The organism is Corynebacterium sp. UMB4614 (genome assembly GCF_030217065.1).
Lineage (GTDB): Bacteria > Actinomycetota > Actinomycetes > Mycobacteriales > Mycobacteriaceae > Corynebacterium.
The window spans coordinates 1-56,164 of record NZ_JASONC010000011.1; the positions used below are offsets into that span (position 1 = coordinate 1).

Here is a 56,164-nt window from a genome sequence, read left to right on the forward strand (position 1 = left end):
CCCGCAGACACCGCGGACTATCACTACCGCATCAACGCACAGTGATGGATTGGTGGCTGTATCTACATACAGAAGTCCCTGACGATCCGGTCAAGATCGCCAGGGACCAACGATGGGGTCAAGACGCACTTTCCACAGCAACAGACCTGATCACCCACAACACCACAGCCACTACCAATGACATCGGTGCACCAGCAGAATACGACACCGCCATCGACACCAGCTACCAACACAACCTCGGCATCCAAAAAGGCTGGATCAAATAACCGCAACACGCCCGGAAAAGACACACTTTTCTTTACTTAACCCTGGAAGACACATAGGAAAGCAAAAACCCCAAGCTCTTCGGAGCTTGGGGTTGATCTTGCGACCCTGACGAGACTTGAACTCGCGACCTCCGCCGTGACAGGGCGGCGCGCTAACCAACTGCGCCACAGGGCCGTACTCCCAACGGGATTCGAACCCGTGTTGCCGCCGTGAAAGGGCGGAGTCCTAGGCCACTAGACGATGGGAGCACGTTCAAAACGCTTTTATGCGTCTCAAACAGCTCGCTTAGTCTAACCCGCTCCCTATACAACAACCAAATTGCCGTGTGACGAGGGGATTTATGACCACCGGGTTCGTCTCAACAAGATACTGTGCCGCGCCCCGCGACGCAATTCCTAGATTTGCGCCTCCAACCACTCAGCCACGCCCGGCCATAGATTCCGGTGCTTCGAACGGTAGAAACCCATGACTGGTTCGGGAAAAGCAAATTCCCCGGTTGCAACAACCGGGGAATTACAAAAAGTGGGCCCTGTGGGGCTCGAACCCACGACCTACGGATTAAAAGTCCGGAGCTCTACCAACTGAGCTAAAGGCCCACGCGCACAATCGCACGCACACAAGCCACGCTTGCGGAACACAGCTTACCCCATGGCGAGGTACCAAAAACAAATAACCCGCCCCGGTCAAAACCAGGGCGGGTTAGCTACGTGAGAAGGCTGAAGATTAGCCCTTCATGCTGCCCTTCTCCGCCAGGTTGATGTGGAAATCAAACGCGGTACGCAGGTCGTGCGGGGTCTGCAGTCCAGCGCCCTTGGACTTCGCGCGCTCGAAGTACTCCTCCAGCAGTGGCTGATAATCCGGGTGAGCGATCTCGATCATCTTCTTCGCACGCTCACGCGGAGCCAGGCCACGCAGGTCGGCGTAGCCACGCTCGGTGATGATGACCATCGAATCGTGCTCGGTGTGGTCGATGTGGGAAGCGAAAGGAACGATCGTGGAGATCGCGCCGTCCTTGGCGATCGTGCCGGAGATGAAGGTCGACAGGAAGGCGTTACGGGTGAAGTCACCGGAACCGCCGATGCCGTTCATGATGCGGGAGCCGGAGACGTTGGTGGAGTTCACGTTGCCGTAGATGTCCGCCTCGATCATGCCGTTCGAAGCGACCAGACCCACGCGGCGGATAACCTCCGGGCTGTTGGAAATCTGCTGTGGACGCAGGATGATGTGCTCACGGTACTTCTTTGCACCGTCGTTCATCTTGTCCGCGTACTCCGGGGAGAGCGCGAAGGAGGTTGCGGAAGCAACAGTCATCTTGCCCGCGTCGATCAGGTCGAGCATGCCGTCCTGAATGACCTCGGTGTAGGCCTGGATGTTCTCGAACTTAGAGTCCAGCAGGCCCGCCATCACTGCGTTCGGGACGTTACCCACGCCGGACTGCATGATGTAACCGTCGTAGGTGAGACGACCTGCCTTGACCTCACCCTCGAGCAGGTCGAGGAAGTGGCCGGCGATCTTCTCGGACACCTCGTCGGCCGGCTTGAACGGCGCGTTACGGTCCGTGGCGTTAGTCTCTACGACTGCGACGACCTTCTCCTTGTCCACCGGGATATAGGTGGTACCGATGCGGTCACCGGGGTTGTTGATCGGGATCGGGGTGCGGTGCGGCAGGTGGCCAGGCATCCAGATGTCGTGCATGCCCTCGAGATCCTCGGATTGCCACTCATTGACCTCGATGATGATCTTGTCGGCGGCTTCCATGTACTCGATGTTGTTACCGACCGCGGAGGACGGCACAATGTGGCCCTCCTCGGTGATGCGCACAGCCTCAATGATGGCAACATCGAACTTCCCGAAGAAGCCCTGCTCCACGAACATGCCCAGGTGGGAGAGGTGAATATCCTGGTACTTGATCTCACCCTCGTTAATCTGCTTGCGCACGATCGGATCCGTGATGAACGGAGTGCGGTAGTTGATGGCATGAGCTTCGGCCAGCACGCCATCGCAGTCTGGGCCGGTGGAGGCGCCCGTGAACATATCGATGCGGAACTCGTCGCCGCGTTCGTGGGCCTCCTCAGCTCGCTTTGCGATAGCCGTCGGGAGACCCTTCGGGTAGCCGGCGCCAGTGAAGCCAGACATCCCCACCCGGTCGCCGTTGTTGACGAACTGTGCTGCCTCCTCGGCAGTCATCACCTTCGACTTCAGGTAGGCATTGGCGATGCGATCAGACATTATTCCTCCTCGGAGCGTAACTGAGCCAGAGCGCGCTGACCTGCACCAGAAGGACTATTGCGTAGCCGATCCGGGACCCACAGAATTGCCCAACATCGTTGAACAAACCGCGATTTTTATTCCACAGGTGAAAGCTCTTGGCTTGTAAAACACATGCTACATAAATCGATTCTGAAGTGTGATCCACACACTTTTGAGCAACTAACTACCCCCTTTTTCGGTTCCCTCGACACCGGCGGACCGTCCCTGTCGCTGCATCACCGTCCGAAAGCACTTTGCTGCAGCCCGCCCCGCCTGGGAACATGGTCACCGTGACTAGCAGCATCGAAACCAAGCAGCAGGGCCTCAGCATCGGAACGCTGAAGCTCGACAGCCCCGTCGTCCTCGCCCCAATGGCAGGCGTGACGAACGTGGCCTTCCGCACCCTCTGCCGCGAGCAGGAGCGGGAGCGGATGGGCTCCGTTGCGGGCCTCTACGTCTGCGAGATGGTGACCGCCCGCGCGCTCGTGGAGCGCAACCCCAAAACGCTTCACATGACCACCTTCGCGCCGGACGAAGACCCCCGCAGCCTGCAGCTGTACACCACCGACCCGAAGTACACCTACGAAGCAGCCAAGATGATCGTCGATGAGAACATGGCTGACCACATCGATATGAACTTCGGTTGCCCCATGCCCAAGGTCACCCGCCGTGGCGGTGGCGCGGCCCTGCCCTACAAGCGGCGCCTCTTCGGCAATATCGTCGCCGCCGCCGTCAAAGCCACGGAGGGGACGGACATCCCCGTCACCGTGAAGATGCGCATCGGCATCGACGACGAGCACCGCACCCACCTCGACGCCGGACGCATCGCTGCCGACGAGGGTGCCGCCGCCGTCGCCCTCCACGGACGCACCGCCGCGCAGCGTTATGCCGGCGACGCCGACTGGAGCGAGATCGCCCGCCTCGTGGAGCACATGGACGGCCGCGTGCCGGTGCTCGGCAACGGCGATATTTTCAAGGCCACCGACGCCCGCGCAATGATGGAGCAGACCGGCTGCGACGGCGTGGTCGTGGGCCGTGGCTGCCTGGGCCGGCCGTGGCTCTTTGCCGAGCTCTCCGCCGAGCTGCGCGGCCTGCCGGTGCCAGCTGAGCCACCCCTGGGCGAGGTGGCGCGCATCATCATGCGGCACGCTGAGCTCCTCGCCGAGCACGACGGCGAGGATCGCGCCTGCCGCGACCTGCGCAAGCACATGACCTGGTACATGCGTGGCTTCCCCGCCGGCGGCGACCTACGCCGCAGCCTCTCGAAGGTCAGCTCCCTGGCCGAGCTGCGCGAGGTACTCGATCCCATCTGGGACTCGGATGCTCTCGCCAACGACGCCGACGGCACGCGCGGTCGCCAGGGTTCCCCCGCGAAGGTGCAGCTGCCGGATGGCTGGCTCAACGACCCTGAGGACGAGACCGTGCCGGTGGGTGCCGATATCGAGAACAGCGGTGGCTAGTCCATCAGCCGATCAGCAGCATAAAGCGGGGCCTTCGTCGACACGAAGGCCCCGCTTCGTTCTTGCTTCTTTAAGACTCGCTGCCGTAGGCGGTCTCCGCGAACTTCGCGGACGCCAGGGCATCGTCCACGAGATCTTCCGGCTTACGGGTCACGTCCAGCTGGATCCCCAGCTCGTCGGAGTGGAGGCGCTCCAACAGCTCCAGCTGCGCCACCAGGAGCTCCTGCGGCATATCGCGGCCGATGCGGTGGCTCATGCGCTCCGAGAGCACATCGAAGGTGCCGTAGAGGTGCACGAAGAACGTGATGCCCTCGGCCTCGTTCAGCACCTCGCGGTGGGCCCTGGTCAGGGCCGGGCAAGCAACCACGGTGGACTCCCCGGCGCGGCCGTGCTCGCTCATCCAGTCGCGCACGCTCTCCAGCCAGTTGACGTACTTCGCCTTGCTGGGAACCTCACCGCGATCCAGAATGGCGAGGTTCTCCGCCGGGTGGAGATCATCGGCCTCCAGCACGGGCCGACCCGTGCGCTCCCCGATGATCCGGGCCAGAGTGGTTTTACCGGAACCACTGACCCCCATGATCACGAGGTGAATGGGGTTTTGTGGCTTGTCCTGGGTGGGCTGCGTCATAACCTCAATTATGCCTTAGAACGGTCCAACTCACCCACGGAATCCGCGAGCCGAATCCCTAGGCCCCGATCGCGCCGACTGCCTCTTCCACCTTGGTCTTCATCTCACCGGTCAGCGGGACGTAGCCCTTATCCGCGTAGTCGCCCTGCTGGTTGGCCAGCATCGTGTACAGCACGTTTTTCACCTTGTCGCGGGTCTCCTCCCCATAGCCCTTGGAGCAGACGACCTCGTAGGTGGTCAGCGCCAGCGGGTAGGTGCCCTCCGCAGCATCGGCGAACAGGGAGTCGGCGTCCACGATCATGTTCTTGCCCTTGCCCTGGTACTTCACTCCCTTGAGTGCCTCGGTGACGCTCTTCGAGGACGGTTCCACCGGGCCAAAGCCGAAGTCGACCTTCGCGGCCTTCAGCTGCGGGGTCGGCTTGGTGAACGGCGTGGCCGTGTAGGTGATAGAACCGTTTTCCGAGGCAGCCTGGTCGGCCACCCCAGCCGAGCCGTTCGCGCCCAGGCCCACGCCGGTTGGGAAGGACGGCCCCTGCGGCTTCCAGGCCCCATCGGTTGCCGCTGCGAGGAAGCGCTGGAAGATCTCGGAGGTGCCGGACTGGTCGCCGCGGTACACCACCTTGATCGGGGTCTTCGGCAGCTTCACTCCCTCGTTAGCCTTCGCGATCCGGGGGTCATCCCAGGACGTGACGTTGCCTGCGAAGATGCTCGCCACGACGCGGGCGGGCAGGTTGATCTCCTGGTCCACGCCATCCAGCCGGTAGGCCACTGCCACGGGGCTCAACACCATCGGGATGTGCCAGGCGGTGTTGCCCTCGCAGCGCTTCTGGGCATCCTTCGTCGCGCGCTCGCTCAGTGGCACGTCGGTGCTCGCAAAATCCGCCTGCTTGCCAACAAAGGCCGCCTTCCCCTTGGCCGAGCCCGTGGCCTGGTATTCCAGCTCAATCCCATCAGGGTGCAGCGCTGGGCCCACCGTGTCCTCGATGAACATCTTTTGGGACGTCGCCCCCGCGCCGCGGACCGTTCCCGAGACGTCCGCCATGGGGTACGGATTTTCTACCGCGGCGGTGGTGGAGTCACCGGATTGCGCCGGCGGGGCGTCACTACCGGAGCAGGCGGTCAAGGCGAGCCCACCGGCCAGCAGAGTGGCCAACGCGGCCGTGGTGCGTCGCGACCCCGGTGCGGCGATCAATGGCTTGTTCTTCAACATCTTCGAGGCAGCCTTTCACTAAGATTCCGCAATAGTTCTGCGGGGCTGGGAATTAATCTAATTCTCCACGATAAACCACATCGGTGTGGACGATCCCGAAGCCCAGTCCCTCGTAGGTCGCTACCGCCGGACCGTTATCGCCCTCGACGTAGAGTTCGACGGTTCCCACGCCTCGGTTCATCAGCTCGCCGATGCCGAGCATCGTGATCGCGGGCCCCAGTCCCTTGCCCCGGGCTTCGTCGGCGAGGCAGACCACATAAACCTCCCCAGCGCGCTCGCCTTCGGGCTTCTCCTGCTCCTCGGTGGGGATTTTCGTCCAGTGGAAGCCAGCACACCGCGGCCCGGCGGCGTCCTCATCCTCCCCGCAGGTCCAGACCATCAGCACGCCGTTGGGATCGAACCACGCAGTATCGCGGGCGCTGCGCAGCTGATCGATATCCCAGCCACCCTGCTCCGGGTGCCAGGCGAAGGCCTCGTTGTTCACGCGGACCCATTCCTCGTCCACGAGCTCCTCTCCGAAGCGCTCGACGGCTTCGGGGTAGGTCAGCACCGTCAGCCCCTGGGATTCGACCTTCGAGGTGGCATCTTCTGCCCCGGCGCGGAACTGCTCGCCGCGGGCGCTTCCTGGGGAGGCGTCGACCGCCATCTTGTGCAGCTCACGAGTGCGGCGGGCATTCGCTGCCTCGGCCATCGCGCGAGCCGGTGCCAAATCCCCGTGCGCCCACGCGTCCAGGGGACCAGTCAGTCCCAAGTGCTCATTCGCCGCCGCGAGGAGCCCACGGGCGACACCCTGGCGACGCACATCGGGTACCACGGCCAGCTCGGCGGTCGGGTTCTCCCCGCTCACACTGGCGGTCACGGCGCCGTCCAGCGCCAGGACTCCCACCGCACGCTCGTCGGTCAGGGCCACGATGTGCTGGTGCCCGTGGTCCCCATCGATGCCCTTGAGGAAGGCTTCACTCAGCGCAGCCACCCCGTCGGCCTGCTCGACCTCCCGGAGCAGGGTGTGTACCGCGGCGACCACCTCCGGTTGAGCGTGAAGTTGCTCGTAGGCGTGGAAAGTGCAGGTCATAAAACTCGCTCCCGGAAAAATTCTGGTTCATCTCGCTTGGTGTTCTATCCACCCTACGCAAGCACCCAGACATGGGATTTCGCCATCGATACCCCACCGCCGCGGATCGGGTATGGCCCGCGCCCGTCGATGCGCCATAATGTTCTTCATGGCAAACCCGCAGATTTCGGCTGATTCCTCCCCGGCACCGCGCCCCCGGAGCCGCCTGTGGAAGGTTCTCGCCGGTCTTCTGGTCGCATCCCTCGCGCTCACGCTCACGGACTCCCTCATCGCCGCCCGCACAGAGGCGAAGATCTCCCAGCAGCTCTACGAGGGCTCACAGCTGCCTAAGCCGCCGGATGTCATGCTCGCGGGCTTCCCCTACGTCACCCAGGCGCTCACCAAGGAACTGGAGGCCGTGACGGTCACCGCCAAGGACGTCCCCATCGCCGGATTCGGCGACGTCACCGTCCACTCCTCAGCCCAGTACGTCGACGTCACCGGCTCCCAGATCTTCACCGGCGATATTCACGACGCTCCTGCGCGCAAGGTCTTCCACCGCCTCCAGCTGGGCGTCGTCCCCCTGGGAAAGCTGATGGGCATACCTGACCTGGACGTCTCGAATAAGGCAGACATCTCCCCGCGCGGCGGGTGGGAAACCGAAGCGATCTTCCGCGGCACCCCGAAGGGTTTCCGTGCCCCCGCGATCGTCGAGATGAAGGTCCGCATCAAGCGCGGCGACGTCTACCTGCGCCCCGTCACCGTCATCGAGGGACCGGTGAACAAGAAGGAGGGCGCGGAGATCGTCCCCGCTGATCAGCTGGACGAGGCGACCACCGCGGCGCTGATGGACGGCTTCCGGCTGAAGATCGAGAAGGACTCCATCCCCTTCCCCGGGATCCCGATGCGCGTCTACGTGGGAGGGGGCTCGGTGTTCATCGAGGCGGAGGACTACTACACCACCGTCGGCATCGGGGACCTCACCCCTCCGACCCGTCCCCTCACGGAAGAGCAACGGCCGTCCCTATAGAGTGGAGGCCATGAGTTCCGATAAGGCTAATAATCAGTCTCCTGACCAGGGTGCCAACACCCCGGCAGAAAGCACCAACTCCGGCCCGAAGCTGGACGGCAACCAGGCCGTGAACCTCGCCGCCGAGCAGTCGAAGAGCACGGCGGATAAGAACTTGCCGGTCTTCGGCGACCTGCCGATCCCGGAGGACACCGCCAACCTGCGCTTCGGCCCGAACCTGCACGACGGCCTGCTCGCACTCCTGCCGCTGGTCGGTGTGTGGCGCGGCCAGGGCCAGGCTGCGCACCCGGGCGAGGAGGAGTTCACCTTCGGCCAGCAGCTGAGCATCTTCCACGATGGCGAGAACCGCCTGGGCTTCGAGTCCCGCACCTGGAAGATCAACCCGCCCGCCGAGGAGGGCGCTGAGGCAGACGGTGACGAGGCTAGCGCTGAGTCTGCGGGCGAGCCGGAGGTCGGCGAGCTGCTGCGCCGCGAGGCCGGCTTCTGGCGCATCGACAACGACGACAACATCGAGCTGCTCATCGCCCACTCCGACGGCATGATCGAGCTGATGTACGGCAAGCCGCTCACCGAGCGCGCCTGGCAGCTGGAGAGCGCCTCCACCCTGGCCACCGAGACCGGCCCGAGCGCCCTGGGCCCTGGCAAGCGCCTCTACGGTCTCATGCCGAACAACGACCTGGGCTGGGTCGACGAGCGCCTCATCGACGGCGAGATGGTGCCGTGGATGTCCGCGCAGCTCAAGCGAGTGCGCGGCTAGCTCTGTGCCTAGCTAGGCCTGCGCGGTGACAGCCTCCGCGATCAGGGCCTCGAGCTCATCGGCGAAGGCCGGCCGTGGCATGGGCTGGCCGTCGATGGCCGTGACGCGCGCCTGAATCCGCACCGAGGACACCAGCCACACCCCCGCTGCGGTGCGCAGGTCCTCATCGGTGAGCTGCTCTTCAGCCACCGGCCAGCCGCGCTCCGCGGCGAGCCGGAATACCGCAGCCTGCGACGTGCCCGGGAGGATCCCGGTGTGCGGGCAGGGAGTCAGCAGCTGTGGTTTACCGCCGCGTTCGGACTCCCGGGCGATGATCACGCTGCTCGTCGGCCCTTCCAGGACAGTGCCTTCTTCGCTGAAGAAGATGACGTCGTCGAAGCCGGCCTTCTTCGCTGCCCGTAGTGCTGCCATGTTCGCGGCATAAGAGAGAGTCTTCGCGCCGATCAGTGCCCACGGCGAGCGATCCGAAATATCGAGGCTGAAACCGCGTTCGGCGGTCATGACGCTGACGCCCTCGCGGCGGGCTTTAAGCTGCGCCTCGCCCACCGGGGTCACCGTGATCCACCCGGTGGGTTCACCGCCCGATTCGCGACCGCGCGAGTAGACCCAGCGCAGCGCCGCTTCGTGCTGCTCCGGGTAGACGCGAGCGAACTCGCTGACCGCCAGCTCGGTGGCTGCGGTCCAGCGCTGAATGTCCGGCTCCGGCAGCTCCAGCATCGCCGCGCTCGACTGGAAACGGGAGGCGTGGCGGTCCATGTTGCGCACCACGTCCTCGCGCAGGATCAGGGTCTCGAAGACTCCATCCCCGCGGATTGCCGCGAGGTCGTCGGCATAGAGGAACGGCTGCTCAGCGTCCCAGATGCGGGGTTCCGTGGCGCCGAGAACATCAATGACAATCGCCATAGCTACTCCTTTTTCGTCAAGCCACCTCAGCAACCGGCTATCCCCCCTTCGCGCCGAAGGCAGCACGCGCGGAGGCGCAGGGCTAAAGCCGGGATCCATCTTAAGAATATGCCCTGGTCGATCGCCGTGGCGATTCCCTACTAGCATCGGGGTAACTAACGAGCGCAGAAAGGTTGTTTTCCCTTCATGACCACCCCCAGCTCTCCCCTGTTGAGCCACGTCCCCGGCGCCAGCGCGACCAACGAGGACAAGACCTACCCCGTCGCCTGGCACTACGGGAACCCCCTTGGTGAGCAGAACGCCGTCGAAGATGGCGCGACCGGCCTCGTCGACCGCTTCGACCGCGTCGCCCTGTGGGTCCACGGTGAGGAGGCCAAGACCTGGCTCAACGACCTGATCAGCCAGAAGATCAACGCCATCCAGCCTGGTCAGGCCACCTTTGGTCTCATCCTGGACGTGCAGGGCCACGTGGAATACCAATTCGGGGTCGCTGCCTTGGAGGACGGCATCCTGCTGGACGTCGCCGCTGAGCAGGCCGAGGGACTGGAGACCTATCTCAGCCGCATGATCTTCTGGGCGAAGGTTGAGGTCGAGCGCCTGAACCTGGTGCAGGTGGCTGTCCTGAAGAAGGCCGGTGCGCAAGAGTCGGCGGAGGATGACCGGGCTGGGCTCGGAGCCACCCCGGATGGAGCGTTTCCGGATGCGCACTCCTGGCGCACCCGGAAACTGGGCGAGATTGCGGTGACCGATGTGTGGCTGCCGGCTGATGCGCAGATCGGAAGCTGGGATCACGCCACCGGTGAGCTTGGCTACGCTCCAACCGGGCTGATGGCTTACACCGCCTGGCGCATCGCCGCACGTCAGCCGGTGATCGGCGAGGACACGGACGAGAAGACAATCCCCCACGAGGTTCCCTGGTACCTGGGCGAGAATAATCACGGGGCGACCCAGCTAGCCCAGGAGAGCGAGGGCCCGACGGCGCATGCGGTGCACCTGAATAAGGGCTGCTACCGCGGGCAGGAGACCGTTTCCCGCGTGCAGAATCTCGGCAAGCCGCCTCGCACTCTGGTGCTGCTCCACCTCGATGGCTCCCAGAATGCGCTCCCGGAGGTTGGCGCGGATCTTACTGCGGGTGGCCGCCGCATCGGCCGGGTGGGCAGTAGCGTGCACGACGCAACTCTGGGACCGGTTGCCCTCGCGCTGGTGCGACGCAATGTGGTGGAAAAGCTGGCGACGGACCCGGCGGCAATGCCAGCCCTGCAGGCCGGGGAGGTGGACGCCGCGATCGACCCTGCGGACGCGAAGGTGGACGACGCGGAAAAGCCGGGACGCGCAGCTATCAAAAATCTGCGCAACGGCTAATCTTCGCGGATACCGCCGCGCCACCCTACCTGACCTGCGCTTTTGCAATCCATCTCGCATCGTGGCCACGGTTTCCCACGGCGCGGCGCGGGGCGGGGCGGCCCCGGGTTCGGAATTCGCGAAAAAAATTCGCTATGGTGTAGACCAGGAAATGCTTAAACAATAAGAAGGCGACCGTTCCCTCGAGTCGCCATACGATCTCTCAAGGGGGTCAGCCATGGGTCGCGGCCGCGCAAAGGCTAAGCAAGCCAAGGTAGCTCGCCGACTGAAGTACCAGGCTCCGGAAATGGATCTGGAGCGTCTGCAGCGAGAGCTCTCTGGAGCTCCGCAGCAGGACGAGTACTCCGAGCGCGATGACGAGTGGGACGACTGGAGCGACCACCGCTACTAGTCCCCCGCGTCATACGGCCCGAGCCCACGACCTCACAAACCCGGTCGCGCTCGGGCCGTATTTTTTACCCCGCGGCCTCGCCCCACCCCCAGGTGGCAGCGACGCCGCTTTTCGTGTTGGCCCGTGGCTGCCGGCAACGTCCGGCGCCACGGGCTTCCCCGAGAGCGGCTTAGCCCTCCGCCGGATGCTCGCCCTGCAGGGTCGCGCCCCCCTCGCCGGAGCGGACGACGCCCAGGCGCCATGCCTTCATGTGGCGGGCCGCCAGCATAGCGAGCGCGCGGTCAGCGTCCTCCTCGGACACGATGGCGACCATGCCAACACCCATGTTGAAGGTCTTCTCCATCTCCTCCTGGGCCACGCCACCCAGCTCCTGGATCTTCGCGAAGATCGGGCCCGGTACCCAGGTGGAGCGGTGCAGCTCGGCGACCAGACCCTCCGGGATCACGCGGGCCACGTTGGCTGCCAGGCCGCCACCGGTGATGTGGGCAAAGGTGTGGACGTCGCACTCTGCGGCCAGGTCCAGGCAGTCCTTCGCGTAGATGCGGGTCGGCTCGAGCATCTCCTCACCCAGGGTGCGCCCAAACTCCGGCACCTCCTGGTCGAGCGGCAGGCCGGCGTCCTGCAGGAGAACCTTGCGAGCCAGGGAGTAGCCGTTGGAGTGCAGGCCGGAGGACTCCATTGCGATGACCACGTCGCCCGGGCGGACCTTGTCCGGCCCCAGCAGCTTGGCCTCCTCAACCACACCGACGGAGGTGGCGGAGACGTCGTAGTCGTTCTCGCCCATGACACCCGGGTGCTCGGCGGTCTCGCCACCCAGCAGGGCGCAGCCTGCTTCCTCGCAGCCATCGGCGATGCCCTTGACGATCTCGGCAACCTTCTCCGGGATCACCTTGCCGATCGCGATGTAGTCCTGCATGAACAGCGGCTCGGCGCCACAGACGACGAGGTCGTCGACGCACATGGCCACCAGGTCGCGGCCGATGGTGTCGTGCTTATCCATCGCCTGGGCGACGGCCAGCTTGGTACCCACACCATCGGAGGATGCGGCCAGCAGCGGCTTGTCGTACTCGCCCAGCGCGAACAGCCCGGCGAAGCCGCCGAGTCCGCCGCGGACCTCCGGGCGGGTCGCGCGCTTCGCCAGCGGGGCCAGCAGCTCGACAGCGCGGTCGCCGGCCTCGATATCCACACCAGCGGCGGCGTAGGACGCCCCAGCTTGAGTCTTCTGATCATCACTCATGAGTTTTCTCCTGCTTGTGAAATCCGGCTTCCGCCGAGGGTGTTCAATCGCTAGTTATCTTCGGGGTTGTTGCTTGAGGCGTCGCTGCCACCTGCGGCCTGCTCAGCCTCCTCCGCGAGGCGGCGCTGCCGGAGACGAACCTGCTCCGCATTCGGATTGCCCGTCGGCAGCCCCAGCGGGTACACGCCGTCGAAGCAGGCAGCGCACAGCGTCTCCCGCGGCTGCGCGCTGGTCTCCACCATCGCCTCCGTGGAGACGAAGCCCAGGGAGTCCGCGCCGACTTCTTCCCGCATGGCTTCCACCATGTTGTCTGGGTCCACGTTGTTGGCTAGCAGCTCGTTTGGCGACGGAAAGTCGATGCCGTAGAAGCACGGCCACTTCACCGGCGGGGAAGCGATGCGCACGTGTACCTCGGCCGCCCCCGCGTCCCGCAGCATGCGGATCAGAGCACGCTGGGTGTTGCCACGCACGATGGAGTCGTCCACCACGATCAGGCGCTTGCCCTCGATCACGTGGCGCAGCGGGTTCAGCTTCAGGCGGATACCCAGCTGACGAATGGTCTGGGAGGGCTCGATGAAGGTGCGGCCCACGTAAGCGTTCTTCGTCAGCCCTTGGCCAAATGGGATGCCGGAGGCCTGGGCGTAGCCCACCGCCGCCGGGGTGCCGGAGTCAGGCACCGGGATCACCAGGTCACCTTCAGCCGGCCACTCCTCCGCCAGGCGGCGGCCGATGTCCACGCGGGTCGCGTTCACCGGCTGGCCGTTGATAACCGAGTCCGGGCGCGCGAGGTAAACGTACTCAAACACGCAGCCCTTCGGGGTCGCCTCGGCGAATTTGCGGGAGCGGATGCCGTCCTCGTTGATGGCAATGAACTCGCCCGGTTCGACGTCACGCACGAACTCCGCGCCGACGATGTCCAGGGCCGCGGTTTCGCTGGAGACGACCCAACCGTTGGCAAGCTTGCCGATACTGAGCGGACGCACGCCGTGTGGGTCGCGCACCGCGTACAGGCCCTTGCCGTCCGTAAAAGTCAGGCAGTATGCGCCCTTGACGCGCGGGAAGAGCTGGAGCGCGGCTTCCTCCATCGAGGTGTTCTCGTCGATGAGGTCTGCGATGAGGGCGCACATGACGTCCGAGTCGCTCGGCTCATCAGCGGGATCCACGAGGCGCTTTTCCGCGGCCTCGGCCATCAGCTCCAGGTAGTTGGTGAGGTTGCCGTTGTGCCCCAGGGCGACGTCCGTGCCGTCCGAGGCCATGCGGAACATCGGTTGGGCGTTTTCCCAGCGTCCCCCGCCAGCCGTCGCATAACGGGTGTGACCGATCGCGATGTGCCCCTTCAGGGAGTTAAGGATCTGCTCGTCGAACACCTGGCTGACCAGGCCGAGGTCCTTATAAACGAGGATCTGGTCACCACTGCCAACGCCGATGCCCGCCGCTTCCTGGCCACGGTGCTGCAGTGCGTACAGCCCGTAGTAGGTCAGCTTCGAGACGTCCTCCCCCGGCGCCCATACCCCGAAGACACCGCATTCCTCGCGCGGAGGCTGCTCCCCGTGATCGTCGTACCCCCGGCCCGTTGGTTGGACGGGCTGTGCCGCGTCCACCGACGGTGCCGAGTTGGTCCCATTCAAAGAATTCAGGCCAGTATCTTTTGCCACTATCACGACATTACCAGCCCTTTAATGTCTTCCAAACAGGGGCAAGTGGCGCTCCACCTCCGAAGCACGGGTTCCGGAAAGCTCGACGCTGATCTTTCCCATCGGACCGCCGACCGCTTCGGTACCTGCTCGTTCTGACATTTCGGTCAAGGACTCCACTCCGGCCGCCGCCCTCAGCCAGGCCAGCGGGCTGCATTGCACCACGTTGGGCGGGTTCCCCCGGCGATGCACCGGCCCGGCCACGCACTGCACCGCCACGAAGGGCGGCACCCGAAGCTCCACGGTATTCCCGGGCGCGTCCTGCGCGAGCAGTTCAGCGCTGCGCCGAACCGCATCCGCAAGCGCTTGCCGGGAGGGCACGGGCTGACCTTCCGGATCCGCCACCCAGTCCGCGACGGCGGCCATCGCCTCGGTCGCCACGGCAGTCAGCTCAAGACCACTTAATTTTCGGCTCATGACCCCCACCCTAATGACGCCTGCGGACAAGCCATTTTCGCAACAACGTGAGGCACCCCATAGCATGCTCTTGACCTGCGAGAATAATCAGTTTCCCCGGCTTTCTGCGCAACAATATCGCCGCTGTGTCAGTGTTTTATCAGACTGTGCTTTAACATGGCCTTCATGGGTAAAGATGCGACGTCTACAAACACCGATGAGACCTTGACGGCTCAACCAGAAGTGACGAGCACGGAGGGGCCATCGCCGCTCGTCACGCTGCGTTTCCTCGCCTCCCCCACCGACGTGCTGTACGCCGGCGGCATGGGCGTGCACGGTGGGCGTGTACTGGAGTGGATCGATAAGGCGGCCTACGCCTGCGCCGTGGGCTGGTCCCAGTCCTACTGCGTGACCGCCTATGTGGGTCACATCCACTTCACCCGCCCAATCCCTTCCGGCCACCTGGTCGAGGTGCGTTCCCGCATCGCTTACACCGGGCGTTCCTCCATGCACATCGTCAACGAGGTGCTCTCCGCTGACCCGCGCGACGGCCAGTTCACCCGCGCCTGCGACTGCCTGGTGATCTTCGTCGCCATGGACGAGAACCGTCGGTCCAAGGCCGTCCCGAAGTACATCCCGCAGACCGAGGAGGAGAAGCGTGTCGAGGAGGCCGCGCTGTCTCGTATCCAGCTGCGCAAGGCGATCGAGGAGGAGATGCTGCGCCAGTCCTACACGGACGATTCCACGGCACCGCAGGTCACCTCCCGCTTCCTCGCTAAGCCCACGGACGTCAACTGGGGTGGCGACGTCCACGGTGGTACCGCGATGCAGTGGATCGACGAGGCCGCGACCGCCTGCACCATGCGCTGGTCCGGGGAGCGCACCGTCGCCGTCTACGCCGGTGGCATCCGCTTCTACCGCCCGGTCTCCATCGGTGACCTGATCGAGGTGGACGCCCGCCTGATCCGCACCGACGCCCGTTCCATGTCCGTTTCCGTCCACCTGCGCGCGGGCGACCCGCGCGAGGACACCTCGAACCTGCCGACCGCGATCCACGCCTCCTTCACCTACGTGGCGGTGGACGTTGACGGCCACGCGCTGCCAGCCCGCAAGTACGTGCCGCAGACCAACGAGGATAAGCGCCTGGAGCAGCATGCGATGACGCTGCGCGAGCTGCGCTCCACCTACGTGCCGAAGCCGCTGGTCTCCCCGCTGCCGGGTAATACCAAGCTCAGCGACTAGCCCAGTGACAACCACCGCCGCCCACCCCTGCCACGGCACGGGTGGGCATATGCGTTCCATCGAGGAGCACTACCGCTTTACCCAGTCGCTGGCCGATGCCTGGCTACAGCGGACGGGTCGTGGAACTGAAACGCTGCCGCTTACCCAGGCGTTGGACCGAGTGTTGGCGCGCCCAGTGAGCGCCCAGCAAGCGGTTCCGCCGTTTTCCAATTCTGCGATGGATGGTTTCGCCATCCGCGCCTCGGACGTGCCCGCTGACCTGGATTCCAGAGACCTGAGTACGGCCCCGCTGCGTTTTCCCGTCTCCGGCGATGTCTTCGCCGGTGCGGCCCCCGAGCTGCCGCCACAGGGTCACGCCCAGCGGATCATGACGGGCGCCCCCGTGCCTGAGGATGCCGAGGTGCTGGTCATCCCAGTGGAGGCGACGAATATCCCCGCCGGCCCGCACCCGCTGCCCGAGGCCATCGAGATCTACCAGCTCAACCCCGAGCAGTCGCACGTGCGCCGCGCCGGTTCCAACATCCGTCCGGGCGACGCGCTCGCCCCGGCAGGCTGCGAGCTCGATGCCGGGACCGTCGCCGCACTCATCGCGACGGGAGTTGACGAGGTCACGGTCTACCCCGAACTGCGCGTCGCGGTGGTCACCACCGGCGACGAGGTCGCGGTTACCAGCGACGCTGAGACCGACCGCGCTCGGTCAGGATCGGCTGAGAGCAGCCTCCCCCGCATCCCGGACTCCAACGGTCCGATGACCGCCCAGCTCGCCGAGTCCCTGGGCGCCGGGGTCACCGCCAGCGTTTTCCAGGTTCGGGATGACGCCGAGGCCTTCCGCAACCTGCTGGACGAGCTCGCGGTCAGCCACGACCTCATCATCACCACCGGCGGTATCTCCGCCGGGGCCTTCGACGTGGTCAAACAAGTCGCGGGTGAGAACAGCACGGACATGTGGTTCGGCCCGCTGAATATGCAGCCAGGCAAGCCCCAGGGCGGTGGGCTGTGGGATGGGACTCCCCTGCTCTGCCTGCCCGGCAACCCCGTGAGCGTGTGGGTGAGCTTCCACATCTTTGTAGCCCCGCTGCTGGGCCGCATGCGGGGACTGCCTGCTTACGGCACCGCGCTGAACCGCCCGAGCGTGCGCGCCCGCGTGCGCGGGCAGTTCCCAGCTAGCACGGGACGCACGCTGCTCTCCCCCGTCCGGGTGGACTACTCCGGCACCGAACCGGTGGTGGATGCGTTCAGCGGCCAGCGCTTCGGCTCCCACTTCGCCGCCTCCCTCGTGGGGCTGGATGGCATGGTGGTGATCCCGGCGGGATCCGCGGGCCCGGCCGAGGGCGAAGAGGTGGACGTCCTACTGCTCTAGTGTGACCGTCAGAGGTGACTGCCGGACCTAGGGCGGCTGCCGAACGCGGCGACCCTGTACGACCAAACCTGGAAGGAGCCGGCCGATGACCGATGAGCTGACCTACGAGAAGATCGCCTACGACCGCTTCGTCCGCGCCCGACAGCACAGCGAGGAAACGCAGCTGCCCGGCGTCGAACAAGGGCACGCCGACGGCCCCTTCGACGGGCTCGACGGCAAGGCCCGCAAGCTGATCCGCAGCGCCCAGCACTTCTACATCTCCACCGTCACCGGCACCGGGTGGCCGTACGTGCAGCACCGTGGCGGACCGCAGGGCTTCGTGCACATCAGCGCGGACGGCAAGCGACTGTTCTGGCCGGAGTTCCACGGCAATAACCAGTTCGTCACCACCGGCAATGTGGACCGGGGCGGGGAGGACGGCGGGCGGGTGTGCCTGTTCTTCGTCGACTATCCACTGCGGCGCCGGCTGAAGGTCTTCGGCCACGCCCGCATCGTGGAGGCCACCGACGATCCCGGGCTCGCCGAGGCCGCGACCACCATCGGCGGAGTAAGGCTCCGCCAGCCCACCGAGCGCATCATGGTCGTGGACCTGGTGGCTACCGACGCGAACTGCTCGAAGCACATTCAGCCGAGATGGACGAAGGCCCAGGTCGACGAGACACTGGGCCTATACCGAAAAGATATCGCCGAGCTGAAGGAGCGCATTCAAGCGCTCGAGTCTCAGCTCGGCGATCAGGAGGGCTAGCGTTTCGGGCAGTCCTCCCTAGCTAGGGGCTTGTGCGCCCTAGACGGTGGAGTTCGCTCCGGTGGCGTGGCCAAAGAGCGCAGGCAGGGTTGCCTCCCACACGTTGCGCAGCTCCTCGACGTTGAACACCAGGCGTGCGACCTCGCCGTCCTCGGAAGCGTCCTGCTCCGCAGGCTCCGGCTGATCGCCCGGCAGGTTGCCGGTGGCGCCAACCTCGAAGCAGACCTCCGGGCGGCCCTCAGCGTCCACGCTGCCCGTACGACCGATCCAGGCTGCCGGGACCTCGTGGTCGGCGAGGATCTCCATCGCCTTGGCGTAGCTTGCCTTCGGCACCGCGAGCACCACGCGGGTGGCGGTCTCCGAGAACAGGCCCACGAAGAGCTGCTCGTGCAGGTCCTCGCTGGCAGCCAGGCTTGGCTCCAGGTTCATGGCCGGGTTGACGGTGACACCCGTATTGGACTGGATCGCCAGCTCGACGATGGTCTGCGCCAGGCCGCCCTCGGAGAGGTCGGTCGCGGCAGCTGCCACGCCACGCAGAGCGGAGAGGGCATTGCCCAGACGCTCTTCTGCGTGCAGATCGATCTGCGGTGGCAGGCCGGAGAGGTTGTCGTGGACAACCTGCTGCCAGATGGAGCCGCCCAGCTCGTCCTTGGTCATCGCGCCAGCCAGGATCAGCTCGTACTCCGAGCCCTCCGCGATCTGCTGCGGCAGGCGGGTGGTGGCGTCGTCGATGGTTCCCAGAACTGCGACCACCGGGGTCGGCAGGATCGGGGTATCACCGGTCTGGTTGTAGAAGGAGACGTTGCCGCCGGTGACCGGGATCTGGACGTCCACGCAGCCGTCGGCCAGGCCGTGGACGGCCTCTCGGAACTGCCACATGACCTCCGGGTCCTCCGGGGAGCCGAAGTTCAGGCAGTTGGAAACGGCGACCGGGGTCGCACCCGTGGTGGCGACGTTGCGGTAGGCCTCGCCCAGCGCGAGCTTTGCGCCCATGCGCGGGTCGAGCTGCGCGTAGCGGCCGGAAGCATCCGCGGAGACTGCGATGCCGCGGTTGGTCTTCTCGTCGATGCGCAGCATGCCGGCGTCGGCGTCCTTCGCCAGGACGGTGTTGCCGCGGACGTAGCGGTCGAACTGCTCGGTAATGAACGCGCGGGAGCACAGCGCCGGGGAGGCGACCAGGTCCAGCAACTGCTGGCGCAGCTCCGGCAGGTTATTCGGGCGCGGCAGGTCGGCCTGCTTCTGCAGCTCGTCCTGGTCGGCCGGGCGCTGGTACGGGCGCTCGTAGACCGGGCCCTCGTCCGCGATGGTCTTCGGCGGGGCGTCGAGGATGACCTCGCCCTGGTGCTCGCAGATCAGGCGGCCGGTGTCGGTGACCTCGCCGATATCGGAGGCGATGACGTCCCACTTGCGGCAGATCTCCATGAACTCGTCGAGCTTCTCCGGTTCGACGACCGCGCACATACGCTCCTGGGACTCGGAGGACAGGATCTCCGCGCCGGTCATGCCCTTGGCACGCTGGTGGACGTTGTCGAGCACGACGTGCATGCCGACATCGCCGGCGGCAGCCAGCTCGGAGACGGCACAGGACAGGCCTGCGCCACCGAGGTCCTGAATACCGACGACCACGCCGGCGTTGTACAGGTCCAGGCAGCACTCGATGAGGACCTTCTCCGCGAAGGGGTCGCCGACCTGCACGGCCGGGAGCTTGCGCTCCGCGCCCTCCTCGAAGTTCTCGGAGGCCAGGACGGACACGCCACCGATGCCGTCCAGCCCGGTGCGGGCGCCGAAAAGGACGACGCGGTTGCCGGTGCCGGAGGCGAAGGCGAGCTTCAGGTCCTCGGCCGGGAGCACGCCCACGCCGAGGGCGTTGACCAGTGGGTTACCGCCGTACGAGGCGTCGAAGACGGTCTCGCCGCCGATGTTCGGCAGGCCGAGGGAGTTACCGTAGCCGCCAATACCGGCGACCACACCCGGCAGGACGCGCTGGGTGTCCGGGGCGTCCGCGGCGCCGAAGCGCAGCTGGTCCATCACGGCGACCGGGCGGGCGCCCATGGCCATGATGTCGCGGATGATGCCGCCCACGCCGGTGGCTGCACCCTGGTAGGGCTCGATGTAGGACGGCGAGTTGTGGCTCTCGACCTTGAAGGTCACGGCCCAGCCGTCGCCGATGTCGACCACGCCGGCGTTCTCGCCGATGCCGGCGAGCATCTTGGAGTTCATCTCCTCGGTGGTCGTCTCACCGAAGTAACGCAGGTGGACCTTGGAGGACTTATAGGAGCAGTGCTCCGACCACATCACGGAGTACACGGCCAGCTCCGCCTCGGTTGGGCGGCGGCCCAGGATCTCCTTGATGCGGGCGTACTCGTCCTCCTTGAGGCCGAGGTCTGCCCACGGCTGGACGAGGTCCGGGGTCTGCTCGGCGTTCGCGACCGTGTCGTTGTGCACCTTGACAGCGCCAGTGTCGGCCGCGGCGCCGGAACCGTTGTTGAGGTTGTTCGTCATAGAACTACTTCCCTGAACTACTTTCTTGAAAAAGTTCTCGCTGGTAGCCGGTGAGGCCCTAGACCAGGCTGTGAAGGACGGACTGGAACATGCCGAGGCCGTCGGTGGACGGTCCGGTGAGCTCTTCCACGGCGTGCTCTGGGTGCGGCATGAGGCCAACGACGTTGCCCTTCTCGCTGCACACGCCCGCGATGGAGTTGCGGGAGCCGTTGTGGTTCACCGCGTAGCGGAAGACGACCTGGCCCTCCCCCTCGAGGCGCTTAAGGGTCTCCTCATCCGCCTGGAAGCGACCCTCGCCGTGCTTGGACGGAACCAGCAGGGTGGATCCCTTCTCCAGGCCAGAGGTCCACGGGGTGGAGTTGTTCTCCACCTCGAGCTCGATGTCGCGACACACGAAGTGCAGGCCCTCGTTGCGGGTCAGCGCACCCGGCAGCAGCCCTGCTTCCTGCAGGATCTGGAAGCCGTTGCAGATGCCCAGGACGGGCAGGCCACGGCCCGCGGCCTCGACGACGGAGCGCATGGCCGGCGCGATCGCGGCGATGGCCCCGGCGCGCAGGTAGTCGCCGTAAGAAAAACCACCCGGGACGACGACAGCGTCGACGTCCTTCAGGTCAGCATCCGCGTGCCACAGTTCGACGGGCTCGCCACCGGCGAGACGGACGGCGCGGAGGGCGTCGACGTCATCGAGGGTGCCCGGAAAGGTAATTACTCCGATGCGGGGGCTCACTGCTGAACCTCCGCAGTGACGACCTCGTAGTCCTCGATCACGGTGTTGGCGAGCAGCTCGGCGGCGATCTTCTCGAGATCCGCCTCACTCACCTGGTCATCGACCTCGAGTTCAAAGCGCTTGCCCTGACGGACATCCTGCACCCCGCTGATCTCCAGACGACCAAGGGCGCGGACGATGGCCTGCCCCTGGGGATCCAGAATTTCTTTCTTCGGCATGACGTTGACAACCACACGAGCCATGTTCTCTAGTGCTCCCAGCTGTTGGAAAAATCCATTAAGTACGTGCCCATGTTAACACCAGGCTGAAAGGCCAAGGAATTATTGGAATGGCGCCCCCGCAGGAGGCTTAAAAGCACCACCGAAGCTGGCGGAAAGCCACCACCGAAGGTGGCAAAAACCTAGTCCAACAGCTCCGTCGCACCCATTCGGTCCAGCTCCCAGGCAGTCTCGAACGCGCCCTGTTCCCAGGCCTTATAGCGACCAGAGACACCACCGTGGCCAGACTCCATGTCGATCTTCAGCAGGACGTTCGCGCCCGCCACGTCGCGGAGCTTGGCCACCCACTTCGCGGGTTCCACGTAGAGCACGCGGGTGTCGTTGAGGCTGGTGACCGCCAGGATCGGCGGGTAGGTCTTGTCCGCGGTGATGTTCTCGTAGGGGGCGTATTCCGCCATGTAGTCGTAGACCTGTGGGTCGTGGTAAGGGTCGCCCCATTCATCCCACTCGGTCACGGTCAGCGGCAGCTCCGGCATGAGCATGGAGGTCAGCGGGTCGACGAAGGGCACGATCGCCTCGATGCCCGCGAAGCGGTCGCCGGCCATGTTCGCCACCGCACCCATCAGCATGCCGCCGGCAGAACCGCCCTCGGCGACCATGCGCTGCGGACTGGTCATGCCTCGGGCAATCAGTTCATCGGCCACGGCGATGAAGTCAGTGAAGGTGTTCTTCTTGGATAGCCCCTTTCCGTTGTCGTACCAGAGGCGGCCCATCTCCCCACCCCCGCGGACGTGCGCGATGGCGTAGACCACGCCGCGATCCAGCATCGAGAGCCGGAAGATGGAGAAGCCCGGGTCCATGGAGGACTCGTAGCTGCCATAGCCGTAGAGCAGCACCGGGTTCTCCCGGTCGAGTGGGACGTCCGCGCGGTGGATCAGGCTGACCGGGACCTGCGCTCCGTCCGGTGCGGTGGCCCAGATGCGGGTGGCTTGGTAATCGGCCGGGTTGAATTCCTTGCCGTCCGGGCCGGGGAGGACCTGCTGTTCCTTGCGCAGGATCTGCTCCCCGGTAACTAGGTCGAGCTCGTAGACCCGGGTGGGCGTCGTAAAGGAGGAAAAGACGAAACGTAGGACGGGCGGATTCCACTCGCTGTTCCCGGCAGCACCGACGGTCGCGAGCTCCTCGCCGAAGTCGACGGGGCGGAACTCGGACCAGCCGTCGGAGATGTCCATCAGGTGGCTCTTCGAGACAGCGTTCTCGCGGGCCTCGAGGACGAGGTGGTTCTGGAAGCAGTCCACGCCCTCGATGCGGGCGTCGTCTCGGTGCGGCACGAGGCTGTGGACGTCGTCCAAGGAAGAGATCTGGCCGACCGGGTGGTACCCCAGCTCGGAGTTCACGCCGTTCTTGTTGTGAATGACCAGCCAGTGCTCCTCGCCGCCGACGCGGGCGTGGTCGATGCCGTACTCCACGCCCTGCTCGCGTGGCAGGACGCGGGTCAGCTCCGCGCTTTCGCCCTTCTCCTCGGCCTCTAGATCGAGGTACCAGACCTCGCTGGTGACCTTGGAGGAGGAGGCGATCAGCAGGAAGCGTTTGGAGCGGGTGGTGCCGACACCGGTCCAGAAGCGCTCGTCTTCCTCGCGGTAGATCAGCTCGTCCTCTTCGACGGAGGTGCCGAGGGTGTGGCGCCAGACCTCGTGCGGACGCCAGGCGGCGTCGACCTTCTGGTAGTAGATCGTGTCCCGACCGACCCAGGTCGCGCCGTAGAAGACATCCGGGATGGGCTCCCCGATCTGCTCACCGGTGGTCAGGTCGCGGAAGTACAGGGTGAAGCGCTCGTCACCGGCGGTGTCGACGGAGTAGGCCAGGCGGGTGCCGTCGAGGGTGACGCTTGCCGCGCCGAGAGAGAAGAAGTTGTGCCCCTCGGCCTCGGCATTGACGTCGAGGAAAACCTCCTCGCGTGGGTGCGGGGTGTCCGGGTCGATCTGCGGTGGGGTCCAATCCTCCGGGTTGTCGACGGGGACGCGGCACATCGACGCGTAGTTCTTCCCCTCCGTGGAGCGGGAGAAGTACCACCAGTCGCCCGCGCGGACGGGCAGGGACATGTCCGTCTCCTGCACGCGGGATTTCACTTCTTGGTAGATGGCCTCGCGGAGCGGCTTCAGGTGCGCGGTCTCCTGGACAGTGAAGGCTTCCTCCGCAGCGAGGTGGTCCAGAACCTCCTGGGACTCCTTGTCCCGAAGCCACTCATAGTCATCGCTGAAGTCGCGGCCATGGAAGCTGCGCTGGGTGGCAAGCTTCTTAGCAACCGGGGCGGTGAGCCGCGGGGACCGCTGGCCCTGTTGAGCCGGAGTGCTGCCCGGGTGCTGATTCTGCTGTTCGCCTGGGGTGGACTGAGTCACTGCGAGCCATGACCTTTCTTCTATGGACAAAACACGATAGTGTTATGAATTCGTTACCTGGGAGCCGACTGTGTCGGCGCTGGGGTGGCGGCCAGTTTCGGCCCCCACCGGCGGGGAGCGCTCCCCGCCACAGAGCCAGTTCGCACACAGCTCCCGGTTTCGCTAAGCCCCTAAGCTAGCACTCACACCGGACATGAAACACGGCCCCGGTGAGCTGCGCAGGGGCACGACCCGGAACCGCCGGGACAGTCCGGCAAGTTGCATAACTTCTGTAACTTGCGCCCCAATAATGCTCATTTGTTTCATTTTCTCTGGGAAGCAAATACAATTCGGCTGTAACGAGCATCGAATCTTCTACACCAATCCACAGATAGGATGAATATGCGTCTCAAGGCCCTCGCCCTCTCCGTGGTTGCTGTTCTCGGCGCCATGCTGGCACCTGCCACAGCTTCCGCGGCGCCTGGCAACACCGTGCTACTCGGCGACTCGATCATGGCCAACCCGTCCGTCGCTCACTACATGAGCCAGCGCGGCATCCCACTCGACCCGAAGCCGATGAACGGCGTGGGCTGCGCCTCCGATGACCGCTTCAAGAACGCCTACGCGTCCGTTAAGCGCGCCCCAGTGGACAACTACTCCTGCTCCGGCGCATCTTTCCGCACCGGCGGCAAGCACATCACCAGCCTGGCGAATAAGGCCCGCCAGGACGGCAAGCTCAACGGCGCGACCCGCGAGGTCGTCATCTTCGCCGGCGCGAACGACACCTACCCGTACATCCTGAACGACAAGATGCCGATCCCGCAGATCGAGAACAACCTGCGCGTATCCATCCGCAACACCGTCAACCACGTCAAGCGCCTGGCCCCGAACGCCCGCGTGAAGGTCATGGGCTACCCACGGATCACCAACCCGGCGGGCCAGACCTGCTACCTGAACCTGCTGCCGCAGGGCACCCCGTCCCTGATCGTCAAGGCTCGCCCGGTCGAGGACGCCCTGCAGCGCGCAGCGGCGAACGCCTCCCGCGACACCCGCTCCACCTTCGTGGACATTAAGCCGATGACCACCGGCCACGACACCTGCGCTCGCGATCGCTGGATCACCGGCATCATCGACGTCGCCCCGCAGCACCGCAACCTGGCTTTCCACCTGACGCACCACGGCATCACCGCGGTCGCTAAGCACGCCGCTCGCGTCTAGTCGACCGGCGACACCGCCCCGCGCAGCGCGGTTCCCCGCTGCGTCACGCCAAAACCCCGCCCAACCATTGGTTGGAGCGGGGTTGAGCTTTATCCGGGTTCTTCGCCGAGGTTGTTCTCAGCCGTCCCGTCCGGTGCGGGGAACGCTACGCCGAAGGCTTAGCACCCCCGGCCGTGCAGGCTGTGTTCTAGATCCTGCTGTGCAGGCTGTGTTCTAGACGCAGCTGCCGATCCAGTCCGCGAAACGCTTACCGGAGATGCGCTCGTAGGCCTCCACATAGCGCGCACGGGTCGCCTCCACCACGGAGCCCGGAAGCTCCGGCGGCTGGGAGCCATCGTTCTTATCCCAGCCAGACTTCGGGCCGGTCAGCCAATTGCGGACGAACTGCTTATCAAAGCTCGGCTGCACCTTGCCCTCCTCGTAGCCCTCAGCCGGCCAGTAGCGAGAGGAGTCCGGGGTGAGCACCTCGTCGGCGAGCACCAGGTTGCCTTCCTTGTCCAGGCCGAACTCGAACTTCGTGTCCGCCAGGATCAGGCCCTTTTCCTCGGCCATCTTCGCAGCTTGAGAGTAGATCTCCAGGGTTGCGGTGCGTAGCCTTTCCGCGAGGTCCTCCCCCAGGTCCTTGACGACGACGTCGAAGCCGACGTTCTCGTCGTGATCTCCGATCTCTGCCTTCGTCGCCGGGGTGAAGATCGGTTCGTCCAGCTTGGAGGCCTCAACCAAGCCCTCCGGGAGCTTGACGCCGCAGACCGCGCCGGTGGCTTCGTACTCCTTCAGGCCGGAGCCAGTGAGGTAGCCGCGAGCCACGCATTCGAAGGGAACCATGTCCAGCTTCTTGCACACCATGGCGCGCCCGAGCACCTCCTCGGGGATGCGCTCGTCATCCAGCGGTCCCGCGAGGTGGTTCGGGAAGTCGATCTGCTCAAAGAAGTAGGCGCTCATCGCGGTGAGCACCCGCCCCTTGTCTGGAATATCGGTGTCGAGCACGAAATCGTAGGCACTGATCCGATCCGTGACGACCATCAGCAGGTGCTCTGCGTCGATCTCGTAGATCTCGCGGACTTTACCCGCGGAAATGTGCTCGTAATCAGACAATTCTGGTCGCATGGCTAGACAGTCTAGCACCGCGATTGGGCCCGGCTAGACCCCCGCCGGACCCGCCCCCAGGTGCGCCCTAATTCGTGGGGTTCGTCCACATATTCGGCGGATCCACGCTCTGCGGGGCTGGCTGCTGCACCGGCTCCGCCGGGAGTTCCTTGCGAGCGTGCTGCGGCTTAGGCGTCGGATCCATTGGATCATCTTCCACCGGCTTATTGGCCACCGCATTCGCCGCGGCGACGGCCTTAGCGATCTCCGGGTCGGAGGCCGTGGAGAACCACTCCTCCGTGTTATCCGCCTCGGCCTTCTCACGGGTGTCTTCGTCCACGTGGCCCGGCTCGTAGCGGAACACGCCCTCATCGTCCTTCTTGGCGAAGGCCTTGGCGAACTGCTCGAGGGAATCGCCGAACTGAGACGGGATCATCCACATCGTCGATGCCTCGCCCTGGGCCAGCTTCGGCAGCTTATCCAGGTACTGGAAGGCCAGTACCTCCGGCGTGAGCTTGGAGGCCTTGATGGCGGCGTTGATCTTCTGGACGGCCTTCGCCTCACCCTGTGCTTCCAGGTAGCGGGAGGCGCGCTCACCCTCGGCGCGCAGGATCATCGCCTGGCGCTCGGCCTCGGCGGCCAGGATGGCGGCGTGCTTCTCACCCTCAGCGGAGAGGATGCGGGCCTGCTTCTCGCCCTCGGCGGTCTTGATGTCCGATTCCCGGCGACCCTCGGCGGTGAGGATCATCGCGCGCTTCTCGCGATCCGCCTTCATCTGCATCTCCATGGACTGCTGGATGGACGGTGGCGGATCAATCGCCTTCAGCTCGACTCGGCTGATGCGCAGCCCCCACCGGGCGGTTGCAGCGTCGAGTTCACCGCGCAGCCGGCGGTTGATCGTCTCGCGGGAGGTCAGCGTCTCTTCCAGCGTCATGCCACCGACCACGTCGCGCAGCGTTGCGACAGAAATCTGCTCCACGCCGACGATGTAGTTATCCACCCCGTAGATGGCCTTAGCGGGGTCGTTGATCTGGAAGGTCACGACGATGTCGATGGCCACCGTCAGGTTGTCCTGGGTGATGACCGCCTGCGGCGGGAAGGAGACCACGCGCTCGCGGGTGTCCACCCGGGCGCGGACCCGGTCGATGAAGGGAACGAGGATCGTGATCCCGCCCGATACCGAGCGGGTGTAGCTACCAAGCCGCTCGATGACGGCCGCCTCGCCTTGGGGGATCAGGGCGATGGATTTCACCACGACGAGGGCGATGAAAGCCAACAGAACTAAGAGGAAGATCATGCCGGACATGTGTTTACCGTTTCCTGGTTGGTTCTTTCACGGACTGATATCCCGCTATTCGCGCTTCCACACGACAGCGGTCGGGCCATCGATATCGATGACGTGAACTTCTTCGCCCCTGGTAAAGGTCTCAGATGGGTCCATCGAGCGCGCGGACCAGATGGAACCGTCCAGGCGGATCTGCCCACTGCGGGCGCCGACGTCCTCCAAAACCTCAGCGGTCGCGCCGACCAAGGCCTGCTGGGAAGTATCGAGCGCCTTCGGTCCGTGCAGCCTACGGCGAAGAATGGGACGCAGGAACAGGATCAGCCCAGCAGTGGCGATGCCGAAAGCGACGATCGCCGCCCAGGTCGGTGCGCCCGCCCAATCCACAAGGCCGCCGACGGTCGCACCGCCGGCCAGCATGAGCAAGGTGAACTCCCCGGCCGCCAGTTCGAGACCGGCGAGTACCAGGGCTGCGATAAACCAAATCATTGCTCCCACGCCTTCGAATTTACCGAATTACGAGGAAGCGGTGCCGGTTTAAAGAATCTCGCCCGGGGTGTAGGCCGCTGCGTCTGGGTGGGCCTGGACGATGGACTCCACGCGGTCCAGCACGCGGGAGACCTGGGACTCGGCCGCACCAATGAAGGCCTTGCGATCAGCCAGGGCGTCGTGGAGATCCTGCTCATTCATCGGGAGACGCTCATCCTTGGCCAGGCGCTCGATGAGGTTCTGCTCCGCGCCGCGCTCGCGCATGTCCAGCGCCATCCCCACGGCGTTTTCCTTGATGACCTCGTGAGCGGTCTCGCGGCCCACGCCCGCGCGCACCGCAGCCATGAGGATGCGGGTGGTGGCCAGGAACGGCAGGTAGCGCTCCAGCTCGCGCTCGATCATCGCTGGGAAGGCCCCGAACTCGTCGAGCACGGTGAGGAAGGTCTCGCACATGCCGTCGAAGGTGAAGAATGCATCCGGCAGGGCGACGCGGCGGACAACGGAGCAGAAGACGTCGCCCTCGTTCCACTGAGCACCCGAAAGGTCGGCTGCCATCGTCAGGTAACCGCGAAGCAGGACCTGCATGCCACCGACACGCTCGCAGGAGCGGGCGTTCATCTTGTGCGGCATCGCGGACGAGCCGACCTGCCCCTCCTTGAATCCCTCGGTGACGGTCTCGTTGCCCGCCATGAGGCGGATCGTCATGGACAGCGAGCTCATCGCCGCGCCCAGCTCCACGAGAACGGACAGTGCGTCGAAGTCGAGGGAGCGCGGGTAGACCTGGCCGACGGAGTTGAAGACCTGGCCAAAGCCCAGGACGTCAGCAATCTGCGTCTCCAGCTGCGCGAGCTTCGCCTCGTCACCGCCCAGCAGGTCCAGCATGTCCTGCGCGGTGCCCATCGGGCCCTTGATTCCGCGCAGCGGGTAGCGGGCCAGCAGCTCTTCGGCGCGTGCCAGGCCCAGCAGCAGCTCATCGGCCGCGGAAGCGAAGCGCTTGCCCAGGGTGGTGGCCTGCGCGGCGACGTTGTGGGAACGGCCCGCCATCACGAGTCCCTGGTACTCGCCAGCCAGGCGGCCGATGCGGTTGAGGACGGCGATGGCCTTGTCACGGGCCAGCACGAGCGAGCGGTAGATCTGCAGCTGCTCCACGTTCTCCGTGAGATCGCGGGAGGTCATGCCCTTGTGGATCTCCTCGAAGCCGGCGAGGTCGTTGAACTCCTCGATGCGAGCCTTCACGTCGTGGCGGGTGACCTTCTCCCGCTCGGCGATGGAGGCAAGGTCCACCTGGTCGAGAACCTTCTCATAGGCGGCCGGAGCTTCGGCCGGGATCTCGATGCCGAGTTCCTTCTGGGCCTTCATCACGGAGAGCCAGAGCTGGCGCTCCATCTTGATCTTCTCCTCCGGGGACCACAGGTTGGTCATCTCCGGGGAGGCGTAGCGGGTGGCGAGGACGTTGGAAATATTCTTCTTTGCAGCAGTCACGCCCCTCATTATCCCACAGCGGCACCCGGCTGTGCCGCGGGACTGGTGACCAGCGTTTTAACGCCTATGCCGCGGGCTGGCAGCCGGGGCACCAGAAGAGGTTTCGGCCTTCCACCACGCGGTGCCTAATCTCCTCACCGCAGACGTAGCAGGGCTGCCCGGCGCGACGGTAGACGTAGACCTCGCCACCGTGGTCGTCTTTGCGCGGTGCCCGGCCCATCGCCTCCGGGGTGTGCTCGGGGCGCACGGTATCGATCCTTCCGCTGGCCTCACCCTCGGCCATGAGCTCCACGAGGTCCTGCCAGATGCTCTCACGTTCCTCCGCCGCCAGGTCGCAGGCTCGGACGTCCGGATGGATGCCCAGCCGGAAGAGGGTTTCGGCCCGATAGATGTTGCCCACCCCGGCGTAGCGGGCTTGGTCCATGAGGATCGAACCGATGCTTCGGCGGGAGCGGCAGAGGAACTGGTCGAGCTCCGGGAGTTTCGCAGCGTTTTCCGGGTCGACGACCGGGTCGGTGGAGCGCAACGGGTCGGCACCGAGTTTGGCGACCGCGGCGTCCATCTCCTCGTCGGTGATGAGGCGGCACCACTGGGGGCCGCGCAAGTTCGCCTCCACCGCATTGCCCCAGGTGCACATGTCCTCCCCACCCTCGGCGTCGATGCGGTGCAGGTGCAGGCGCACCTGACCGCGGGGTTGGCTACCGGTAAAGGGCTCGATGGCCAGGGTACCGATCAGTCCCAGGTGGATATGGATGATGTGGTCGGCCCGCCGGTGCGGGTTGCGGGGATTGCCGAAGCTTAAGAACAGGTGCTTGCCCCAGGCCTCTGCCCGGTCCAGCATATCGCCGGTCAGGGCGCCGGCCTCCTCGGCGAAGCGACCCTGCGGGCTACTCACGCGCAGGGCGTGACCGGCGAACAGCTGGTTGAGCTGGGCCGCCAGCCGATGAATCACGTGTCCTTCGGGCATCGGTTTCTCGCCTGCGGCTTAGGCCTGCCCCTCGCCCGGGACGGTGATCTTGCCCTCGACGGCGGCCAGGGCGATGTCCTTACGGAAGTGCCCGCCCGGCAGGTCGATGGTGGCCAGGGTGGCGTAGGCCTTCTCGCGGGCCTCCTCGAGGGTCGCGCCCTCGCCCACCACGTTGAGCACGCGGCCGCCAGCAGCGACGAGCGCGCCATCCTTCTCTGCCACACCAGCAGCGCGGACACCGCGATCCTCGCTACCAGCCTCAGCGCCCGTGATGACCCCACCCTTTTTTGCGGACTCCGGGTAGCCCTCCGCCGCGAGCACGACGGTCAGCGCGTAGCCGTCCTTCCACTGAAGCGGCGGCAGCTCCGCGAGCGTGCCATTGGCGACGGCGTTCAGCACGCCCGCCAGCGGGGTGTCGAGCAGCTGCAGCACCGGCTGGGTCTCCGGATCACCGAAACGGCAGTTGAATTCGATAACCTCCGGGCCATTGGAGGTCCAGGCCAGACCCGCGTAGAGCAGGCCGGAGTACGGCACCCCATCCTCGGCCATCTGCTTGGCGACGGGGATGCAGACCTCGTCGACGATGCGCTGCACGCCGTCTTCCGGCAGCCACGGCAGCGGCGTGTAGGCACCCATGCCGCCGGTGTTCGGGCCGGTATCGCCCTCACCGACGCGCTTGAAGTCCTGCGCCGGGATCAACGGGACGACCGTCTCGCCGTCCACCAGGCAGAACAGGGAGACCTCCGGGCCATCCAGGAAGCTTTCCAGCAGCACCGGGTTGCCAGCGGCGTGGACGTCGTCGATGTGGGCGCGCGCGACAGCACGGTCGTCGGTGACGACGACTCCCTTACCGGCGGCCAGGCCGTCGTCCTTCACGACGAAGCGGGGGCCGAAGCGGTCCAGGGCGGCCTCGATCTCGGCATCCGACGTACCCGGCTGCAGAGACTCCGCTGACGCAGTGCGGACCCCGGCGCGCGCCATGACGTCCTTCGCGAAGGCCTTGGACCCCTCGATCTGGGCCGCGGCCTTGGATGGGCCGAAGACCGCGAAGCCCGCCTCCCGCAGATCGTCGCCCACGCCCGCGACCAGCGGGATCTCCGGGCCGATCACGACCAGATCCACCCCGAGTTCCTGGGCCAAGCCCACCGGATTCGAGTCATCCGGGTGGAGCGTGGCGATGGCCTTCATCCCCGGGTTGCCGGGGCTGACGTGGACCTCAGAGACGGACTCATCGCGGGACAGGGAATAAGCCAATGCGTGCTCGCGGGCACCGCTGCCAAGTACAAGAATGCGCATAGTGTCCCAGTCTAGCGAGCCAGCCGGACAGCGCGACGCGACGCTGCCCCAAAGCCGGTGTTCGCCGATGGTTTCGCGGGTAACATCACGAGGTATGGCTACCGTTTTCACGAAAATCATCAACGGCGAACTGCCGGGTCGCTTCGTCTACCGCGACGCCGAGGTCGCCGCATTCCTCACCATCGAGCCGGTCGCTTACGGCCACGTGCTGGTCGTCCCGACCCAGGAGATCGACCGCTGGACCGACGTGCCGGCCGAGCTGTGGGGCAAGCTCAACGAGGTCGCCCAGGTGATCGGCAAGGCCATCTGCGAGGCCTTCGACGCCCCGCGGTGCGGCTACATGATCGCCGGTTTCGAGGTACCGCACACCCACATCCACCTGTTCCCGGCCTCCGACATGTCCGGCTACAGCCTGCAGAACATCATCCCGATGGATCAGACGGACCCGGAAAAGATGGACGATGCGGCGGCGCGGATCCGCGCGGAGCTGCGCAACCAGGGTGTTGCTGGCGTGCCAGAGGACGAAGCCTAACACCAGCGCTCTAGAACGATATGTCCCCCTCTACGCCCCGCAGTCCCCGCCGCAGCCCCATCCTGCACTCCGGGCTGGGCCAGGAGGCTACCCCGCGACGTTCGCTGCTGGCTCACATCCCGGACCTGGGCGAATGGGATGAGTCCCCCACCCACCGGATGCTGCCCTCCGAGCCCCGCCCCATCGTGGTGGTGCACGGCACCGTGGGTGGTCGCGGGAACTTCGCGCGAATGGTGCCCTACCTGCGCAGCACCTTCGACGGGCGGGACCGGCGGGTGTTCTCCGTCAGCTATGGGGACAACGGAACCACGTCGCTGTCGCAATCCATCGCCCAAACCCGGGCGCAGATCGCCGCGCTCCAAGAGGCCACCGGCGCGGAGTCCTTCGACCTGGTCGCGCATTCCCAGGGCGGACTGATCTCCCTGGCCGTGGCGAGCCGCCCCGGCGGGGAGGCGATCAACCACATCGTGGGTCTGGGCGCGGACTTCCGAGGCGTGCACATGCCCTGGTCCGGGACCGCGCGGGAGGCCCTGATCAACCGGGTGATCAGCACCGTCATGGCGCCCGCTTTCGCGGAGCAGGTGGTGGGCTCCCCCGCGCTGGCCGACGCGCTGGCGCCGGCCGGGGAGTGCACCGTGCCGATCACGCAGATCGCCTCCGATTACGACCGCATGGTCCCCCTCAACGCGGCCTTCGCCCTCGGCGACGCCGAACCGACCGGCGGTATCCCCCAGCATCCGAGCCCGTTGCGGCTAGTGCGGGTGCAGGACTTCTACCCGCAGCTGCAGGTGGCGCACAATATGCTGCCCCGCAACCAGAAGGTCAGTCTTCTGGTGAAATTTGCGCTGGAGAATCCTCCGGCGCCACGGGCAGCTGCACCCTGAACGTGGTGCCCTCCCCCACCGTGGAGTCCACGGTGATCGCCCCGCCGTGTGCCTTGACCAGGGACTGCACGATGGATAGGCCCAGCCCGGAACCGCCCGAAGCGCGGGAGCGGGAGCCGTCCGGACGGTAGAAACGCTCGAAGAGATGCGGCAGGGCGTCGGCAGGGATGCCCTCGCCATCGTCCTGGACGTCGATGGTGACCAGTCCTGGGCTCGTCTTGAGCAGGCTGATCTTCACGCTGGCGTCCTCACCCGCGTGCTTCAGCGCGTTCGTGAGGAGGTTGCTGATCACCTGGTGCAGGCGGTTGGCGTCGCCCATCACGACCGGGATGGAGCCGTAGTGATTCTCGACGCCGATGCTGCGCCCCGGGAAGCCCGCCCGGGCACCGTCGGCGGCGCGCAGCGCCAGCTCCAGCACATCCACCCGCTGGTTCTGCAGCGGGCGGCCCTCATCCATGCGGACCAGGGCCAACAGGTCCTCCACCAGCAGCCCCATCCGCTCGGCCTCGTCGGAGATTCGGCCGATGACCATGTCCGCATCGTCGGTGGCCCCGGAGCGGTAGAGCTCCGCATACCCCCGCACGGAAGTCAGCGGGGTGCGCAGCTCGTGGGAGGCATCCCCGATGAAGCGGCGCATCGTGGCCTCGGACTTGCGGGCCTGGCGCTCGGAGGCACCCACCGCGAGGAACGCACCCTGGATCTGTGCGAGCATCCGGTTGAAGGCCTGCGCCAGGCGACCGACCTCGGTATCCGGCTCCCAATTCGGGACGCGCTGGTCCAGGTGGCCCTGGGAAATCAGGGAGGCGGTCTCCTCCACCTGGTTCAGCGGGCGCAGCGCGCGGCGCACCAGGTACTGGGAGACGATCATGATGGAGGCCACCACCAGGAAACCGATGATGATCTGCAGGTACACCAGCCTGCGGATGGTGTGTTCCTCGCCCTCCAGGGGCAGGGCGACGATGGTGACGGTGCCATCCTGGTTCTCGACGGAGGCCGCACGCCACGGGGCGTGGGACGCGCTCCCCGCGCGGGCGGGCACCGTCACGGGCTCCCTCGGCTGCTCCAATCCCCGCAGCTCCGGGGCGGAATCGAAGACCGAGTTCAGTGGTTCGATGGAGATCTCCCCGTCCACCACGCGGACGAAGAAATCCGTGGGCGGCCGGTTGGGCTGCGGGGTGCTGCTACCGGGTCTGTCCTGGTAGGAGCGTTCGTCGTCGGTGGTCCGGTAGGCCCAGCCGTTGATCGCACTATTGAGCTGGTCATCCACGCGCGAGACCATGAAGTGCTGCAGCGTGGAGGTCGTCACCGCGCCGGAAAAAGACAGGCCGAGTGCGGCGAGGAACGTCATCACGACGACGAGGCTGACACGCAGCGGGAAGTTCGACAGAAAGCGCCCGGGACGCTGGAACTCACCGTGCTCGCCGTCCACCGGCCAGTCAGCGGTGCCGGCATCGTCCGCGCCAGGGGAACCAGCGGAGTTCGCTGCCCCGGTGGCGGGGACGTCCGAATTCTCAGGGAGAGAAGCCATCGACCAGGAAAAACCTAGGAGCGTGGCTTACGCAGCACGTAACCCACGCCGCGGACGGTGTGGATCAGGCGGGGTTCCTTCGTGTCGATCTTCCGGCGCAGGTAGGAGACGTAGGACTCGACGACGTTGCCGTCCCCGCCGAAGTCGTAATTCCACACGTGGTCCAGGATCTTGGACTTGGAGAGGACGACCTCTGCGTTGACCATCAGGTAGCGCAGCAGCTGGAACTCCGTCGGGGACAGGTCCACGACCTCCCCGGCCTTGGTGACCTCGTGCATGTCGTCGTCCAGGGTGATGTCCTCGTAGGTGATGAGGCTGGATTCCTCGGAGTCGTCCTTGGCCACGCGGCGCAGGATCACACGCAGTCGGGTGATGACCTCCTCCAGGGAGAAGGGCTTGGTGACGTAGTCGTCCGCGCCGATGGTCAGGCCGTGGATGCGGTCCTCCACGCCATCCTTGGCGGTGAGGAACAGGGCCGGGGCGTCGTGGCCGGCCTCGCGGAGCTTGTTGAGCAGGGTGAAGCCATCCATTCCTGGCATCATGACGTCCAGAATGAAGGCGTCGGGGCGGTAGGTTTCCGCGATCTCCAGCGCGGTCTGCCCGTTGTCAGCAGTCTCCACGTCGAAGCCCTGGAACTTCAGGCTGACCTTGATCAGGTCGGAGATGTTGTCCTCATCGTCGACGACGAGAACCTTAACGGGCTGCGTGTTTGGGGTAGTCATGGCTCTATCTTCACCGATCTGCTTCCACCGAGACTGGGAGCTTGCTGAATGCTTGCTGTACATATTTTAGCGCTTGTCCGCTGGAGAATATTCCCGTCGCGAGCGGTGTGGGGTCCGGCAGCACTGAGACGCGATAGCGGCGGATCCCGGGGGCCTGGCTCGCCCCACGCCGCCCCACGGGCAGCGTTGCCAGTTGAACGCAGCATTAACAGGAGGCTCAACCGGCGCGTTCAGCTTTCTCTCACGTGCAAATGGGTTTATTCTGAAGCGCATGACTCGTTACATCGGCAAGCACCGCAAGGTGTCCAACACCTCCAAGAAGCAGTTCGCTGGCGCTGCTGCCCTCGCGCTCGGCGCCTCCACCCTCGGCGTTGGGGCATCCGTCGCCACCGCCTCTGAGGCCAGCGCTGCCCCGCAGCTCGGCTCCTCCGTGGCCGGGTCTTCCCTGCCGCCGCAGATCGCTCAGCTGCAGGCTGACTTCGACGCCCAGCTGCGCCAGGCACAGGCCAATGGCGTGACCGCCCTGTTGAACGCCCGCGACGCGCTCGTGGCCCAGGCCAAGAACCTGCCGCCGCAGTTCCGCACCCCGGTTGTTCAGGGCATCGATAACTTCGTCAACGCTGTCGCACCGGGCGCCCTGCAGCAGCGCGAGGCTGCTCGCGCGCCGAAGCCGGCCCCGAAGCCAGCACCAAAGAAGCAGGCCCCGAAGAAGCAGGCCCGCCCGGCCTCCAACCCGTGCCCGGCTTCCGCGCACGCATGCGTTGATATCAAGGCCCAGCGCGCCTGGCTGCAGAGGGGCGGCAACCGCTCCTACGGCCCGGTCGTCGTCTCCACCGGCCGCCCAGGCCAGGAGACCCCGCGCGGCATGTTCACCGTGACCCGCAAGGTCAAGGACGAGATCAGCTACGAGTTCGGCAATGCACCAATGCCGTACGCCGTCTACTTCACGAACAACGGTCACGCCTTCCACCAGGGCACGACCAACGTGCAGTCCGCCGGCTGCGTGCGCATGGATCGCAAGTCCGCCCAGACCTTCTTCAACTACCTGCAGCCGGGTGACAAGGTCTACATCTACTAATCCCCGACCTGCTAAAAGCTCCTTAGATTTTGGAGCCCACCGGCGCCGAGCACGGATCCTCGATCCCGCGGTTCGGCGCCGGTGTTCTATATTTGGGGGCATGAGCGAGGATATTCAGGCAGAGTCAGCAGCCGAGCGCCCGGCCACGGATGCGGTCACTTTTCGTGTCGCGAGCGAGGGCGACCGCGGTTTCATCACGGAAATGTTCCGCGAAACTGATACCTGGGGTGATCCTGGAAAGGACGTCTCCGAGCACTTCCAGGACGATCTGGTCCGTTACGTGGACATGTGGACCGCGGAGCAGGGCGGAATCATCGCCGAGTACGAGGGCGCACCCGCGGGCGCTGCGTGGCTGCGTAACTTCACCGAATCCGAGCCCGGCGCGGGCTATATCTCCGATGACATCCCGGAGCTGGCCATCGCGCTCCGTCCGACGATGACCGGCCTTGGGCTGGGCCGCAGGCTACTGGGCGCGACCCTGGACCACGCCCGTGCGAAGGGCTACCACTCCGTCAGCCTGGCGGTGGACTTCGGCAATGACCGCGCCCGCCGCATGTACTCCAAGTTCGGATTCATCGACCACGGCGTGGCACCCCACGAGGAGTGCTACGTCATGGTCTACCGCTTCTAGCAAGCGCCCCTTCCCCGCTCCCGGTCGGACTAATAAACCCGCTGGGCGCGATTGAGGCCCGCGCCAACGCTACGGGCACCAGGGGAGCCCACCTCGGCCCGGAAGCTATTGCCCAGGCGGAACGGGGTGTCCTTGGCCAGCACGTGGTCCACGTAGTGCCAGTCGCACTGCGTGGCCTTCTGCCCCACCTCCACGGCCATGTAGCCGTGATCGGTGAAGTTGATCCACTTGAACCAACGGTTCACCCCGGAGAGCAGGTTCTCGCCGGTGTACAGCAGCTGCCGAGTGGCGGCGTCGAAGGCGCGGCTGACCGCCAAAGAATCGAAGGCGCTCTTCGCGGTCACCGACGGGGTCACGAACTCAGTGGCCACCGCCTTCGTGTTCTGGCCTGTGCGGTAGCCGAAAATATCCCGCGGAATATCGCTGGCCCAGGAACTGTGGATATCCCCGGTCAGGAAGACCACGTTCTTATCCGGCAGCCCGGCGATCATGTCGATGATCTTCTGCCGCTCCACCATGTAGCCATCCCACTGGTCGGGGTTCAGCGGGATGCCCTGCTCCGGCAGGCCGATCTTCTCCACCAGCCAGTCGTGCAGCTTCGGGTCCAGGGTCGCCGGCAGGGTCATCGGCGCGAACATCACCTCGTTGGCGATGACCTGCCACTTCGCGGTGGAGGACTTGATGGCGTTGCTGAACCACTCGAACTGGCTGCGCCCCATCATGGTGCGGCCCTCCCGACCGGCGGCACGAATGAAGTCCGGGTCGGAGTCCAGCAGGTGGTCACCGGATTGGATCAGCTGCGCATCGCGGTAGGAGCGCAGGTCCGGGATGATGATCTCCATCAATGGGCCGTACTGCAGGGTGCGGTAGAGGTGCTGGGCGCGCGCTTCGGGGCGCACCCGCACGGGCATCCACTCGAAGTACGCGCGGGAGGCGGCTGCCTTTAGCGCCGGGTAGTCGTCCCCCTTCTTGAAGCTCTCCCCGGTCGCACCCTCGCGCCAGTTATTGTCTGCGAACTCGTGATCGTCCCACACGGAGACCATCGGCTTGGCTGCATGCAGGTCGGCGAGGTCGGCGTCCTTGCGGTAGCAACCCTGGCGGATGCGGAAATCCGCGAGTGTCTGGGTGACGTGCGCGGGCTCCACGGTGCGGGGCTGCTGGCCGTACACGCCGGTGTAGCCGCCCGTCTCGTATTCATAGGTGTAGTCGCCCAGGTGCAGGACGAATTCCAGGTCATCGCGCTCGGCCATGTCCCGGTAGCTGCGGAAGAAGCCGGCCTCGTAGTTCGAGCAGCTGCACACGCCGAAGCGGATCGTGCTGACATCGTCGCCGGATCCGGGGGCGGTGCGAGTGCGCCCCACCCGGGAGGTCGCCTTCCGCTCACCCAGGTCGGCCGTGAAACGATAAAAGTATGTGGTGGCCGATCCGAGGCCGGTGGCGTCGACCTTGACGGTGTGGTCGAACTCGGCGCTTGCGGTGACCTTCCCGGACGCGGCGACGTCCTGAAATTCGGGGTCGGTGGCAACCTCCCACGTCACGGGGACGTCCGGCCCCTTCCCGGAGCCGGGAACCGCGTCCTTCGTTGGGGTCACGCGGGTCCAGATGATGACGGCGCTGGCGGTCGGGTCACCGGAGGCGACGGAGTGGGCGAAGACCTCGGGGTCCCAGTTCTCCGCACCCAGCACGGCGCGGGCGGGGGCTGCCTGGGTGGCGGGCAGCAGGCTCCCCGCGGCGGCCACCCCACCGGTGGCGGCCATTCCCTGCAGGACGCGGCGGCGAGTAAGCGTTGCCATTAGCCAGCCACCTCCACGGAGCCGTCGTCGGCGATGGTGACCTGGGCGGTGAGCGCCTTGGCCAGGTTGAGTCGCTGCCAGGAGCCCTCCGGGCCCTGCTTATCCAGCGGGTAACCGGCCGGGCCGGCGGTCTGGCGGAGGATCTCGGCGCGCTGGGTGTGGGAGAGGTTCGGGTACTTACCCAGCAGCAGGGCGGGCGCGGCCTGCGGGACCACCATCGGGGCGGACTCGGAGTAGACCGGGGTGAAGCCGTAGTTCATCAACTCGGTGTAGCGATCCACGGATTCTGGGTTATAGCCCTTACCGGCCTCGGCCTGCTTCTGTGCGCAGTTCGCGAGGGTGTCGCCGCAGCGCCACTCGAGCTCAGCGCGGATCTCCTGGGCGGCGGCGTCCAGGTTGGCGCGCATGCGCGGGTCGTTTAGTCGGTCCGCGGCGGCAGCGGTGCCGACCATGCGGCCACCAATGACGTCCAGCGGGTAGTGCACGCCCAGGACCACGCGGGAGTAGCCACCCTCGGCGCCGCGTGCGAGCAGCTCTGGAGCGAACTCGGGGAGCATATAGGACAGCAGCGTGGTGGTCCAGGTGGACTGATTCGTGTGCCCGGAGGGGAAGGACTTCGAGGTGCTGTAGAAGTCCTTGCCCGGCAGGTTGTGCTTTGTGATCCGTTCCGGTGCGGCGACGAAGGGGCGCTCGTTGTTGTAGTAGGTCTTCTCGATGAAGGTGGAGGAGGCCACTCCCCCGGCGCGTGCGGTGGCACCGCCGAAAAGCATCTGGGTCTTGGGAAGACGGTGCTCCTTCAGCGCCTGGCGGAAGTGCTCGCCGAGCTCCTCGCCGAAGGCATCGGCGAAGATACGGAGCACCCCTTCCTTGGAGGTCGCGGCGTCCTCTTGGGCCTGGGCAATCCGGGCGGTGGGGGCGTTGTTGTTGATCTCGGCGACCTGGTCAAGATTGGATTTCATGACGTCCGGGTGCTTGGCCCGCAGGTCATTGAAGCCGTCGATGAGGGTGACGTAGTTGCCATAAGGGTGGGAGCTGAGGTCCGACAGGTACCAGCCATACTCGGAGGCCGGGAAGGCCTGTGGCTGCGGGGCGCCGTTGTGGGGGACGGGGTCGTAGGAGCCGGGGAGCTGGACGGATCCGGTGGCGGAGCTTTCCGGCAGCAGGTTGCCTCGAGGTGCGGTACCGGCCTGGGAGGAGCCGGCCGGAGCGGCGAGCGCCGCGGTGGTGGCTGCCGGGCTCGCGGCGATGCCGCCGGCGAGGGCGGCGGCGAGGGCTGTTGCAGCCGCGCGGGCGGCGATCTTATTCGAGCGCGACGGGCGAATTGCGGTCAATTGAGGCATGAAAAAGCTTTCACATTACGCGTGGGGTGAATTATTACTTCTGGCGAGAAAGCCGCGCCGAAGAAATACTTAACGTCTTTCAGCGGCACGAACACACAGCAGAAGAATAGCTTCGAAATAGCCTTGTGCCAGCACGGATATGAATTTCCCCCATTTGGGTCTAGTTAGAGAAACGCTTCTCCAACCCCAGTTATATCGCGAGTTAATAGAGGTCAAAACTGGAGTTAATTTTTATTTCGTCCGAAAAGTCACCATTCTGGCACTCTCTCTTTCTCCCCATTTATTGAATGCCCCAAACCACTAAGAACTTATCCCCGCCACCCGCACGGCCTCCCGGGCGCACCCCGGAGCAAGAGTCAAGACATAAAGAAAAGGCTCCGGTTTCCCGGAGCCTTACACAGAGCCGAAGACGAGACTCGAACTCGCAACCTACGCATTACAAGTGCGTTGCGCTGCCAATTGCGCCACTTCGGCACACCCAACGCCCCGTACGAGGCATGAGCGCTTAAAGAGTAGCAGCCCACCACGAGAGCCCACGAATTTTTAGACCCACCATCACCTCAAGTGCGGGAGGGGGCCTTGTGTACGGTGTGGTTGTGGCAAATTATCTAGCTCGGTTCGCCCGACGCGCCAGCGACATGCTCTTTACCGGCAATCGCGCGACCATCGACGGGATTCGGTTAGCGCCGCCGCCGACGCCGCTGGCCCCGGTGAACCTCACGGACCCGGAGGAAATCCACCGCGTACTGAACCTTGCTGCACGCATCGGGGACCAACTGCTGGCCGCCGGCACCGGCAATTCGGACGCGAAGGCGGAGATCAAGGCGATCGCCGCCGCGTATGGCCTGCACTACACTCACGTGGACATCACGCTGAACACCATCACCGTGTACGCCCACAACGACGAGTCCCGCAGCCCCGTGTCCGCCTTCCGAGTCGTGAAGACCCTCAGCACGAATTTCTCCCGCCTCACGGAGATCGACCGGCTGGTGCGCTCTATCATCGCCGGCGCAACCCCGCTGGACACCGCGGAGCAGATTCTCGCCGAGATCGAGCGCAGCCCTCTGCCGTTCCGTACCCGCTGGGCTTTGCTCTCCTGGGGTGGGTTTGCCTTCTCCATCGCCCTGCTGCTGGGCGGTGGCTACGCCGTCGCTTTCGTCGCGACGATCACGACCCTGTTCATCATGTTCTCCACGGCATGGTTGGCGTCGAAGTCGCTGCCGGAGTTCTACCAGAACTTCCTGGGTGGCTTCATCGCGGTCTTGCCCGCCGCGGTTGTCACGCAGTTCGCGACGGAGCGTGGCTGGTATTTCCCACCCTCACTGGTGGTGGCGTCCTGTATCGTCGCGCAGCTCGCGGGGTTGACGCTGGTCCAGGCTCTCCAGGATGCAGTAACGGGAGCGCCGGTCACGGCCTCTGCCCGCTTCTTCGAAACGGTGCTGAACACGGGCGCGATCATCGCAGGCATCGGCGCGGCCTTACAGTTCGTCCACATGATCGGCATCGACATGACTCCCCTAGACGTATCCACCACCTCAGGTGTACTGGGCGGGACGACGGTGCGCGTGCTCTCTGGCGCGGCGGCGACGGTCTTCTTCTGTCTGGCCTGCTTCACGGAACGGCGCGCGACGGTGGTCGCCGCGGCCACCGCGCTGGTCGCCTCCATCGCGCACAATATCGTCCAGGCGCTGGCCGAGAGCTCCACGATGATGCCAGCCGCGGCCGCCGCGATTCTGGTGGGCATGACCGGTGGTCTGCTTTCCCGCCGGTACATGGTGCCGCCGCAGATCACCGCCGCCGCCGGCATTACGCCCTTCCTGCCCGGCCTGGCGCTATACCGGGGAATGTCCTCGATCCTGCAGGACAAGCTGGTCATTGGTATGTCGAACCTGGCCCTGGCTGCAGCGACGGCGACGACGCTGGCCGCCGGCGTGGTTTTCGGCGAGTGGGTAGCCCGCCGCCTGCGTCGACCACGCATCCTGCACCGGGAATACGGCCTGCGCCGCCCGCGCATCACGGTGCGCGAGCGCCGGCCGCGGCGCCGACACGGCAACCATGCAGCACACCCCCTGGACCAGCACCCGATGGACCGCACGGTGCCACGGATGAGCCGCAAGCGGGAGGGCACCCGGTCCCTGTGGAGCATCGACTCCCTGCTGCGCACGAGGCAGCGCCGCAAGCTCGCGAAGATGCGGGAGGACGAGAAGCAGGCGCAACTGCAGGGGCAGGTCGATTCCCCAGCCGAGCAGGGCCCGGCCGAGGATGGCGGCTCAGCTGAGGGCTCCGAACACGCCCGGGACTGATTAGCGTAGAATAGGCCCGTTACCAGGCAACGAGTTTTTGATTCACCATCAAAGACCACCGCCAGTTCAAGAGTTTTCGTGAAAGAGGATGCCAGTGCCCCCAAAGGTCACAGACAATCGTCCAGCTAGCGCCGAGTCTCTGCACGCCGTACCGGTTGAAACCGCTCTCGCCGCTCAGCGGATCGTTGCCACCTATGCCGAGGACTTCCTGGACGGCGTGACCCTGATGAGCATGCTCGGCGTCGAGCCGGATGGCCTGATCCACCGAAAGGTCGTCGAGGAGCTGGAGGCCAACGAGGCCGCCACGAAGAAGGCTAGCCGGAAGACCACGAAGAAGTCGGCGAAGAAGGCCGTCAAGAAGAGCACCAAGAAGGCCGCGAAAAAGGCGACCAAGAAGGCTACGAAGAAGGCTGCTAAGAAGAGCACCAAGAAGGCCGCTAAGAAGGCGACGAAAAAGGCCACGAAGAAGGCTCAGTAGTCCGCGTACACTTGGTGCCATAATCGGCACCTAGGAAGCGCTTCAGGAGGCACGATGGCCACCGACGGTGGTTCAGATTTTCTTGTTATCGCCAACCGTCTGCCCGTCGACCGGATCGACGATAAGTGGGTCGCCTCCCCCGGCGGGCTCGTCACGGCACTCAAGCCGGTTCTGCAGGAGAACAACGGTGCGTGGATCGGCTGGCCGGGAACGACCAAGAAGGTCAAGGCCAAGGAGATGCCACCGCGACAGAAGACCGGCATCGACCTGATCCCGGTGAATCTCTCCGACACGGATTACGAGGAGTTCTACGAGGGCTTCTCCAATGCGGGGTTGTGGCCGTTGTACCACGACCTGATCGTGCATCCGCGCTATAAGCGCTCCTGGTGGGCGAGCTACCACGCCGTCAACCGCCGCTTTGCCGATAAGGCGATCAAGGAAGCCGCGCCCGGCGCGACGGTGTGGGTGCAGGACTATCAGCTGCACCTGGTGCCCGGCATGATCCGCGAGGCACGCCCAGACCTCAAGATTGGTTTCTTCCTCCACATCCCCTTCCCTGCCCCAGAGCTGTTCCGCCAGCTTCCGTGGCGCCGCGAGGTGCTGGCCGGCACGCTCGGTGCGGACCTCATCGGTTTCCAGACCCAGGACAGCGCCCGGAACTTCCTGCACACGCTCCGCGCGCTGGATTTCGACGTTCATTACGACGATCCCACGGATGCCGAGTTCGTCAGCGGCGCCCGCCTGCCGGAGGAGAACTCCGTCATCGGCTGGTGCACCACGAGCCCCACGGCGACCAGCACCGCCGCAGCCGAGGCTGCTAGCGAGGATCAGCAGGATGAACAGGCGCAGGAGCATGTCACCCGCATCGGGGTCTTCCCGATCTCCCTGGACTCCGCCGCCGTCGAACGACAGGCCCAGCAGCCGGAGACGCTGGCCAAGGCGCAGCACTTAAGCCAGCAGCTGGGCTCGCCGAAGGTCCTGATGGCCGGGGTGGACCGGCTGGATTATACGAAGGGCATCGTGCAGCGCCTGCTGGCTCTTGAGGAGCTGCTGGACTCCGGTGAGCTGAAGAAGCACGGGCTCAAGGCCAAGGACATCTCCATGGTGCAGGTGGCCACCCCCTCACGGGAACGGCTGGAGGACTACCAAGCCACCCGCAAGGACGTGGAGCGCATCGTCTCCCGAATCAACGGCAAGCACGGCTCGATGGGCCGACCGGTGGTCAGCTATGTGCACAATAACCAGTCCTTCAAGAAGCTGGTCGCGCTGTATCTGGCGGCAGATATCATGCTGGTCACCGCGCTGAAGGATGGAATGAACCTGGTGGCCAAGGAGTACGTGGCCTGCCACTCGGATGGCACCGGTGCCCTGGTGCTCTCGGAGTTCACGGGCGCAGCCACGCAGCTGACCAGCGCCTTCATGTGCAATCCTTATGATAAGACGCAGCTTGCGCAGACGATCCTCACGGCGGCTACGTCCAAGCCTTCGGACCGCCGGGAACGGATGCAGAAGATGTGGGAGAACGTCCGCGAGTTCGACGTCGACCACTGGGCGGACAGCTTCCTGGCCGAATTGCGCACGGACGCGACGTCCCCAGGCAAGGAGGAGCGGTGATGGAACTCAGTAAACTGCGCGGAGCTCAGCGGGGCCGAACTGCAGCCCGAGCCGGTGCCGCCGTCCTCGCTACGACCGGCCTGCTGGGCCTTAGCGCCTGCGGCGAGGCCGAATCCCCGGTGGGATGGACGCAGTGGCAGGTCACCCGCATCTACCAAGACCCGGACACACCGGCCGATCTGCCGGAAACCCAGGAGGGCCGCCTCTTCCTGGTCATCGGTGAAGACTCCCTCACCGGGGCGAGCGGCTGCCTGAATCTCAAGGCCGACGTCCAGTGGCGGGAGAAGGAATCCCAGCTTGAGGTCGGCCAGCTGAGCGTCGAGGAAATCGGCGGCGAAGCCGAGTGCGCACCGAGCGATGAGCGCAATGCCGAGCGCCTTCGCGACGTCCTGGAAAACCAGACGCTGACCTATACGCGCGACGGTGGGCGCTCGCTGCGGCTGCAGCAGTTCCACCCAGACGCCGCCGAGTGGGAAACCCCGAAGGCACTGAGCATGGTCGCCCGCGCCTAGGCAGCACCCACCCCCAGGGGCTGCCACGGGCCCCGCGAAGAGAACACTTTAAGGAGCTCGCCGATGCCCGCTACCCCGCCCCCAAGCCCCCACAATCCCAGCGAACGGCACCCCAAGGAGGAGGATCCCGACAAGCTGGGTCCGGACACACTGGGCCCCGACACTCTGGGCGCGGAGGATCTCACCTACCTCGCAGCAACGGAGAAGCTACTGCTCGCGGTCGACTTCGACGGCACGCTGGCGGAGTTCTCGGACTCCCCCACCGACGTGCGAGCGGTACCCGGCGCGCTGGAGGCACTGCAGGAGCTCGCCGGGCTCCCTGGGGTGACCGTGCTCATCATCTCTGGTCGCCAGCTACGCGAACTCTCCGCGGTCACCGGACTGCCAGTACTCGACAGTCCGGGCCCAGACGATATCCGCCTGGTCGGCTCCCACGGTGCGGAAGACTCCCTTTCGGGCAGCGCTGCCGCTGCGAACGAGGCCGTCGGCAGCGCCGCGGTTGGTACTGCGGACGGTTCCGTGAACCCCACCCCATCGGCGCGGGCAGAGGTGTTGCAGAAACTGGGCGAGCACGCCGAGCAGATCGCAGCCACCGACCGCGGCATGTGGGTGGAGTACAAGCCATACTCGGTGGGCCTGCACACCCGGCAGGCCGCCAGCCCCGAGGCCGCGCAGCAAGCGAACCAACGTTTGGCGGAGTTCGCGGCCACCTGCAGCACCCCGGCGGTTCCGGTGCAGGTCACCTGGGGCCGCGACATCCTGGAACTCAGCGTCGCCACCGCAACAAAGGGCAGCTACGTGGCGGGCTTGCGCACCCAGCTGCCGGAGCACGTGGTCTTCTTCCTGGGCGACGACGTCACAGACGAAACCGTCCTTGCCACCCTCACTCAGCCACGCCCAGACGTCGGCGTCCACGTGGGCGGCCGACTCGCGGACACCACCGCGGCAACCCGGAGCCTGGGCAGCCCCTTCGACGTTCGAGACGCACTCCAGCAGCTCGCGGAGCTGCGTCATTAGTGCCCGCGGTGCAGTCGCCCGCGGAGCTGGATCCATTGAGCCCGCGGTGCAGTCGCCCGCGGAGCTGGGTGGTTAGTGCCCGCGGCGCAGTTGCCCGCGGAGCTGGGTGGTTAGTGCCCGCTTTCCCTAAGCCCGCGGGGCGGCGATAGAAGTTCCGTCCAGCACCGTGGTCTCCAGGTAGACCGCCGGCGGGGTCTCCGACTGCGCCCGCGATGGCGCGGATTTCCGATTCTTCGCCGCCTTCCGACGCGCCCGGATCTCCTCCGCGAGATACTCACCACTCAGGCGCCCCTTCGTGCGGGAGGGCTGGCGCACCGTGACAATACCTTCGGCCTCTGCCTGCGGGATGCCGTCGAAACCGGTCACCGACAAGTCGCCAGGGACGTCGATGCCCACCGATTCGGCGTAGCGCAGCAGACCGAGCGCCATCGAATCGGTCGTGCACACCACGGCGGTGAGATCCGGGTTGCTTTCCAGCAGTTCGCGGGCCGCGTCCTCGGTCGTTTCGGCGTCGTTGATATGGCGCTCCACGAGGGGCACGCTGGCGGCGTCGATGCCCGCCTCGGCGAGGATCTCCAGCGCCCCGGTCACGCGATCCCGCTGCACGTTCATGCGCGCCCCGGCGAGCCGGTCCTGGCTGACGGGCCCGTTGTTGGGTTCCCGGTCCAGCCGGATGCACAGGATGCCAATCTTGCGGTGACCTGCGTCGACGAGGCGACGGACGACCGGTTTAATGGCCTCGCGGTCGTCGATTCCGACGAAGCGGAGCCCTTCGCGACCGGCGGGCTGGTCGCAGATGACGACGGGGCGTCCCCGACTAATGGCGGCCTCCAGGTAGGGGTCCTCGTCGGCGACAGAGTAGACGATGAAACCGTCGACGGCAGCCTGGTTGATCAGGGCGGTGGCGTCCTTCCCATCGGACTGGACCCCGGCGGGGATGAGGAGCATGGACACCCCCATCTCGCCACAGGCCTGCGAGACGCCAGACATGAATTCGACGGAGGCCTGGTCATCGAAGGCGTAGGTCAGCTCCTCGGTGAGGAGGACGCCGACGGCACCCGCCCGCTGGATGCGCAGGGAACGCGCGATGGGGTCGGGCCCCGGGTACCCCATCTTCTCCGCGGTCTGCAGGATCTTGGTGCGCAGTTCCTCGGAGAGCTGGCCGGGCCGGTTATAGGCGTTGGAGACGGTGGTCCGGGATACGCCCAACTCGGCGGCGATGGAAGCGAGGGTGCCTCGACGGGCGGGTTGATTCATGCTTCTTACCGTAGGCGGTTGGCAAAAAAATTGCTGGCCGGCGGGGTGCTGCATTAGATTTCTTATTGCAACCTGTTCCCATTACCAACAACTGTGAGAAGTTTCTATGAACTTTAGTGCAACAACCCGCAAGCGCGGCGCCGCCATCTTCGGTGCCCTCACCCTGACCGCAGGCCTTGCCGCCTGCTCCGAGGGCGGCTCGCAGGACAATCCGGCCGAGAACACGGAGTTCAAGATCGTCGCCTCGACCCCGGTCTGGGGAGATATCGCCAAGGCGGTCATCGAGAGCGTCGACGGGGCGGAGGAGACCTTCTCCGTCGAGACCATCATGGAGAACAAGGACGACGATCCGCACGGCTACGAGGCCACCGCCGCCGACATCGCGAAGGCCAAGAGCGCGGACCTCATCGCTGCCAACGGCGCGGGCTACGACAACTGGCTCACCGATAATGCGGACGACGCCCCGATCGTGAGCGCTCTCCCGCTGGCCTCGGCCCACACGCACGACCACGGCGATCACGAGCACGGGCATGACCACGATCATGAGGGCGACGATCACGAGGGTCACGACCACGACCATGATCACGGCGATCATGAGGGCCATGACCACGATCACGAGCACGGCCACGGGCATGACCACGGCAGCGGCCAGAATCCGCACGCCTGGCTGGACATGGACATCGTCAACGCCTTCGCCGATAACCTCGCAACCCAGCTCCACGAGCTCGACAAGGACTTCCCGGCCAAGCTGGACGAGAACAGCGAGATCAAGGAGAAGACCGCGTCCTACACCGAGCGCATGAAGAAGCTGCCGGCCAAGAAGGTCATGCTGACCGAGTCGGTTGCCGAGGCCATCGTCGAGGACTCCAGCCTCGAGGACATCACCCCAGAGTCCTTCGCCAAGGCCGTGGCCCGCGAAGCCGAGCCCTCCGCAGCAGACCTCGCCGCCGCGAAGAAGCTGATCACGGACGGCAAGCTGGACGTCCTGATCACTAACGAGCAGGCCCAGACCCCGGCAGCCGAAGAGCTGACGAAGGCCGCCAAGGATAAGGACGTTGCTACTGTAAACGTGAACGAAACCCCGGACCGGGGCACCACGTACTTCGACTACGTGGATGACATCCTCAAGCAGCTAGAGGACGCATGAGATTAGCGTTTCACAACGCCGCGATTGAACCCCTGTGGCGCGACCTCAACCTCGAGGTCGCCCCGGGGGAATTTCTCGCTATTTTGGGCTCAAACGGCGTGGGCAAGTCCACCCTCTTCCAGACCGTGCTGGGGCAGCGCACGCTGACCCGCGGCAGCGTCGAGGTGGAAGGCACGATCGGCTACATCCCGCAGCAGCGAATGTTCCCTGCGAACCTGCCGATTAGGGCGCGTGACCTGGTGGGGCTTTCCACCGCACACGGGGTGTTCCGCAACCGCCGCCCCCGCCGCGAGCAGATCGACGCCGCGCTCGCCGAGGTCGGCGCGGCCGGGCTGGCGGACCGCCGCGTCGGGAAGATGTCGGGCGGCCAGCAGCAGCTGATCCGCCAGGCCCAGGCGCTCGCAGGGGACCCGGAAATCCTGCTGTGCGACGAGCCGCTGCTCTCCATGGACCTGCGCGCCCAGCGCGCCACCGTTGAGCTATTGGAGCGCCAGCGGCGGAAAAAGAATGCCGCGGTGCTGTTCATCACGCACAACATCAACCCGATCCTCGAGGTCACCGACCGGGTTCTCTACATCACCCCGCACGGGCATCGGCAGGGCACGGTCGCGGAAGTCATGAACACCGAGACCCTCTCGGAGCTGTACCAGACCGAGGTGAAGGTCATCGAGGTAGATGGGAAGTTGATCGTTCTATGAGCGAGTTTCATACCGGCCAGTGGTGGGCGGACACCCTTGCCCTGCTGAACGTGGATTTCGTGCAGCAGTCCATCCTCGCAGCCCTGTTGCTGGGCGTGCTCTCCGGAGCGATCGCGCCGATCATCGTGATGCGCAACATGAGCTTCGCGGCACACAGCACCGGCGAGCTCGCGCTGATGGGTGCGGCGGCCGCCTTGCTCTTCGGTTTCAGCGTCTCCTGGGGTGCGTTACTCGGAGCGGTCTGTGCGGCGGTGATTCTCGGGGTGGTGGGCGCCCGAGAACAGGACTCCATCGTCGCCGTGGTGCTGAGCTTCGGCATGGGCCTTTCGGTGCTCTTTATCTACCTCTACCCCGGCCGTTCCTCCATCGCCTTTAGCCTGCTCACCGGGCAGATCGTGGGCGTGAGCTCGTCGAATATGAAGATGCTGGCGATTATGACGGTGATCGTCGTCGCGGTCATCGCGCTGCTGTGGCGGCCGTTGCTCTTCGCCACCGTCGATCCGACGATGGCCGCTGCCAGTGGGGTGAAGGTGCGGTTGCTTTCCATCCTCTTCGCCGCCGTGCTGGGTGCGGTGGCCAGCCAGGGCGTGCAGATCGTGGGTGCCCTGCTGCTCCTCGCGCTGCTGATTACCCCGGGTGCGGCGGCGGTGAAGGTTACCGCCAATCCCCTGGTCGCCGTGGTCCTTTCCGCGATCTTTTCGGTGACGGCCGCGGTGGGCGGCCTGGTGCTTTCGCTGGCACCCGGCCTGCCAGTTTCCGTCTTCGTGACGACGCTGAGCTTCCTGATCTACCTGGTCTGCTGGTTCATCGAGTGGCTGCGGGGTCGCCAGATGGACGCCGACGAGGTGCGCGCCGCCTCCTATGCCGCAGGCCAGGGTTTGAGCGGGGTAGTCGGCCGCACCGGCCAGTCGGGCGCGGCGGGCCTGAGCTCTCAGCCGGGTACCGATAGTTCCGTGCCGCTGTGCGAGGCGGACTCCTGCGCCAACTCGGAGAACCACCACTAAGACGCCTCAGCGGGCCGATCCCCGGAACGTTATAAAGAAGGCCGCGCTAGCACTTGCTAGCGCGGCCTTTCGCTACTGCCTGGTCTTAGTTCTTCCCCACGCGACGCTGGCGGGCGAACTCGCTCAGCACCACGCCAGCAGCCACGGAGGCGTTGAGGGATTCAACCTTGTCAGCCATCGGGATCGAGAGGATCGTATCCGCGGTCTCCCCGACCAGACGGGACAGCCCCTTGCCCTCGCTGCCAACGACGACCACCGTCGGCGTCGTGCCGTCGTAGGTGTCCAGCGTGTGCTCCCCACCGGCATCCAGACCGACAACCTGGTAGCCGTTCTGCTGGAACTGCTTCAGCGCGCGCACCATGTTCGTTGCCTTCGCGACCGGCAGGCGCGCCGCCGTACCCGCGGAGGTCCGCCAGGTCACGGCAGTCACAGACGCGCTGCGACGCTCCGGGATCACCACGCCGTGGCCACCGAAAGCTGCCACGGAGCGGATCACGGCACCCAGGTTGCGCGGGTCGGTGATGTTGTCCAGCGCCACGACCAGGCCGGGCGTCGCGGAATCCGCGGCGCGCTCGATGAGGTCGTGCACATCCGCGTACTTATACGGCGGGATCTGCAGGCCAATGCCCTGGTGTAGCCCGTTGCCGGTCATGCGATCCAGCTCCTGGCGGCTGACCTCCAGGACCGAGATGCCGCGGCTGGAGCAGATGTGGACGGCCTCGGACAGTCGGTCGTCATTACCCGTCCCTTCCGCGACGTACAGGGCGGACGCCGGGACGTTGGCGTGCAGGCACTCCACCACGGGGTTGCGGCCGACGACCAGCTCGTTGCCACCGAAGGCATCGCGGCGGTCGTGTGCCCCGGATGCCCGGCGCTGTGCGGCCTTCTTGCGCTTGTGCGCCTGGTGGTAGACGCGGTCCTCCGCCTTCGGGGTCGGACCCTTACCACGCAGGCCGCGGCGCTTCTCCCCGGCCGACCCCTTCGACGGGCCCTTCTTGTTCTTGCGTGCGCCGCCGTGTCGTCGCGAGTTGCCAGCCATCGTGCTCCCTAGTTGTGCGTGAATTATCGAGCACCAAGTCTATCGTTCCAGCGCCCATTCACACTATTGCTCGGCCACTGCGTCGCAGCTGTGGCTAGCTGGCGAAGGTGACTGGGACCTCCGCGACGTCCTCGAAGCCTTCGGTGTGGTCACCGAAAATCTTCAGAACGCATTCCTGCGTGGCGCAGTCAACGGCCTGCCCCTTCTGCTTTGCGGTCAGCGTGAACTCGGTCTCTCCTGCCGGGGAGAGGGGCGCGGTGCCGCCATCCTTCTGGGTGATCCACTGCTGGGTTCCGGCAGCGCCACGCTCGCCGGTGCAGTCTGGCATCGGCTTACCCGGGGTGCTCTCCGCAGCACAGATGGCGCCGTAGTAGCCCGCTTCCGGGTCCAGGCCGGTGACCTTGACGGAGATCTTCTGCCCATCCGCGAGGTTTTCTGCTGGGTCTGCGGTGATCTTCACTTCGCTGTTGCCTGTGGCCTCGGCGCTATCGCTGGACCCAGCGGCAGCGGACGTGCTCGGAGCCTCGCTCGACGCCTCGCTAGCTGGCGCTTCTGTGGTGGAGGAGGCCGACGCCTGCTCTTCTGATCCATCGTCCGAGCAGGCTGCCAGCAGAGGCAGGCTCAGTGCCATGAGTGCGGCGACAGCGGTTGCTGCGCGCGGGCGTGCGGTGCGGATTGTCTTCATTCTGGAACCTCTTCCTGGGGTATCACTAGGTTATGCTAACCTCACCGAGGTTAACCTAACCTATGTTGTTATAGTCAAGAATCTCTAAGGACTCTCACCATGCGGACACCCCCACAGCGCGTATGTCTGCCGCTTTACCTCGCGGCCGCGCTTGCCCTGAGCAGCTGCGGGGCGCCGACTTCGGGCCCTACCCCCACGGCCGAGCAGTCACAGGCCGCCTCGGCAGAAAAGGCAGCAACTGCGCGCCACGGCGAGAGTTCACCCGCCTCCTCCCCCGCTGGCCACGTCTCTGCACGCCTCCCCAGCCGCGACCCCGAGGTCCTCGTCGACAAGCAAACGGTGGAGCAATCTCCGGCGCGCGACGCCCGCATCCTCACCCTGGATCGCGCAGGCGCGCTTTCCCGGACGGTATGGGCGCTGGGCATGGGGGAAAACCTCATCGGGCGAGACACCGCCTCCGATTTCCCAGGGGTCAAAGACCTTCCCCTGGTCACCCCCGGCGGTCACTCGATCAACGCCGAAACGGTGCTGAGCCTGCGCCCCGACATCGTCCTCACTGATGGTTCGATCGGCCCGAGCCGGGTCATGAAGAAGCTTCGGGCAACCGGGGTGAAGGTCATCGACATCACTGCGGAACGCACCCCGGAAACCATCGGCACCCTCGTCGAAGAGGTCGCCGCCGGGATCGGACTAGAGCAGGCCGCGGATCACGTCACCGAAAAGATCAACGCAAAGCTCGACCAGGCCACCGCGTCCGCGAAGTCCCGGGCAGATGGTCGCAGCATGATGGTTCTCTACGTGCGCGGCACCGGTGTGGCGATGATCGCCGGGCCGGAATCCGGTGGCCGAAGCCTCATCGAGAGGCTCGGCGGTACTGACGCCGGCGTGAAACTGGGCATCGATGGCAGCTTCACCCCGCTGACCCCCGAAGCGCTCATCGAGGCCGCCCCGGACACGCTCATCGTGATGAGCAGTGGCCTGGAATCGGTGGGCGGGGTCGATGGGCTATTGAAGGTTCCGGGCGTGTCGCAGACTCCAGCGGGAAAGAACCGCTCCGTGCTCGACGTTCCCGATTCCGAACTGCTCTCCTTCGGACCAAACACCCCAGGCGTGATCGACGCGATGGCGGAGGCGCTATATGGCGACTAGCGTGCTCAAAAAGCAATCGAAAACGCCCCGCTCCGGTACCGCGAAGGGCGGTCAACCCGCCGGGCTCGTCTTCCAGCGCGACCCACGTCGGGCGATCCGGAGCCGCTGGAACCGCCTCCGTGCCGCCAAAACCCCAGCGGTGATCATCGCTCTCGGGGTTGGGCTTATCGCGGCCATCCTGTGGTCCGTCGCGGTCGGACAATTCGGAGCCAGCGCCCAGCAGTCCCTCCGCTCCCTGGCGCACATCGTCACCGGCCTTGGGCAATCCACCTCCCTTGATGTGGTGCTGTGGGAGGTCCGCCTGCCCCGGGTTGCCCTTGCCGCCATCGTCGGCGCAGGGCTAGCGATCTCCGGGTTGGCGCTACAGGCGGTATTTGCCAACCCGCTGGCCGAACCCGGATTGATCGGTGTGTCCTCTGGTGCTGCGGTCGGCGCGTCACTGGCCACCGTGTTCAGCACAGCCAGTGCCGCCGGCGCGCTCGGGTTGAGCAGCGCAGGACTGGCGGCGATCCTGACTTCAAACTGGACCATCGCCATCGCCGCCTTCGTCGGCGGAATCGCAGCGACCGCCATCGTCGCAGCCAGCGCGCGAGGAAGCCGCGATATGGCGCGCATCATCCTCGTCGGCGTGGCAGTCAACGCCGTCTGCGGCGGCATCGTCTCTTTCCTCACCTACATCGCCAGCACCACGGCGCGCGACCGCATCGTCTTCTGGCAGATGGGCAGCTTCGCGAGCGCCGACTGGTCCCAGGTGGGGATCATCCTAGCGCTGACCACTCCAGCCGCCGTCCTGCTCTGGGTGCTTGCACCCAAGCTCGACATCCTGAGTTTGGGGGAATCCCAGGCCCAACACCTCGGAATCAACGTGGTCGCGCTCCGCCGCATCGTCATCGCAATCGCAGCACTTGTGGTGGCTGCCGGTGTGGCATTCTCCGGGATCATCGTGTTCATCGGGCTCGTGGTCCCACACGCCCTGCGGCTGCTCATCGGCCCCGGCCACCGCGCACTCGTGCCCGCGTGTTTCCTCGGTGGCGCACTCGCAGCCACACTGGCAGACCTCGCCGCCCGCGCCCTCATCACCGGCACCGATCTGCCGCTGGGAATGCTGACGTCCATCGTGGGCGGCCCGATCTTCTTCTGGCTGCTGATTCGTTCCGATAGGTCGGTGAAGCACTAATGAGCATCACAATAGAAAAACTGCATTTCAGCGTGGACGAGCACGAACTGCTGGACGACGTCACCTTCACCGCTGCCGCAGGCCAGGTCACCGCACTGGTGGGGCCGAACGGTGCCGGGAAGTCCACCTTGCTCGCCGCGATCGCTGGCGACCTCGATATCGACTCCGGGCAGATCCTCATCGCGGGCGAGGACGTCAGCCAACTGAGCAGCAAGCAGCTCGCGCGACGGCGGGCGGTGCTGACCCAACACCACCCCATCGGTGTGCCCTTCACGGCGGAGGAGGTTCTCGATTTCGGCCGGCACCCCTGGTCCACGCCGGATCCACAGCTTCGCCAGGAAGTGATCGCCACCTGCGAGATCGAGCACCTCCTCCCGCGGGTCCTCCCCACCCTCTCCGGTGGCGAGCGCGCCCGCGTGCACTGCGCCCGGGTGTTCTACCAGGACACTCCCGTGGTGCTGCTGGATGAGCCCACCGCGGCATTGGATTTGGCGCACGCCGAGGACGTTCTCAAAGCGATGCGCGGCCTCGCCGACGAGGGAAAGACGGTCGTGGTGGTTCTCCATGACCTCGCAGCCGCGGCGGCCTATGCCGACCACATCGTCGTTCTCAGCAGTGGCTGCGTGTTTGCACAAGGCGCCCCGACCGAGGTTCTCAGCTCCGGGCTCATCAGCGCCATTTACGACGCCGATGTGGAAATACTCCAGGATTCAGCAGGCAACCCGGTCGCGCTCCCCCGGCGCAGAACAAACCCCAGTTCACTCAAGAAGCTTTAATCCCGTTACGGAAGGAAAACCCATGACTACCGCCACCCGCCACACCTTTTATGCCGAAGGCCAGCTCTCCGCCCTGCTCAAAAGCGAGACCGCGCAGGCGCACCACGACGCGGAAAACTCAGTGTTTATGACCCAACTGCTCGACGGAAAACTGGATATCAACGCGGTGGCTGCCCTGACCGGCCAGCTCTACTTCGTCTACGAGGCCCTCGAATCCGCGGTCCGGGCGAACCAGGACACAGCGGAGCTGGCCTCGATCTACGACCCGCGCCTGGAGCGACTTTCTGCGCTGGAGTCCGACCTGGAGCAGCTCTACGGCGGGCAGTGGCGCGAGCACATTGCGCCACTGCCTGCGACCCAGAACTACGTCGAGGTCCTGCGCCAGATCGGCACGGAGCAGGACGGCGAGGCAGCGCTGGCTCACCACTACGTCCGCTACCTGGGAGACATGTCGGGTGGCCAGGTGATCGCTCGTATGTTTGAGAAGTACTACGGCCTGGATGAGCGCAGCATATCCTTCTACGATTTCGACGCCATCGGCCGGATCAAGCCCTACCGCGACCGCTACCGCATCACGCTCAACCAGCTCGAGCTCAGCGCCGAGTCCAAGGAAAAGATCATTAACTGCGCCAGCGCAGCCTTCGCCATGAACCAGGCGGTGTTTCAGGCCCTAGCTGAGCAGCACGTCCGTTAAACCGGCACCCCAGCCGGGGCGCCGGCGCCACGGGCGCGCCTCAGCGGAGCGGCGCTACTCCTTCAGGCTCCACTGAGCCCCATCGGCGGTATCAGTGACCTCAATACCGGCTGCCGTGAGCCGGTCGCGGACCTCGTCCGCCACCGCCCAGTTCTTCTCCGCGCGAGCCTCCGCCCGACGCTGCAGATCGTCCTGCACCAGGGAATCTAGGGCGGTCATCGCCGCCGAAGAGCCCTGCCCGGCCATCGTCTGCTCCAGCCAGTGCTCGTCGAACGGGTCCACGCCGAGGACGCTCATCATCGCACGAACCTGCCCCGCGACCCGCATCACCGTCTCAGTGTCCTTGACCTCGAGGGCCTTATTACCCTCGCGGACGGCGTCGTGGATGACGGCCAGCGCCTGCGGCACCGCGAGGTCGTCATTCATCTTCTCGGCGAAGGCCTCCGGCCACTGGCCCACGGCCACCAGCTGTTCCGGG

51 protein-coding genes, 4 tRNA genes and 1 pseudogene (1 of these 56 cut by a window edge) are annotated in these 56,164 nt (G+C 65.5%); 26 read left to right on the forward strand and 30 right to left on the reverse strand.

The annotated features are described in order from the left end of the window. Positions 1–266, forward strand: a pseudogene (locus QP413_RS06020) (IS256 family transposase); the annotation flags it as partial. A gap of 101 nt (positions 267–367) precedes the next feature. On the opposite strand, the gene QP413_RS06025 reads toward QP413_RS06020, so the two are convergent. From QP413_RS06025 to QP413_RS06040, 4 genes are all read right to left on the reverse strand, one after another. Continuing rightward, positions 368–441, reverse strand: a tRNA-Asp gene (locus QP413_RS06025). Between the two features lies 1 nt (position 442). Continuing rightward, positions 443–515: transfer RNA gene (locus tag QP413_RS06030), tRNA-Glu, on the reverse strand. Between the two features lie 275 nt (positions 516–790). Beyond that, positions 791–863: transfer RNA gene (locus QP413_RS06035), tRNA-Lys, on the reverse strand. A 127-nt stretch (positions 864–990) separates the two neighbouring features. Next, positions 991–2,496 (reverse strand): acetyl-CoA hydrolase/transferase family protein, encoded by a 1,506-nt coding sequence (locus QP413_RS06040; protein WP_284758564.1) that lies wholly within the window; start codon positions 2,494–2,496, stop codon positions 991–993. 302 nt (positions 2,497–2,798) lie between these two features. Between QP413_RS06040 and dusB the strand changes: the two genes are divergently transcribed. After that, positions 2,799–3,977 carry a tRNA dihydrouridine synthase DusB gene (gene dusB / locus QP413_RS06045; RefSeq protein WP_284781099.1) on the forward strand — a complete coding sequence of 393 codons (1,179 nt, stop codon included), beginning with the start codon at positions 2,799–2,801 and terminating at the stop codon, positions 3,975–3,977. Positions 3,978–4,047: 70 nt separating this feature from the next. Here the strand turns inward: dusB and QP413_RS06050 are convergent, their stop codons facing one another. From QP413_RS06050 to mshD, 3 genes are read right to left on the reverse strand one after another with little or no spacing between them, the layout of a single operon-like run. Then, on the reverse strand, positions 4,048–4,605 hold the full coding sequence (locus QP413_RS06050; RefSeq protein ID WP_012360843.1) for a gluconokinase: 558 nt from the start codon (positions 4,603–4,605) through the stop codon (positions 4,048–4,050). A 58-nt stretch (positions 4,606–4,663) separates the two neighbouring features. Beyond that, positions 4,664–5,815 carry a phosphate ABC transporter substrate-binding protein PstS gene (gene pstS, locus QP413_RS06055; RefSeq protein WP_284781100.1) on the reverse strand — a complete coding sequence of 384 codons (1,152 nt, stop codon included), beginning with the start codon at positions 5,813–5,815 and terminating at the stop codon, positions 4,664–4,666. Positions 5,816–5,867: 52 nt separating this feature from the next. Continuing rightward, positions 5,868–6,887: a mycothiol synthase gene (mshD, locus tag QP413_RS06060; RefSeq protein WP_284781102.1), complete on the reverse strand. Its 1,020-nt coding sequence runs from the start codon at positions 6,885–6,887 to the stop codon at positions 5,868–5,870. A 148-nt stretch (positions 6,888–7,035) separates the two neighbouring features. On the opposite strand from mshD, the gene QP413_RS06065 reads away from it, so the two are divergent. Beyond that, a complete protein-coding gene (locus QP413_RS06065; RefSeq protein WP_284781103.1) occupies positions 7,036–7,896 on the forward strand; it encodes a DUF2993 domain-containing protein in 861 nt (286 codons plus the stop codon). Between the two features lie 10 nt (positions 7,897–7,906). Beyond that, entirely contained in the window at positions 7,907–8,653 is a 747-nt protein-coding gene (locus tag QP413_RS06070) for an FABP family protein (RefSeq protein ID WP_012360847.1), read from the forward strand. 12 nt (positions 8,654–8,665) lie between these two features. On the opposite strand, the gene QP413_RS06075 is transcribed toward QP413_RS06070, so the two are convergent. Continuing rightward, positions 8,666–9,556: an aminodeoxychorismate lyase gene (locus QP413_RS06075; protein ID WP_284781106.1), complete on the reverse strand. Its 891-nt coding sequence runs from the start codon at positions 9,554–9,556 to the stop codon at positions 8,666–8,668. A gap of 186 nt (positions 9,557–9,742) precedes the next feature. Between QP413_RS06075 and QP413_RS06080 the strand changes: the two genes are divergently transcribed. Both QP413_RS06080 and QP413_RS06085 read left to right on the forward strand, forming a co-directional pair. Next, complete coding sequence (locus QP413_RS06080) at positions 9,743–10,918, forward strand: folate-binding protein (protein ID WP_284781108.1); 1,176 nt, start codon at positions 9,743–9,745, stop codon at positions 10,916–10,918. Between the two features lie 217 nt (positions 10,919–11,135). Beyond that, positions 11,136–11,309 (forward strand): DUF3073 domain-containing protein, encoded by a 174-nt coding sequence (locus QP413_RS06085; RefSeq protein ID WP_012360850.1) that lies wholly within the window; start codon positions 11,136–11,138, stop codon positions 11,307–11,309. Between the two features lie 169 nt (positions 11,310–11,478). On the opposite strand, the gene purM is transcribed toward QP413_RS06085, so the two are convergent. From purM to QP413_RS06100, 3 genes are all read right to left on the reverse strand, one after another. Further along, positions 11,479–12,546, reverse strand: coding sequence for a phosphoribosylformylglycinamidine cyclo-ligase (gene purM, locus QP413_RS06090; RefSeq protein ID WP_284758557.1), 1,068 nt, complete (start codon positions 12,544–12,546; stop codon positions 11,479–11,481). Between the two features lie 50 nt (positions 12,547–12,596). Then, positions 12,597–14,147, reverse strand: a complete 1,551-nt coding sequence (gene purF / locus QP413_RS06095; protein ID WP_284781171.1) for an amidophosphoribosyltransferase — start codon at positions 14,145–14,147, stop codon at positions 12,597–12,599. 75 nt (positions 14,148–14,222) lie between these two features. Further along, a complete protein-coding gene (locus QP413_RS06100) occupies positions 14,223–14,657 on the reverse strand; it encodes a sterol carrier family protein (RefSeq protein ID WP_284781109.1) in 435 nt (144 codons plus the stop codon). A gap of 156 nt (positions 14,658–14,813) precedes the next feature. Here QP413_RS06100 and QP413_RS06105 point away from each other — a divergent pair, with 156 nt between their 5' ends. The 3 genes from QP413_RS06105 (at position 14,814) to QP413_RS06115 (ending at position 17,983) form a co-directional block, all read left to right on the forward strand. After that, positions 14,814–15,878 (forward strand): acyl-CoA thioesterase, encoded by a 1,065-nt coding sequence (locus tag QP413_RS06105; RefSeq protein ID WP_070760118.1) that lies wholly within the window; start codon positions 14,814–14,816, stop codon positions 15,876–15,878. 4 nt (positions 15,879–15,882) lie between these two features. Continuing rightward, positions 15,883–17,238 (forward strand): gephyrin-like molybdotransferase Glp, encoded by a 1,356-nt coding sequence (glp, locus tag QP413_RS06110; RefSeq protein ID WP_284781112.1) that lies wholly within the window; start codon positions 15,883–15,885, stop codon positions 17,236–17,238. A gap of 85 nt (positions 17,239–17,323) precedes the next feature. Then, positions 17,324–17,983, forward strand: a complete 660-nt coding sequence (locus QP413_RS06115; RefSeq protein ID WP_284781113.1) for a pyridoxamine 5'-phosphate oxidase family protein — start codon at positions 17,324–17,326, stop codon at positions 17,981–17,983. A gap of 39 nt (positions 17,984–18,022) precedes the next feature. Here QP413_RS06115 and purL read toward each other — a convergent pair whose 3' ends face one another. From purL to QP413_RS06135, 4 genes are all read right to left on the reverse strand, one after another. Then, positions 18,023–20,485, reverse strand: coding sequence for a phosphoribosylformylglycinamidine synthase subunit PurL (gene purL, locus QP413_RS06120; RefSeq protein ID WP_284781114.1), 2,463 nt, complete (start codon positions 20,483–20,485; stop codon positions 18,023–18,025). A gap of 58 nt (positions 20,486–20,543) precedes the next feature. Continuing rightward, positions 20,544–21,212: a phosphoribosylformylglycinamidine synthase subunit PurQ gene (gene purQ, locus QP413_RS06125; protein ID WP_284781115.1), complete on the reverse strand. Its 669-nt coding sequence runs from the start codon at positions 21,210–21,212 to the stop codon at positions 20,544–20,546. After that, positions 21,209–21,454 (reverse strand): phosphoribosylformylglycinamidine synthase subunit PurS, encoded by a 246-nt coding sequence (purS, locus tag QP413_RS06130; protein ID WP_012360859.1) that lies wholly within the window; start codon positions 21,452–21,454, stop codon positions 21,209–21,211. The genes purQ and purS overlap by 4 nt, the downstream gene beginning before the upstream one ends. A 158-nt stretch (positions 21,455–21,612) precedes the next feature. Next, positions 21,613–23,829 carry a S9 family peptidase gene (locus QP413_RS06135; protein ID WP_284781118.1) on the reverse strand — a complete coding sequence of 739 codons (2,217 nt, stop codon included), beginning with the start codon at positions 23,827–23,829 and terminating at the stop codon, positions 21,613–21,615. A gap of 381 nt (positions 23,830–24,210) precedes the next feature. On the opposite strand from QP413_RS06135, the gene QP413_RS06140 reads away from it, so the two are divergent. After that, the gene (locus tag QP413_RS06140; RefSeq protein ID WP_284781120.1) at positions 24,211–25,026 is read left to right on the forward strand and encodes an SGNH/GDSL hydrolase family protein; all 816 of its coding nucleotides are present in this window, start codon (positions 24,211–24,213) and stop codon (positions 25,024–25,026) included. Positions 25,027–25,239: 213 nt separating this feature from the next. Here QP413_RS06140 and QP413_RS06145 read toward each other — a convergent pair whose 3' ends face one another. The 6 genes from QP413_RS06145 to purD form a co-directional block, all read right to left on the reverse strand. Further along, entirely contained in the window at positions 25,240–26,133 is an 894-nt protein-coding gene (locus tag QP413_RS06145; RefSeq protein ID WP_148792608.1) for a phosphoribosylaminoimidazolesuccinocarboxamide synthase, read from the reverse strand. Between the two features lie 67 nt (positions 26,134–26,200). After that, a complete protein-coding gene (locus QP413_RS06150; RefSeq protein WP_284781122.1) occupies positions 26,201–27,418 on the reverse strand; it encodes an SPFH domain-containing protein in 1,218 nt (405 codons plus the stop codon). Between the two features lie 45 nt (positions 27,419–27,463). Then, positions 27,464–27,892, reverse strand: a complete 429-nt coding sequence (locus QP413_RS06155) for an NfeD family protein (protein ID WP_284781123.1) — start codon at positions 27,890–27,892, stop codon at positions 27,464–27,466. A 39-nt stretch (positions 27,893–27,931) separates the two neighbouring features. Then, complete coding sequence (gene purB / locus QP413_RS06160) at positions 27,932–29,374, reverse strand: adenylosuccinate lyase (protein WP_284781125.1); 1,443 nt, start codon at positions 29,372–29,374, stop codon at positions 27,932–27,934. Positions 29,375–29,429: 55 nt separating this feature from the next. Continuing rightward, positions 29,430–30,332, reverse strand: a complete 903-nt coding sequence (locus QP413_RS06165; protein ID WP_012360866.1) for an Fpg/Nei family DNA glycosylase — start codon at positions 30,330–30,332, stop codon at positions 29,430–29,432. A gap of 18 nt (positions 30,333–30,350) precedes the next feature. Next, a complete protein-coding gene (gene purD / locus QP413_RS06170; protein WP_284781127.1) occupies positions 30,351–31,628 on the reverse strand; it encodes a phosphoribosylamine--glycine ligase in 1,278 nt (425 codons plus the stop codon). A gap of 94 nt (positions 31,629–31,722) precedes the next feature. On the opposite strand from purD, the gene QP413_RS06175 reads away from it, so the two are divergent. Both QP413_RS06175 and QP413_RS06180 read left to right on the forward strand, forming a co-directional pair. Continuing rightward, entirely contained in the window at positions 31,723–32,160 is a 438-nt protein-coding gene (locus tag QP413_RS06175; RefSeq protein ID WP_284781128.1) for an HIT family protein, read from the forward strand. Positions 32,161–32,180: 20 nt separating this feature from the next. Next, positions 32,181–33,044, forward strand: coding sequence for an alpha/beta fold hydrolase (locus QP413_RS06180; protein ID WP_284781129.1), 864 nt, complete (start codon positions 32,181–32,183; stop codon positions 33,042–33,044). On the opposite strand, the gene QP413_RS06185 is transcribed toward QP413_RS06180, so the two are convergent. Further along, positions 32,983–34,572, reverse strand: coding sequence for a HAMP domain-containing sensor histidine kinase (locus QP413_RS06185; protein WP_284781130.1), 1,590 nt, complete (start codon positions 34,570–34,572; stop codon positions 32,983–32,985). The genes QP413_RS06180 and QP413_RS06185 overlap by 62 nt on opposite strands. A gap of 14 nt (positions 34,573–34,586) precedes the next feature. After that, positions 34,587–35,294 carry a response regulator transcription factor gene (locus tag QP413_RS06190; RefSeq protein WP_070759720.1) on the reverse strand — a complete coding sequence of 236 codons (708 nt, stop codon included), beginning with the start codon at positions 35,292–35,294 and terminating at the stop codon, positions 34,587–34,589. Between the two features lie 271 nt (positions 35,295–35,565). On the opposite strand from QP413_RS06190, the gene QP413_RS06195 reads away from it, so the two are divergent. Together QP413_RS06195 and QP413_RS06200 are read left to right on the forward strand one after the other, a co-directional pair. After that, positions 35,566–36,372: a L,D-transpeptidase gene (locus QP413_RS06195; RefSeq protein ID WP_284781132.1), complete on the forward strand. Its 807-nt coding sequence runs from the start codon at positions 35,566–35,568 to the stop codon at positions 36,370–36,372. A 100-nt stretch (positions 36,373–36,472) separates the two neighbouring features. Continuing rightward, entirely contained in the window at positions 36,473–37,003 is a 531-nt protein-coding gene (locus QP413_RS06200; RefSeq protein WP_284781133.1) for a GNAT family N-acetyltransferase, read from the forward strand. A gap of 29 nt (positions 37,004–37,032) precedes the next feature. Here the strand turns inward: QP413_RS06200 and QP413_RS06205 are convergent, their stop codons facing one another. From QP413_RS06205 to QP413_RS06215, 3 genes are all read right to left on the reverse strand, one after another. After that, positions 37,033–38,796, reverse strand: coding sequence for an alkaline phosphatase (locus QP413_RS06205; RefSeq protein ID WP_284781134.1), 1,764 nt, complete (start codon positions 38,794–38,796; stop codon positions 37,033–37,035). Further along, the gene (locus tag QP413_RS06210) at positions 38,796–40,127 is read right to left on the reverse strand and encodes a phosphatase PAP2 family protein (protein WP_284781135.1); all 1,332 of its coding nucleotides are present in this window, start codon (positions 40,125–40,127) and stop codon (positions 38,796–38,798) included. The genes QP413_RS06205 and QP413_RS06210 overlap by 1 nt, the downstream gene beginning before the upstream one ends. Positions 40,128–40,537: 410 nt before the next feature. Next, a tRNA-Thr gene (locus QP413_RS06215) sits at positions 40,538–40,610 on the reverse strand. A 107-nt stretch (positions 40,611–40,717) separates the two neighbouring features. Between QP413_RS06215 and QP413_RS06220 the strand changes: the two genes are divergently transcribed. From QP413_RS06220 to otsB, 5 genes are all read left to right on the forward strand, one after another. After that, positions 40,718–42,439: a threonine/serine exporter ThrE family protein gene (locus QP413_RS06220; RefSeq protein WP_284781137.1), complete on the forward strand. Its 1,722-nt coding sequence runs from the start codon at positions 40,718–40,720 to the stop codon at positions 42,437–42,439. Positions 42,440–42,533: 94 nt separating this feature from the next. Next, positions 42,534–42,917, forward strand: coding sequence for a hypothetical protein (locus QP413_RS06225; RefSeq protein ID WP_187440831.1), 384 nt, complete (start codon positions 42,534–42,536; stop codon positions 42,915–42,917). A 54-nt stretch (positions 42,918–42,971) separates the two neighbouring features. Beyond that, a complete protein-coding gene (locus tag QP413_RS06230) occupies positions 42,972–44,531 on the forward strand; it encodes a trehalose-6-phosphate synthase (RefSeq protein WP_015381914.1) in 1,560 nt (519 codons plus the stop codon). Further along, positions 44,531–45,043: a hypothetical protein gene (locus tag QP413_RS06235; RefSeq protein WP_012360895.1), complete on the forward strand. Its 513-nt coding sequence runs from the start codon at positions 44,531–44,533 to the stop codon at positions 45,041–45,043. The genes QP413_RS06230 and QP413_RS06235 overlap by 1 nt, the downstream gene beginning before the upstream one ends. Positions 45,044–45,106: 63 nt before the next feature. Then, positions 45,107–46,060, forward strand: a complete 954-nt coding sequence (gene otsB, locus QP413_RS06240; protein ID WP_284781141.1) for a trehalose-phosphatase — start codon at positions 45,107–45,109, stop codon at positions 46,058–46,060. A 126-nt stretch (positions 46,061–46,186) separates the two neighbouring features. Here the strand turns inward: otsB and QP413_RS06245 are convergent, their stop codons facing one another. Beyond that, positions 46,187–47,317, reverse strand: coding sequence for a LacI family DNA-binding transcriptional regulator (locus tag QP413_RS06245; protein ID WP_284781143.1), 1,131 nt, complete (start codon positions 47,315–47,317; stop codon positions 46,187–46,189). A gap of 106 nt (positions 47,318–47,423) precedes the next feature. On the opposite strand from QP413_RS06245, the gene QP413_RS06250 reads away from it, so the two are divergent. The 3 genes from QP413_RS06250 to QP413_RS06260 are packed head-to-tail and all read left to right on the forward strand — an operon-like array spanning position 47,424 to position 50,166. After that, entirely contained in the window at positions 47,424–48,464 is a 1,041-nt protein-coding gene (locus QP413_RS06250; RefSeq protein WP_284781145.1) for a metal ABC transporter solute-binding protein, Zn/Mn family, read from the forward strand. Beyond that, positions 48,461–49,162, forward strand: a complete 702-nt coding sequence (locus tag QP413_RS06255; RefSeq protein ID WP_012360899.1) for a metal ABC transporter ATP-binding protein — start codon at positions 48,461–48,463, stop codon at positions 49,160–49,162. The genes QP413_RS06250 and QP413_RS06255 overlap by 4 nt, the downstream gene beginning before the upstream one ends. Continuing rightward, complete coding sequence (locus tag QP413_RS06260; protein WP_284781148.1) at positions 49,159–50,166, forward strand: metal ABC transporter permease; 1,008 nt, start codon at positions 49,159–49,161, stop codon at positions 50,164–50,166. Before QP413_RS06255 ends, QP413_RS06260 begins: the two co-directional genes overlap by 4 nt. Positions 50,167–50,251: 85 nt before the next feature. Here the strand turns inward: QP413_RS06260 and rlmB are convergent, their stop codons facing one another. Both rlmB and QP413_RS06270 read right to left on the reverse strand, forming a co-directional pair. Further along, positions 50,252–51,205 carry a 23S rRNA (guanosine(2251)-2'-O)-methyltransferase RlmB gene (gene rlmB, locus QP413_RS06265; protein ID WP_012360901.1) on the reverse strand — a complete coding sequence of 318 codons (954 nt, stop codon included), beginning with the start codon at positions 51,203–51,205 and terminating at the stop codon, positions 50,252–50,254. Positions 51,206–51,299: 94 nt separating this feature from the next. Next, the gene (locus QP413_RS06270) at positions 51,300–51,890 is read right to left on the reverse strand and encodes a neocarzinostatin apoprotein domain-containing protein (protein ID WP_200973860.1); all 591 of its coding nucleotides are present in this window, start codon (positions 51,888–51,890) and stop codon (positions 51,300–51,302) included. A 99-nt stretch (positions 51,891–51,989) separates the two neighbouring features. Between QP413_RS06270 and QP413_RS06275 the strand changes: the two genes are divergently transcribed. The 4 genes from QP413_RS06275 to QP413_RS06290 are packed head-to-tail and all read left to right on the forward strand — an operon-like array spanning position 51,990 to position 55,686. Then, complete coding sequence (locus QP413_RS06275; RefSeq protein WP_200973859.1) at positions 51,990–53,039, forward strand: hemin ABC transporter substrate-binding protein; 1,050 nt, start codon at positions 51,990–51,992, stop codon at positions 53,037–53,039. Beyond that, positions 53,029–54,216, forward strand: coding sequence for an iron ABC transporter permease (locus tag QP413_RS06280; protein WP_012360904.1), 1,188 nt, complete (start codon positions 53,029–53,031; stop codon positions 54,214–54,216). The genes QP413_RS06275 and QP413_RS06280 overlap by 11 nt, the downstream gene beginning before the upstream one ends. Next, positions 54,216–54,992 (forward strand): heme ABC transporter ATP-binding protein, encoded by a 777-nt coding sequence (locus QP413_RS06285; protein ID WP_200973858.1) that lies wholly within the window; start codon positions 54,216–54,218, stop codon positions 54,990–54,992. Before QP413_RS06280 ends, QP413_RS06285 begins: the two co-directional genes overlap by 1 nt. Positions 54,993–55,014: 22 nt before the next feature. Next, the gene (locus QP413_RS06290) at positions 55,015–55,686 is read left to right on the forward strand and encodes a heme oxygenase (biliverdin-producing) (RefSeq protein ID WP_148792630.1); all 672 of its coding nucleotides are present in this window, start codon (positions 55,015–55,017) and stop codon (positions 55,684–55,686) included. A gap of 54 nt (positions 55,687–55,740) precedes the next feature. On the opposite strand, the gene cysS is transcribed toward QP413_RS06290, so the two are convergent. Next, positions 55,741–56,164 carry the 3' end of a cysteine--tRNA ligase gene (gene cysS, locus QP413_RS06295; RefSeq protein ID WP_284781173.1) on the reverse strand. Its footprint extends 1,040 nt past the window's final position, so only the last 424 of its 1,464 coding nucleotides appear in the window; its start codon lies off the right edge, out of view; its stop codon occupies positions 55,741–55,743.

Excerpts from the sequence above, each read along its gene's own strand:
- QP413_RS06290 (WP_148792630.1), top strand. The coding sequence starts at position 55,015 with ATGACTACCGCCACCCGCCACACCTTTTATGCCGAAGGCCAGCTCTCC.
- QP413_RS06200 (WP_284781133.1), top strand. The coding sequence starts at position 36,473 with ATGAGCGAGGATATTCAGGCAGAGTCAGCAGCCGAGCGCCCGGCCACG.
- QP413_RS06175 (WP_284781128.1), top strand. The coding sequence starts at position 31,723 with ATGGCTACCGTTTTCACGAAAATCATCAACGGCGAACTGCCGGGTCGC.
- QP413_RS06150 (WP_284781122.1), bottom strand. The coding sequence starts at position 27,418 with ATGTCCGGCATGATCTTCCTCTTAGTTCTGTTGGCTTTCATCGCCCTC.
- QP413_RS06270 (WP_200973860.1), bottom strand. The coding sequence starts at position 51,890 with ATGAAGACAATCCGCACCGCACGCCCGCGCGCAGCAACCGCTGTCGCC.
- QP413_RS06070 (WP_012360847.1), top strand. The coding sequence starts at position 7,907 with ATGAGTTCCGATAAGGCTAATAATCAGTCTCCTGACCAGGGTGCCAAC.
- QP413_RS06260 (WP_284781148.1), top strand. The coding sequence starts at position 49,159 with ATGAGCGAGTTTCATACCGGCCAGTGGTGGGCGGACACCCTTGCCCTG.
- QP413_RS06115 (WP_284781113.1), top strand. The coding sequence starts at position 17,324 with ATGACCGATGAGCTGACCTACGAGAAGATCGCCTACGACCGCTTCGTC.
- QP413_RS06190 (WP_070759720.1), bottom strand. The coding sequence starts at position 35,294 with ATGACTACCCCAAACACGCAGCCCGTTAAGGTTCTCGTCGTCGACGAT.
- QP413_RS06100 (WP_284781109.1), bottom strand. The coding sequence starts at position 14,657 with ATGAGCCGAAAATTAAGTGGTCTTGAGCTGACTGCCGTGGCGACCGAG.
- QP413_RS06075 (WP_284781106.1), bottom strand. The coding sequence starts at position 9,556 with ATGGCGATTGTCATTGATGTTCTCGGCGCCACGGAACCCCGCATCTGG.
- QP413_RS06285 (WP_200973858.1), top strand. The coding sequence starts at position 54,216 with ATGAGCATCACAATAGAAAAACTGCATTTCAGCGTGGACGAGCACGAA.
- purL (WP_284781114.1), bottom strand. The coding sequence starts at position 20,485 with ATGACGAACAACCTCAACAACGGTTCCGGCGCCGCGGCCGACACTGGC.
- purS (WP_012360859.1), bottom strand. The coding sequence starts at position 21,454 with ATGGCTCGTGTGGTTGTCAACGTCATGCCGAAGAAAGAAATTCTGGAT.
- purB (WP_284781125.1), bottom strand. The coding sequence starts at position 29,374 with ATGAGGGGCGTGACTGCTGCAAAGAAGAATATTTCCAACGTCCTCGCC.
- QP413_RS06250 (WP_284781145.1), top strand. The coding sequence starts at position 47,424 with ATGAACTTTAGTGCAACAACCCGCAAGCGCGGCGCCGCCATCTTCGGT.
- QP413_RS06275 (WP_200973859.1), top strand. The coding sequence starts at position 51,990 with ATGCGGACACCCCCACAGCGCGTATGTCTGCCGCTTTACCTCGCGGCC.
- QP413_RS06185 (WP_284781130.1), bottom strand. The coding sequence starts at position 34,572 with ATGGCTTCTCTCCCTGAGAATTCGGACGTCCCCGCCACCGGGGCAGCG.
- QP413_RS06080 (WP_284781108.1), top strand. The coding sequence starts at position 9,743 with ATGACCACCCCCAGCTCTCCCCTGTTGAGCCACGTCCCCGGCGCCAGC.
- QP413_RS06065 (WP_284781103.1), top strand. The coding sequence starts at position 7,036 with ATGGCAAACCCGCAGATTTCGGCTGATTCCTCCCCGGCACCGCGCCCC.
- QP413_RS06105 (WP_070760118.1), top strand. The coding sequence starts at position 14,814 with ATGGCCTTCATGGGTAAAGATGCGACGTCTACAAACACCGATGAGACC.
- QP413_RS06195 (WP_284781132.1), top strand. The coding sequence starts at position 35,566 with ATGACTCGTTACATCGGCAAGCACCGCAAGGTGTCCAACACCTCCAAG.
- QP413_RS06245 (WP_284781143.1), bottom strand. The coding sequence starts at position 47,317 with ATGAATCAACCCGCCCGTCGAGGCACCCTCGCTTCCATCGCCGCCGAG.
- QP413_RS06280 (WP_012360904.1), top strand. The coding sequence starts at position 53,029 with ATGGCGACTAGCGTGCTCAAAAAGCAATCGAAAACGCCCCGCTCCGGT.
- QP413_RS06140 (WP_284781120.1), top strand. The coding sequence starts at position 24,211 with ATGCGTCTCAAGGCCCTCGCCCTCTCCGTGGTTGCTGTTCTCGGCGCC.
- QP413_RS06050 (WP_012360843.1), bottom strand. The coding sequence starts at position 4,605 with ATGACGCAGCCCACCCAGGACAAGCCACAAAACCCCATTCACCTCGTG.
- QP413_RS06235 (WP_012360895.1), top strand. The coding sequence starts at position 44,531 with ATGGAACTCAGTAAACTGCGCGGAGCTCAGCGGGGCCGAACTGCAGCC.
- QP413_RS06085 (WP_012360850.1), top strand. The coding sequence starts at position 11,136 with ATGGGTCGCGGCCGCGCAAAGGCTAAGCAAGCCAAGGTAGCTCGCCGA.
- purD (WP_284781127.1), bottom strand. The coding sequence starts at position 31,628 with ATGCGCATTCTTGTACTTGGCAGCGGTGCCCGCGAGCACGCATTGGCT.
- QP413_RS06180 (WP_284781129.1), top strand. The coding sequence starts at position 32,181 with ATGTCCCCCTCTACGCCCCGCAGTCCCCGCCGCAGCCCCATCCTGCAC.
- mshD (WP_284781102.1), bottom strand. The coding sequence starts at position 6,887 with ATGACCTGCACTTTCCACGCCTACGAGCAACTTCACGCTCAACCGGAG.
- dusB (WP_284781099.1), top strand. The coding sequence starts at position 2,799 with ATGGTCACCGTGACTAGCAGCATCGAAACCAAGCAGCAGGGCCTCAGC.
- pstS (WP_284781100.1), bottom strand. The coding sequence starts at position 5,815 with ATGTTGAAGAACAAGCCATTGATCGCCGCACCGGGGTCGCGACGCACC.
- QP413_RS06205 (WP_284781134.1), bottom strand. The coding sequence starts at position 38,796 with ATGGCAACGCTTACTCGCCGCCGCGTCCTGCAGGGAATGGCCGCCACC.
- purM (WP_284758557.1), bottom strand. The coding sequence starts at position 12,546 with ATGAGTGATGATCAGAAGACTCAAGCTGGGGCGTCCTACGCCGCCGCT.
- otsB (WP_284781141.1), top strand. The coding sequence starts at position 45,107 with ATGCCCGCTACCCCGCCCCCAAGCCCCCACAATCCCAGCGAACGGCAC.
- QP413_RS06145 (WP_148792608.1), bottom strand. The coding sequence starts at position 26,133 with ATGCGACCAGAATTGTCTGATTACGAGCACATTTCCGCGGGTAAAGTC.
- QP413_RS06255 (WP_012360899.1), top strand. The coding sequence starts at position 48,461 with ATGAGATTAGCGTTTCACAACGCCGCGATTGAACCCCTGTGGCGCGAC.
- rlmB (WP_012360901.1), bottom strand. The coding sequence starts at position 51,205 with ATGGCTGGCAACTCGCGACGACACGGCGGCGCACGCAAGAACAAGAAG.
- QP413_RS06040 (WP_284758564.1), bottom strand. The coding sequence starts at position 2,496 with ATGTCTGATCGCATCGCCAATGCCTACCTGAAGTCGAAGGTGATGACT.
- QP413_RS06230 (WP_015381914.1), top strand. The coding sequence starts at position 42,972 with ATGGCCACCGACGGTGGTTCAGATTTTCTTGTTATCGCCAACCGTCTG.
- QP413_RS06165 (WP_012360866.1), bottom strand. The coding sequence starts at position 30,332 with ATGCCCGAAGGACACGTGATTCATCGGCTGGCGGCCCAGCTCAACCAG.